The organism is Paraburkholderia sp. BR13444 (assembly GCF_040948755.1).
Taxonomy (GTDB): domain Bacteria; phylum Pseudomonadota; class Gammaproteobacteria; order Burkholderiales; family Burkholderiaceae; genus Paraburkholderia; species Paraburkholderia youngii.
Window position 1 is genome coordinate 169,092 of the sequence record NZ_JBFPKM010000003.1, and the last position, 56,289, is coordinate 225,380.

A 56,289-nucleotide genomic window follows, 5' to 3' on the forward strand; every position below is an offset into this window, starting at 1 on the left:
GCCGCCCGCGCTGACGCCACCGCCCGTGCCAGGCGACGCAGGCGCGTCCTGCACGACATGCTGGCCAACTTCCATATGGCCGACGACAGTGCCCGCGTCTGCATCATCGGCCTCGCCCTCGAACGCGACGAGCGGCGCGCCCAGATGCACGATATCGCCGGTCCGTCCGAACAGCTTCGTGATGCGGCCGGATTGCGGCGACGGAATCTCGACGATCGCCTTCGCCGTTTCGACCGACAGCAACGGTTGGTCCGCGCGCACTTCGTCGCCATCGTTCACATGCCATTCGACGATTTCCGCTTCCTGCAAGCCTTCGCCGAGGTCCGGCAGTTTGAAGATTTTCATGGCTTTATGACGCCTCCATAGCTTGCCGCACCGCGGCGACGATGCGCGAGGCACCAGGCATGTATTGATTCTCGAGCCGGTACAGCGGCACCACCACGTCGTAGCCGGTCACGCGCTGCACAGGCGCGAGCAGCGAATAAAGTCCGCGCTCGGCGATATTGGCGGCGATCTCCGCGCCGATGCCGCCCGTGCGCGAGCCCTCGTGCACGATCACGCAGCGCCCCGTCTTCGCGACCGAGGCCAGGATCGTGTTCATGTCGATCGGCTTGAGCGTCGCGACGTCGATCACTTCGGCCATCACGCCTTCCTGCGCGAGCAGATCGGCGGCGCCCTGTGCGTCCTGCACGGCACCGCCCCAGCACACCAGCGTCACATCCGAGCCGTCGCGCAGCGTAAAGCAGGTGTCGAGCGGCAGCCCTTCGCCGTTGTCTTCCACTGTCTGCCGGAACAGCCGATACAGGCGCGTCGGCTCGAAGAAGATCACCGGGTCGGGATCGCGAATCGCGGCCAGCAACAGCCCGTACGCGCGCGCCGGCGACGAAGGCGTGACAACGCGCAAGCCGGGAATGTGCGCGAACAGCGCTTCGGGGTTTTCGGAGTGATGTTCGGGCGCATGGATGCCTGCGCCGCACGGCGTGCGGATCACGAGCGGACAGGTGAGGCGTCCGCGGGTCCGATGCCGCAGACGGGACGCATGATTGAGCACGTGATCGATCGCCGGATACAGAAACCCGCTGAACTGGATCTCGGCAACGGGCTTCAGTCCCATCGCCGCCATGCCGATCGCGGTGCCCGCGATCGCTGCCTCGGCGAGCGGCGTGTCGAGCACGCGTTGCGTGCCGAAGCGTGCCTGCAGGCCGACCGTCGCGCGAAACACGCCACCGTTCACGCCGATGTCCTCGCCGAGCAGCACGACGGCGGGATCGTGCTCGAGTTCGTACGCGAGCGCCAGATTGAGCGCATCGATCATGTTCAGATCAGCCATGGCCGGTGCCTCCGTTCTGACCATGCCGACCATTGCCCGCGATCGGCGCGAATCGCTGCGCGCTTTCCAGTTGCTCACGCATGGCATGCGGCAGCGTCTCGTACAGGTGATCGAACATCGCGGAAGTATCGGGGGGCGGCACAGCCAGATACGCCTCGACGGCTGCCTCGACCTGCGCGTGACACGCCCGGCCGAGTTGCTCGTCCTGCGCTTTGTCCCAGAAGTTCATCCGCATCAGATACTTGCGCAAACGCAGCAGCGGCTCTTGTTCCCATTGCTTCTGAATCTCATCTGAGTCGCGATAGCGCGTTGCATCGTCGGCCGTCGTGTGATCGCCGAGTCGATAGCTGAGCGCTTCGATCAGCGTCGGGCCGTCGCCTCGGCGCGCTTTCGCGAGTGCCGCATGCATCACCTGATGCACGGCGATCACATCGTTGCCGTCGACCTGCAAGCCGTCGATGCCCGCCGCGATTGCCTTCTGCGCGAGCGTCTGCGCCGCGCTCTGCCTGCTGCGCGGCACCGAGATCGCCCACTGGTTGTTGTTGACGACGAGCACGAGCGGGGCCTGCCAGACGCCCGCCATGTTCATCGCTTCGTAGAAGTCGCCCTTAGATGTGCTGCCATCGCCGCAGATCGTCACGGCGACGCGCGGCTCGCCGCGCAGCTTGAACGCGTAGGCCGCGCCGGCGGCATGACACACCTGGGTGCCGATAGGAACGCAATTTGGAAAGTCGAGCCGCGGCACGCTGAAGTCGCTGCCGCGTTCGTCACCGCCCCAATACAGGAGGCTTTCCGTCATCGTGACGCCGCGCAGCAATTGCGCCGCATGATCGCGATATGAAGGGAACAGCACGTCATCGGCCTGCATCGCGCTCGCGACGCCCACCCCGATCGCCTCCTGCCCCACCGACGATGCAAAGGTGCCGAGCTTGCCGGTGCGCTGCAGCGCGACCGCTTTGGTATCGAATGCGCGGGTCAGCACCATCGCGCGATAGAGGGAAATCAGCGCCTCTGGTTCCCGCGCGAAGGCCGGCAATGGCTGCACGGGCTCGCTTTCGGGTCCGAGATATCGCGTATACCCGATGTGAAAACTGGCAGTCGTGGTCATGACCGCCCTCCCTATTCTTCCGATGTCGAATGCGTGCAGGAGATCACGTGCACAACCCGTGCCTGTAGGCGCGGAAGTGCCGGCGCCCTGAACGGCGGTTCGGGCGGCTTATCGTTTGACAGGGAAAGCGGGGATAAGGTGCGAAATTTTCTGCTGCGTAGTGCGCGTCAATGCAGGTGGAGAAGCATGCGCGCAGGGGTGTGCCCGCAAATTGTTCATCCCTTGCGGAGCGGCGGCCGACTCGGAAATCCCGCCATATTGCTCAGCTGAGCCAGTTCATTCGTTGCGTCGCGCAGTGCGAACGGATACTTGCTGGCGATCCGCGCGATCGACGATCTGTGGGGCAACCAGACCTGAGCCGCCTCTTTTGTGAGAGAAGCGCGCGGGCTCCGCGATGGAGCCCGCTTCGGCGGACAGCTTCGGCTTACTTTGCGACGCTATCCAGCGCGGTGGCGCGAATGAGCCGTGTCTCCTGCGCCGTGATCAGATGGCCCGATGCCTTCAGATAGGCGGGGAAGTCCGGGTGCGTATCGCGTGCCAGGCACCGTCGTTCGTAGTCGGCCAGATCGTCATACCCCCACAGGTGGGTGAACTGGTTCTGCGGCCCGACCATGCTCGTCCAAAAGCCGAGCGGATGTCCAAGCGTCTCGAGCAGGATTGGCATCGCGAGCCTGTCGAACACGTCGAGAAACTCGGGCATCTTGCGTAGCGCGATCGTGTAGATCCGGAAATCCAACAGGGGCTTTGCCAGATACATGGAGCGTGTATTCATGCGCACACCTCCTCTTTGGAAGTCATGGCTTTGGTGGCGATCGCGTTACCGGTGACGAAGCCGAACGTCATATTCGGCCCGTGCGTGATACCGGCGCCCGGATAGTTGCCGCCCATCACGCTGCGCCGGTCATTGCCGACCGCGTAAAGGCCCTCGATCTCGCTGCCGTCGGCCCGCAGCACTTCGCCAGTGACGCTCGTCTCGAGGCCGTCGAAGGTGCCCAGATCGCCCATCACCACCTTCACCGCATAGAAGGGGCCGGTCGCGATAGGCGCAACGCAAGGATTGGGCTTGTGGTCCGGATCGGCGAGATAACGGTTGAACGAGGTGCGACCGCGATGGAACGCCGGGTCTTCTCCGCGCTCGGCATCGCGATTGTAGGCATGGACCGTCATTTCGAGCGCATCGGGAGCGATGCCGCAATTGCGCGCCAGCTCGCCGATCGTGTCGCCCTTGATCAGGTAGCCTTTGCGCAGCAGCGGCCCCACCGGCATCGGTGCGGGCTTGGCATAGCCCAGTCCATACTTGCCCAGCGCCACCTTGTCACAGATCAGCCACATCGCCGTCTCCCGTTCACCCTCGCAGGCGCGCATCAAAGCGGCGCCAACGTCGTGGTAGGAGTTCGATTCATTGGTGAAGCGCTGACCGCTGCGCAGCACGCCGATCACGCCGGGCTTATAGCGGTCGAGCAGATGCGGAAACACGCCAGTGCGGCCCTTGCCGAAGGGCACCTTCGAGACAGGCATCCAGGCCGCCGCATCGGCGAAGCCGAGCTTCACGGCACCACCCACCTTCTCCGCCAGGGTCAGCCCGTCGCCGGAATTGCCGACGGGCGTGGGCGACAGATGCTCACCGCCACGCTTCACATGCGGATAGACCTGCGCGATGCGCTTCAGATCGTGCGGGAAGCCGCCACAAGCCAGCACGACGCCGTGCCGGGCGCTGATTCGAAGCTCACCGTCCGCGGCGCTCGCGCGCACACCGGTCACCTTGCCGCTCTTGCTCAGCAGTTCCTTCACGGGCGTCGAAGTGAGGATCGGAATGTCGATCGCCAGCGCCGACTTCGCGAGCCTCGCGGCGAGCGCGTTGCCGCTCGTGACGTTGATCCCGCGCCGGTAGAGCGCCAGTTCCTTGATGTGCGTAGCCAGACGGCGCGCCACATAGAGGAACGAAACGATCGACCTGGTCGCGCGGAAGAAGTGCTTGAGGTCCGCGTTCGAGGAATTGAACATCATCCCCATGAAAGTGATCGTCTCGAGCGGCTGCTTGAGGCGGCGCATGTCCTTGCCCAGCCCGCGAATGTCATAGGGCGCGGCGAGGATCGAGCGGCTGATGTCGACGCCGCCGGGCGCATCCGGGTGATAGTCCGGATAGAGCGTGGGCACGAACTTCATTTCGGTCTCGCGCTCGAAGAACTCGACCATTTTCGGCCCGTTCTCGACAAAGCACTCGACCGCGGCGGCATCGTAGTTATTGCCCGTCTCGCTCATCATGTATTCGCGCACGCGCTCGACGGTGTCGGCCGGGTTCTGCTGCCAGCCGTATTTGCTGAGCGGAATCCATAAGACCCCGCCCGACAGCGCGGTCGTACCACCGAACACGGGCTCCTTCTCGAGCACGATGACATCGAGGCCGCGCTTGCGTGCAGTGATCGCAGTGGCGAGGCCCGCGGCACCCGATCCGACCACGACCAGATCGCAGGTGATCTCCTTGGTCATATCCAATCTCCTTGTCGTTGTGGTGTGATGGCGCTCACGCGGCCGCGGTAGCGTTGAAGCCGGGGCGCGGAACCATGTCCATCAGCATGCAATCGAGCCCGCCGTCGACGAGCACCTCGGCGCCATTGACGTAGGCAGCCATATCGGAGGCGAGGAACAGCGCCGGGCCGGCCAGGTCCTCCGGCTCGCCGATGCGGCGGCTCGCGGTGGCGGCGGCGCGGCGAGCCTCGAAGCCGGGCTCCTCGTAGAACTTCGCGGACAGCGCGGTGCGGATCATGCCGGGCAGCACGCAGTTGCTGCGCACGCCGCGTGGGCCCCACTCCGCCGCCAACTGCCGCGACAGCAGCAGCACGCCAGCCTTGCTCGGGCTATAGGAACCGCTATTGGTCTGCGGATTGAGCGACGCAATCGACGCAACGTGGACGATACTGCCCTTGGCCGCCGCCAGCATGTCGCGCCCGAACGCCCGGGCACACAGCAGATAGCCGGTCAGGTTGACGGCGATGGCCTGGTTCCAGTCCTCGATCGAGACCGTCTCGAGCGCGCCGGCGCGCAGCAGCCCTGCATTGTTGACGAGCGCGCTGACCGGCCCGAGCTCCGCGCGAACCTTGTCGGCAGCCGCGGCGACCGAAGCTTCGTCCGACACGTCGCAGCCGATCGCCTGCGCCACCGCACCGGCCTTCCGAAGCTCGGCGGCGACAGCTTCAGCACCGGCAAGATTCCGATCCACGAGCGCCACGTGTGCGCCGACAGCGGCGAAGGCGCGCGCGATGCCGGCACCAATGCCACTGCCCGCACCCGTGACCACGCAGACCTTTCCGTGCAAGTTCAGCGCGTACGGGGTCGAGGCCGCTGCGCGATTTTCAAGTTCCTGTCTCATGTAATTTCCTTCCTGAAATATTTCTGCGATTACGCTTCCTGATATCCGTATCGCCATTGAACGCCTCGAGCGCCTGTGGAACAATGGACAGAGTCGACATAGAGCAGGACATAACGTGCATCATGGCCTCTGACCAGCAGCGCCGCCGGACCGTGCTGCATTTCGCGCTCTATGGCGCGGAAGCCGACCAGCCTTGGGTCGACATGGTCCATTACGAGCGCATTCCGCTGCGTGCGGGGCGTTTCGACTTCGACATCGAACCGCACGTCCACGACGCGCTGATCCAGGTGCTGTACATCACCGCCGGCGGCGGCGAGACTTTCATCGACGGCAAGACCTGGGCCGTCCAGGCGCCATGCCTCGTCGTCGTGCCGGCGCGCTCGGTCCACGGCTTTCACTTCCGCAGCGACATCGACGGCCACGTGATCACCGCCGCGCAGTCCGCGCTGGAATCGCTGGCGATGACGGCCGCGCCCGAGCTGCTGGAATTCATCCGCACGCCGACGGTGCTGTCGATCGATCCCGACGTGGAGCGGGGCACATCTCTGGACACGCTATTTCAGTCGATCGGGCACGAGGCGGAGAGCCACGAGCGCTGGCAGTTCACCGCGGGCGCCGCACTCACCATCACGCTGTTCGTCAAGATCGGGCGTCTCAGCGAGAGCGCCCGGCTCTCGGCCAGTTCCGAGCAGCGCACGATGGCTGCGCGAATCGAACGGTTCCGCGCCCTGCTCGACCGCCATTGCCGTGAGCGGCGCCCGGTCGCCAGCTATGCCGGCGAGATGGGCGTGACCACCGGCCAGCTCTCCCGCATCTGCCGCGCTACGTTCGGGGTCTCGGCCATCGAGGCGATCGATGCACGCTCGATCCATGAGGCCAAGCGGCTGCTCGGCTATTCGACGCTCAGCGTGAAGCAGATCGCCAGCGAACTGGGCTTTCAGGACGAGGCGTATTTCGGACGCTTCTTCCGCAAGCAGACGGGACTGCGGCCAACCGAATACCGCTCCGCGGCCCACGATCGTTCCCTGCCACCTGAAAAGGCGACAGCGAACTGACTCGCCAGTTGGGCTTAATGGCGCCAATTTAGAGCCTGAGCCGCGTTCCCCTCAATGGACAGAGACGACGTTTGCCCGGACAAAACATGCATCGTGATGGATGCCCGATGGCGGTAGTAACCCGCACCTCACTGGTTCGGAGCCGAACTCAATAAGGCTAAACGGCGCCTATCATCCAAGTACCGCCAGGCAGCGCATGCGCCACAGGACCGGCGGGGACTCACGCACTGAAAGTGTTCGGCAGTCGATCCCAGCTTGGGAGGTCTCATGTCATCGCTACGCGCCAACGATCTGCTCCGTTCGAAGGAAGGAATCCGTCTGCATGGCCCGGACCTGGACTGCTGGCGCCGCTGGGGGCCTTATCTGAGCGACCGGCAGTGGGGCACGGTTCGCGAGGACTACAGCGACTACGGCACCGCCTGGGAGTATTTCCCCCACGATCATGCGCGCAGCCGCATGTACCGCTGGGGCGAGGACGGCATTGCCGGATTCGGCAACGATCCACTCGACTGGTGCGTGTCGCTCGCGCTCTGGAACGGGCGCGACTCCATCCTGAAGGAGCGGCTGTTTGGCTTGACCAATGCGCAGGGCAATCACGGCGAAGACGTGAAGGAGCTTTACTTTTATGTCGATGGCACGCCGACGCACTCGTACATGAAGATGCTCTACAAGTACCCGCACGATGCGTATCCGTATCAGGACCTGATCGGCGAAAACGGCCGCCGCGGCGCCGATCAGCCCGAATACGAAATTCTCGATACCGGCGTGTTCGACGACGATCGCTATTTCGACGTCTGGGTCGAATACGCGAAGCACACACCCGACGACATCGTGATGCGCATCAGCGTCGAAAACCGCGCGGATCAGCACGCGCCACTCCATGTGCTGCCGCTGTTCTGGGCGCGCAACCGCTGGGCCTGGTCTGGCAAGCCCGGCAGGCCCTCGCTGACGCTCGAGACGGAATCCGCCGAAGGCGCGCGCGTGATCGCGCACAATCCCGCGCTGGGCACGATGATCGTCACGGCCTCGGCGCCGCAGCCGATCGAATGGCTGTTCTGCGAAAACGAAACCAATATGCGCCGCATCTTCGGCATCGCCGGTGCGGGCCCGTTCAAGGATGGCTTCAACGATTACCTCGTCGATGGCGACGAGCAGGCGATACGCCGCGACGCGGGCACCCGCGCCGCCGCGCATGTGGCGCTGTCGCTCGCGCCGCACGAGCGCGCGGTGCTGTATCTGCGCTGGCGTCCGGCGGCACTAGCGGGCATCGCGCGCGACGACGCGCCGCTCGACTTCGAAGCGCTGTTCGCGCGCCGCATCGCGGAGGCCGACGAGTTCTACGCGGCACTCCAGCACGACATCGCCGACGCCGATGCACGGCTCGTGCAACGCCAGGCGCTCGCCGGCATGCTATGGACGAAGCAGTACTACCAGTTCGACGTGACGCGCTGGCACGACGGCGACCCCGGTCAGCCGAAGCCGCCGAAAGGACGCCGGCACGGCCGCAATGCCGACTGGCGGCATATGTGCAACGGCGACGTCGTCTCGATGCCGGACAAGTGGGAGTACCCGTGGTATGCGTCGTGGGATCTCGCGTTTCATGCCGCAGCGTTCGCGATGATCGATCCCGACTTCGCGAAGAAACAGTTGCTGCTGCTCGTGAAAGAACGGTACATGCATCCGAACGGACAATTGCCCGCGTACGAGTGGGCGTTCGGCGACGCGAACCCGCCGGTTCATGCATGGGCGACTTGGCGCGTGTACGAACTCGACCGTGAAGTCACAGGCGTCGGCGACCAGCAGTTTCTCGAAGTGATGTTCCACAAGCTGCTGCTGAACTTTTCGTGGTGGGTCAACCGCAAGGATGCGGAGGATCGCAATATCTTCCAGGGTGGCTTTCTCGGGCTCGACAACGTCGGGATCTTCGATCGCTCTTCGCCGCTGCCGACCGGCGGCCGCATCGACCAGGCCGACGGCACCGCGTGGATGGCCTCGTATGCGCTCGACCTGATGCAGATCGGACTCGAGCTCGCGATGACGAACAATGCGTACGTCGAAATCGCGGTGAAGTTTTTCGAGCACTTCCTGTATATCGCGGAAGCCGTCGGTTGCAGCGAGGGTTGCCGAACAGGCCTATGGGACGGCCGCGACGAATTCTTCTATGACGTCCTGCATCTTCCGGACGGAACCCGTGTGCCGATGCGCGTTCGCTCGATCGTCGGTCTGATTCCGCTGTTCGCCGTGCATGTGCTCGAAGAACGGATATACGGCCATCTGCCCGGCTTGCGAGAACGGCTCGCGTGGTTTCTCGATCACCGGCCGAACCTGGCCAAGCTGGTGTCGCGCTGGACCGAACCCGGCAAGGGCAATACCACGCTGCTGTCGCTGCTGCGCGGATACCGGATGACGGCGCTGCTGCGGCGCGCGCTCGACGAAAACGAATTCCTGTCCGATCACGGCGTGCGTGCACTGTCACGCGTGCATCGCGATACACCGTACGAGTTCGATTATGGCGGCGCGCATGTCTGCATCGAGTATCAGCCGGCCGAATCGGATTCGCGCGTATTCGGCGGCAATTCGAACTGGCGCGGACCCGTGTGGATGCCCGTCAACTATCTGCTGATCGAATCGCTGTATGAATTCCATCGCTACTACGGCGACGAGTTCCGCATCGAGTATCCGACGGGGTCAGGCAAGCGGTGCTCGCTCAGCGAGATCGCCGACGGTCTCGCACGGCGTGTCACCACCCTCTTTCTGAAGGACGAGCACGGCATGCGACCGGTGATGGCGGCTTATCCGCAGTTGCAGGCCGACCCGCGTTCGTCTGATCTCGTGCTCTTCCACGAGTACTTTCACGGCGACAGCGGGCGTGGGGTCGGCGCTTCGCATCAGACGGGCTGGAGCGGTCTCGTCGCGCTGCTGCTGCAGCCGCGTCTGATGAAGCTGGCCCATGTGGCGTCCGATACCGCCGCCGCTGCCGAAGATGTGCGGGCGGGAGCGCCAGTCGCCGAAGACGCACTCCCCACGATGGCGCGTTAGACGACGCTCACCTGCGGCCATTCTTCATAACGATCTCTCGTCATCGTCGTCGCGCGGTTTCGCACGTCCTCAGGCGTCGAGCTGTCGGACCAAAGTCTCATTGACCGACCTGAAGGTCACGTGTCTGATTGGTTGGGGAGACTCCACGTGCCCGAGGAGTCTCCTTTTCATCGTCGTCCGAGGCGAATCGCGACGTAGGAAGCGCGCAATCATGGACTGGAACCGCTGGTACAGCTTAAAGAGTTACCTCAGGTCTTCCCTGTGGACGGTACCGCTCGTCGCAGTGGCGATCTACGCGGTGGTGAAGCCGCTCACTGAAATGCTGGGAAGGTGGCTGATCGGACACGACATCCTCGACCCGAAAACCGGCCTTTTCGGGCTGTCCATGACTGGAGCGCGGTCGCTTGTCGGCGACATCGTTTCCGCGGACCTCGCGTTTCTGGTATTTACCTTCGGTTCGCTGCTCGTCGCGATCCAGGTCGCTGGCGGTCAATACACGCCGCGGATCATCGCGACGACCTTGCTGCGCGATAACGTGATCCGCAACATCTCGGGATTGTTCGTTTTCACACTGTTATTCGCCAACAGGACCCTGGGCTGGATGGGTGAGAGTGAGGTGCACCAGCTTCAGGTATTCATTGCAGCGCTATTCGGATTCGCTTCCGTCGTCGCCTTCCTTTTCCTGATCGACTATGCGGCGAAATTTCTGCGTCCAGTCAGCCTCGTGGCGCGAGTCGGAGAGCACGGGATCGCGGTCATCGAAAGCGTTTATCCCGCGCCGGCGACGGGCCGGATCGCCCCGCCGTGCATTGACCGCAAGCGAGGCGCACCTGATCGCATCGTTCGCCACAGCGGTACATCCGGCATCGTTCTGGCCGTGAATCTCGAAAGGCTGGTTGCCAAGGCGAGACGCACGAACTCGGTTATCGAATTCGTGCCGCAAGTCGGCGATTTCGTCGCGGTGGACGAACCCTTGTTCTATCTGTACGGGGACGCGGGCGCAATCGATGAAAACCGGCTGCGTACACTGGTCGCCTTTGGGACCGAACGCACGATGGAACAGGATCCCATGTTCGCGTTCCGCATCCTTGTCGATATCGCGCTGAAAGCGTTGTCGGCCGCGATCAACGATCCCACAACGGCCGTGCTCGCCATCGATCAACTGCAGCGGTTGTTGCGCGTAGTCGGAAAGCGGTCTTTGTACACCGAAGAGATCAGGGATAAGTCTGGCCGCGTGTGCGTCATCTTTCGAACGCCGAACTGGGAAGATTTCGTGCATATCAGTTTTCGCGAGATACGTCAGTATGGCGCGGGCAGCATCCAGATCGCGCGGCGTCAGCGCGCGGCGATAGAGAATCTCCTCCAGTGCTTGCCGGAGCATCGTCACGACGCATTGCGGGTCGAGCTGACCCTGCTGGACCGTGAGATCGGTGCGCGGCATCCATTTCCGGAGGACCTGGCGTTGGCCCGTATCCCGGACTCGCAAGGGCTTGGAGGCTCGGACACCTCGGCAGCAAGGCAACCCGTCCTTTGAGAGGCGATCATGCGAAAACTCATCATGGGCATCGTCGAGTTCCGGGAGAAGATGCTGCCGCAATACGCGCAGCAGTTCAGCAAACTGGCGCTCGCTCAAACACCCGATGCGCTATTCATCACGTGCTCGGACAGTCGGGTTGTGCCGGATCTGCTTGCATCGACGCATCCCGGCGATCTCTTTACGATGCGCAACGTGGGCAATCTGATTCCACCGGCGACTTCGGAGGGCGTCTCTACCGGAGATCTTTCCGAGGCAAGCGCGATCGAATATGCGGTGCTGGTGCTGAAAGTCGCGAATATCGTCGTGTGCGGCCATTCGGAGTGCGGCGCGATGAAGTCCGTGTTCTCACGACACGCCAAGCTGAAATCGCCAAACCTGGATAAATGGCTATGCCACGCCAACAACGCGGCGTTTCGCCTCGAACAGGAAGGTCCGCTCGATGACAGCCTGAAAGCGCACGATCAATTGTCGCAACTCAATGTACTCGTCCAGCTCGAGCACCTGATGACCTACCCGATCGTCCGCCAGCAAGTCACCGCCGGGGCACTCGTATTGAGCGGCTGGTGGTTCGACATCGCGACTGGCGCCATGTATGCCTATGAGCGCACGAGCCGCTCATTCGAAGTGATCGATCGCGCAATGGCGGAGCGGATGATTGCGCGCCTTGCGGCGCGGGCGAGGTGATGGGTTTGCCAAGCTCGGCGACGGCACCGAATTGGCGCGCAGGAAATTAAACGACAGATATCAGAGTCAATCAGTCGGTCGGTGCCGCCGCTCGATAACAAAAGTTAGACGCTTCTCTCTAATCTGCCAATAACCCCGGTATTGCACCACGCGGGTAAGTCCGAATATTACACATACATTAACAATTCCATACTCCGTCACGACGGGCGCTCAGGCTCCCTGAGAACGTCCAGTCGGCGTGCATGGAAGCCGCTTCCAGGCTCTGTGCAAAAAAAGACATGCTACGGAGACAGTATGGGAATTCGCTTGAAGAGCGTTGTGAGCGCGCTCGCGTTGTGTGCCCTCATTGACGTCAGTTACGCCGCCGACCCGATCAAGATCGGTGTCGACGGACCTTTCACCGGCGGTTCGTCTTCGATGGGCGTGAGCATGCGCGACGGCGTGCGGCTCGCCACCGCGGAAATCAACAAGGCCGGTGGCGTGCTTGGCCGTCAGATCGTGCTGGTCGAGCGCGACGACGAAGCGAAAAATGAACGCGGCGTACAGATCGCGCAAGAGCTGATCAACAAGGAAAAAGTGGCTGCGGTGGTGGGCTACATCAATACCGGCGTGGCACTCGCGTCTCAACGCTTCTTCCAGGAAGCGAAGATCCCGGTGTTCAACAACGTCGCGACTGGCAGTGTCCTGACGAAGCAGTTCACCGATCAACCAGATAACTACGTCTTCCGCAACGCCGCTGCCGACCGCATTCAGGCGCCGATGATCGTTGAAGAAGCGATCACCAAACGCGGCTTCAAGAAGGTCGCGATTCTCGCGGACTCGACCAATTACGGTCAGCTCGGCCGCGAAGACCTCGAAAAGGCGCTGGCCACTAAAGGCGTGAAGCCGGTTGCCGTAGAAAAATTCAATATCAAGGACGTCGACATGACCGCGCAGTTGCTCAAGGCCAAGGAGGCCGGCGCTGAAGCGGTATTGACCTATGGCATTGGGCCGGAACTCGCGCAGATCGCCAACGGCATGGCCAAGCTCGGCTGGAAAGTACCGCTGATCGGCAGCTGGACCCTGTCGATGGCGAACTACATCGACAACGCGAGCACCAACGGCGAAGGCGCCCGTATGCCGCAGACCTTCATTCAGGAAGCGAACACGCCCAAGCGCAAGGCGTTCATCGACGCGTACCTCAAGGAGTTCAAGCCTAAGAACAACCGCATCGAATCGGCGGTGTCCGCCGCCCAAGGTTACGACTCGGTCTATTTGCTGGCCGCGGCGATGACCCAGGCAGGTTCGACCGATGGTTCGAAGGTGCGCGCCGCGCTCGAAAACCTCAACAGCAAGGTGGAAGGCGTCGTGATGGTGTACGACAAGCCGTTCACGCACGACGACCACGAGGCGATCAGCCCGAACGTGCCGGTGGTTGGCGAGGTCAAGGGCGGCCGCGTGATCTATGCGTATGACGCTGATCGCAAGGACGGCAGCCAGTTGCGCAGCAAGCAGGCGTCGACGAACTAAGCGCGGATACAAGCCCAAATCCAGCGCGGCAGCATGCTCCAAAGCCGCACCCGCCCGCCAGCGGGGGCGGCTTTGTTTTATAGATGGTGAACTCTAAGGCGCTCGACGATGACCATTCTTTTACAGCTCATCTATAGCGGGATCGCACTCGGCATGATCTACGCCGTGATCGCATTCGGCTACCAACTCACATTCGCGACCTCCGGCACGCTGAACTTCGGCCAGGGCGACGCGCTGATGCTCGGCGCGCTGGTCGGCCTCACGCTGGTTTCGCTCGGCGTCAACTATTGGCTGATGATCCCGCTCGTCTGCGCGTTCGGTCTGTTGCAAGGCGCGTTCGTCGAACGGATCGGGGTGCGGCCCGCGATCAGGATCAAATCCGAATTCGGCTGGATCATGTCGACGATTGCGCTGGGCATCATCTTCAAGAACGTCGCGGAAAACGTCTGGGGCCGCGACGATCTGCGCTTCCCGTCGCCGCTGCCGGAAGCGCCGCTCAAGGTGTTCGGCGCCAACGTTCTGCCGATGGAACTTCTGGTGGTCGGCGGCGCGCTCGCGATGATGCTGGCCGTCGAGTTCTTCAACCGCAAGACGATCTTCGGCAAGGCCGTCGTGGCCACCGCGAACGACCGCGACGCCGCCGCGCTGATGGGCATCAACACCGGCCTCGTGATCACGTTTTCGTATGCCCTCTCGTCGCTGACCGCCGCGTTCGCCGGCGTGCTGATCGCTCCGCTCACGCTGACCGGCGCGACGATGGGCGCAGTGCTCGGCCTCAAGGCGTTCGCAGTGGCGATCATCGGCGGTCTCACCAGCGGTTTGGGCATTCTTGTGGGCGGCGTGATTCTCGGCATCGCCGAGACCACTACCGGCTTCTATCTCTCCACCGGCTATAAGGATGTGCCGGGGCTGGTCCTGCTGCTCATCGTGCTCGCGATGAAACCCGCCGGGCTGTTCGGCAAGACTTCAATCAAGAAAGTGTGAGGGCCGCCGTGAATCTGAAGAAACTCGTTGCGACGGCACTTGTGCTGATCGCGCTTGCGGTGTTCCCGGTGCTGTCGGGCAATCCGTACTACATCCATCTGGTCGAGACCATCATGATCTACGCGATCCTGCTGTTCGGTCTCGACATCGTGGTCGGCTACACCGGCCAGGTTTCGCTCGGGCATGCGGGGCTGTTCGGGGTTGGCGCCTACACGGCGGGGGTGCTGTTCATGAAGCTCGGCTTGCCGATTTTCGTGACCGCGCCGCTCGCGATTCTCGTCACGGCCGGCTTCGGCGCGATCCTCGCGCTGCCCGCACTGCGCGTGTCCGGCCCCTACCTCGCGATGGTGACGCTCGCGTTCGGCACGATCCTTCAGATTCTCATCAACGAGATGGATTTCCTGACCAACGGGCCGATGGGCGTCAAGATTCCGAAGCCGTCGCTCGGTGCGCGGCCGATGAACGAAGTCGAGTACTACTGGCTCGTCGCGGCTCTGCTGGTGGCCTCGCTGATCGTCGTGCACCGGGTGCTCAAGTCGCATCTGGGCCGGGCCTTCGAAGCCCTGCGAGACAGTCCGATCGCGTCGGACTGTATGGGCGTATCGGTGTACCGCTACAAGGTCTACGCGTTCGTGATAAGCGCGGGCTTCGCCGGTCTGGCCGGCTGCCTCTACTCGTATTCGGAGCAGTACATCTCACCGAATACCTACAACTTCGAGCTGACCATCCTGTTCCTGCTCGCGATCATCATGGGCGGGCGCAAGACGCGCACCGGCGCGGTGCTCGGCTCGGCGATCATCGTGCTCCTACCCAAGCTACTCGATGACATCGATATGTTCCGCATCGTCGCATCGGTGCTGGCAGCCGCGGTAGTGATCGGCGCAGGCATAGCACTCGCGCGCAAGGTGTCGACGCCACGCAAGGTGGCGATTCCGGTATTCGGTACGGTGGGGCTCGCCGCGTTTTCGTACTGCATCGACACGCTCGCCGACTGGCGGCTGAGCATCTTTGGCCTGATGATCCTGCTCGTCGTGTACTACCTGCAGGACGGCGTGATCGGATTCGTGCGCAAGAGCATGATGGGCAGCGTGGTGCGCGCGAGCACCGTCGGCGCCCATCAACCCGCGACGATCGGCGCAGACGCGGTCGCCGCCGTGCACGCGGGCGACACGGAAGAAATCTTGCAACTACGCGGCATCCTGATGCAGTTCAGCGGGCTCAAGGCGCTCAACCAGGTCGACCTGAGCGTGCGGCGCGGCACGGTTCACGGGCTGATCGGCCCTAATGGCTCCGGCAAGAGCACGATGATGAACGTGTTGACCGGCATCTATGTGCCGACCGCGGGCTCGATCGAGTATCGCGGCATGTCGCTCGCGGGCAAGACTTCGTCGCAGATCGCGTTGGCGGGCATCGCACGCACCTTCCAGAACGTGCAGCTGTTCGGCGAGATGAGCGCGCTCGAAAACGTGCTGGTCGGCTTGCATCACACGTTTCGCGCACATATCGCGGACGTCGGACTGATGTCCCCGCGGTACCGGCGCGAGGAGCGCGCCGCCCGTGAGCGCGCGTTGGGCATGCTGCGCTTTGTCGGGCTTGAACATGCCGCCGGCGAAGAAGCGCGCAACCTGCCCTACGGCAAGCAACGGCTGCTGGAAATCGCGCGGGCCCTCGCGCTCGATCCGCAAGTGCTGCTGCTCGACGAACCGGCGGCCGGCCTGACCGCGCCCGACATCAAGGAGCTGGTCGCAATCATCCGCAAGGTGCGCGATCACGGCATCACCGTCGTGCTGATCGAACATCACATGGACGTCGTGATGAGCGTCTGCGATCGCGTGTCGGTGCTCGACTTCGGGCAGAAGATCGCGGAAGGCAAGCCGGCCGACATCCAGTCGAACGAAAAAGTCATCGAGGCTTATCTCGGCGGCGAGGCGGCGGGGCAAGCGGCCTGAGCCGGGCTCCCCTGCCTCGACCCACGAGATACACAGGAACACTCAGGAACACACATGCTATCGGTCAAGAATCTGCATGCAGGATACGGCAAGGTGAAAGTGCTGCACGGCATTTCGATCGACGTGCCCAAGGGCTCGGTCGTCACGCTGATCGGCTCGAACGGCGCGGGGAAAACCACCACGATGCGCGCGATCTCCGGCATGATCCGCGCGAGCGACGGCGAAATCACGATGGGCGTGGGCGCGAGCGCAAAGCGGATCGATGCGCTCGACTCGCATCGCATCGCGCGTCTCGGGCTCGCGCATTCGCCGGAAGGACGGCGCGTGTTCGCGACGATGAGCGTGCACGACAACCTGACCCTCGGCGCCTTTCCACGCCTCACGTGGGCGCGTCCGCGCGGCGACGTGAACGCCGATCTGGAACGCGCGATCGAACTCTTTCCGCGTCTGAAAGAGCGGCGCCATCAACTGGCCGGCACCCTCTCCGGGGGCGAGCAGCAGATGCTCGCGATGGCGCGCGCGATCATGCTGAACCCGGAACTCGTGCTGCTCGACGAACCTTCGATGGGGCTCGCACCGATACTCGTCGAAGAGGTCTTTCGCATCATCGAGAATCTGAAGGGCCAGGGCGTGACGATGCTGCTCGTCGAGCAGTTCGCCGCGGCGGCGCTCAACGTGGCGGATTACGGTTACGTATTGGAGAACGGCCGGATCGCCGCGCATGGGCCGGCGCTGCAATTGCGCAACGATCCGTCAGTGAAGGCCGCTTATCTGGGAACGAGTCATTGAAGTAGTGCAGGCATCCCAGGGTCTCTAACACCCTGGGTGGCTCCTTTTAGTCCACGCCCGCTCTCTTTCGAGAGCGGGTTTTTTTTGGTTCATCGATCTCAAACGCCACGTTTCTGCAGCGGATACATTCTTCGACCGCCATCGTAGGATCGCTGCAATCATCATGCCATGCCAGCAATGCCGGGGATGTCAGTAATGAAATGGCATACGCAAAGATTTATTCACACAAGTTCTGCCACGGCGACCTAGTGTGTTCCGGTAGATACATGCATTGCTGCATGTCTTCGGCGGACGGCGGCAAGCATCGTTCTGCGCTGGGAAAAGACGTTTTCATATGTATCGGAAGGTCGGAAGTGATGGCGCCGGCAATGGAAAGCCGGCAATTCACAGGCGTTTTCCCCTTTTTCGCGAGGCCCAGAATGAAAATGAATTTCAGTTGCCTATCCCGGTCTGTTTTGCAGGGCATTGCAGGTGCTGGCGTCGTCGCGCTCGCATGCTCGATCGCCACAGGCGCGCACGCGCAAACGCTGGGATCGCTCGTCCAGGTAGCCGCGGGCGACCCATTTAGCGGTTGCACTGCCGACAAGCTGCACGCGCAGGAGTCGGCATTCGGCAGCGTCCTGTTTCCCGCCACCTCGATCGAGCCCTGGGTTGCAGTGGACCCGACGGACTCGTCTCGCCTCCTCGCCGGCCACCAGCAGGATCGCTGGAGCGACGGCGGCTCGCGCGGGCTCGTCGGCGTCGTCTCCAACGATGCGGGCAGTACCTGGTCCAACTCGATTCCGTCCGGCGTGACTAACTGCACTGGCGGCAAATTCCGCCGTGCTTCCGATCCCTGGGTGGACTTTGCGCAAGACGGAACGGCCTTCTTCTTCTCTCTGGTGCTGGACCCCGCGCAACCGACCACGCCGTTTGGCGCGCGCAATAGCGGGATGCTGGTCAGCCGCTCGAGCGACCACGGTGCAACCTGGCAGACTCCCGTTACGCTGATCCGCAGCAACTCGCCTCACGTGCTCAATGACAAGAACTCGCTCACTGCGGACCCGACCGCGGCCAACTACGTCTATGCGGTTTGGGACCAGTTGAGCGTGTTCCCGCCAACGAAGGAAGGCGCCCAGTTGCTCGCGGAAAACGATGGCGTTCTGATCGCGCGGCAATTGCGCAACGGTGCAGCATCCGCGGCGGGCGGCGCCCCCGTATTCAAGTTCAATTTCACCGGCCCGAGCTTCTTCTCGCGATCCACTGACAAAGGCGTGACATGGAGCACCGCCGCCCCGATTTACCAGCCGGGGACGAACGCACAGACAATCGACAACATGGTGCGCGTGTTGCCTGATGGAACCCTGCTTGATTTCTTCACGGCGATCAATGCTACGCCGTCGGGCCTGAGCATCGGCTATATCAAGTCTGCGGATAAAGGCGGAAGCTGGTCGGCGCCGACATTCACCAACGACATTCAGGCGGTCGGAGTGGTCTCGCCTGACAGCGGCCAGTCGATACGCGATGCCTCCATTCTTTACAGTGTCGCCGTCAACCCGGTCTCGGGGGCGATCTATCTCACCTGGCAGGACGATCGCTTTTCGTCCGCGACGTGCACCACGCCCACTGGATCGATTCCGGTCGACGCGATCGCCTTCAGCGAATCGACAGATGGCGGTGCTACCTGGTCAACGCCAGTGATGATCAACCAGACGCCGACAAACGCAACCAACCCCTGCCGTCAGCAGGCTTTCATTCCGGCGGTCGTGCCGTCGGGCGACGGCAATACGATCGTGGTGACCTACTACGACTTTCGCAACGACACGAACACACCCGCCGGCTTCGAGGGAACCGACTATTTCGCAGTGTTCTGCTCGACTGCGACTGCGTGTACCGATCCCAAGAATTGGAGGAGTAGTGAACTCAAGCTGACCGACACCTCGTTCAACATCCTTAACGCTCCCGTGGCGGGCGGCCATTTCCTCGGCGACTACATGGGGCTGGCTGCTAGCGGTTCGAAAACTGTCTACCCGGTATTCGGCGTAGCCACGGGGCCCAACGTGACGGACGAATTCACCCGCAAGATCACCTTGCCGTGAGCGCAAATGGGCGGCGACGGAGAAGGTCGCTGCCCATTTGCGACGCTCCAACTCTGATAGGGCGGCGCTACGTCACCGATTCGCCGCCCTCCTTCACCTGGACCGCATCTCCGACACGTACGCCAAGCTGCGTCGCGGCGCTGCCGCGATTCACGGCGATCTCGACGAGCCCGATCGAGTTCTCGTACCAGAAAGCTCGACCGGCCGTTACATCGGAAAAGACCCGCGCATACTCGACATCGGCATCTGCGATGCTCAGCCGTGCAGACCTCGGCACGGTTCCAGCCCGCAGCCCCGTCAGCGCATTGCCGTAGTGATCGACGTAAATGACCTCGGCGAAATCGCCCGCATCCAGTTGCACGCTCAAGCCTGTCCTCTCAACGAGCTTGTCGGAAGGCAACTCGCCGCGGCTCACCCATGCCGCCATCGGGGCGAACAGATCGCGACCATGAAATGAGGCGGAAAGCGCAGCGGGACGCCATGTAATCCGCCAGGCCCGGGTATGTGCCGCGCGCGCCGCCACGACCGAGAGCAGCCCGTTGTCCGGCCCGACGAACCGCTGCCCGTCGGCTTGCAGCACGACGGCATCCCGCTCGCTACCCACCCCGGGATCGACCACGCCAAGGAACACACAATCCGGCGGATACCACCGTGCTAGCGCCGCGAGTAGATGCGCGCCTGCCCGCGGGTCGTAGTTCGGGGCAGTATGCAGCACATCGATAATGGGGGTGCCGGCTGCCGCGTGTCGCAGCAAAGCGGCCCTTACCTGCCCGACATAGATGTCGTCGGCGCCGAAATCGGTAAAGAGTGCGAGCATCGCATAGCCTCCTTGGGTCCTGTGCCGCCTCGCCGGTCAGCGTTCGTTAAATATTCGAAATCCCCGCTCCTCGCCTTCTCCGCCCATATCAGCGCGGGCGGGAACGCGAACGCCTCGATGGAGATCGGCTCCGCTTTGCTTGCTCCGCGGTCGCGGACTCATTTGGCGTGATCTGCGCATCAACGCAGAACGCGATGAACGCCTGCACCTTTGCGGCCAGGTGCCGCCGCGACGGATAGAGCGCATATAGAGGGAAACGTTCATCCGGCCAGTCCGGAAACAGATCGACAAGCTCGTGCTGTGCGATCAGTGTTTCCGTGCCGATCGACATGACCTGGGCGATTCCTGCGCCCGCTACGCAAGCGTTCAGCATCGTGCCGACATCGGAGACCAGCAGCCGCCCGGAGACCGGGATGCTGACGACTTCCTTGCCCCGCTGGAACTCCCATTCAAAGGGGCGTCCCGATAAGGAATTGTAGAAAAGTATGCGTTCGTGATCGACGACGTCATCAGGACAATTGGGGCGGCCGTTGCTTTCAAGGTAAGCCGCAGACGCAACCGTGATGATCCGCGCTTCCAGCAGCTTGCGAGCAACCAGAGTACCAACCGGTGGCGGCCCGAAGCGTATCGCAAGGTCGAAGCCATCCGCAACGAGATCGCCCACGTCATCGCGCATGATCAATTCCACCGAAAGCTCTGGAAACTGCCGCAGAAATCCGGGCAGCTTCGACGCGAGGACGGTCCGGGAAAAGAACGGGTCCACGTTGACGCGCAACTTGCCTTGGACCACGCCGGCAGAACCCGATGCTGTACTTGCCGCGCACTCGATGCCGACCAGATGTGGGCTGACAGTCTGGTAGAGACGCCTTCCTTCGTCGGTCAAGGTTTGCGATCGGGTCGTACGGTCGAGCAAGCGAACGCCGATCTGCTTTTCCAGCCGGCTTATCGCTCTGCTTACGCCCGACGGAGACACGCCGAGCGCCTCCGCGGCACGAACGAAACTTCCGCTTTCGGCGACAGCGGCAAGCACCGTTATCCCCGCGAACAATCGACCGTCGAAGGTCATGATGCGCCTCGAATACTGATGGATTCGTGATTTTAATCATTTCATATTTGATTGAGCCATACTTTATTCATCAATTGGCGCGTGAGACATTGGACGCCTCACCAACACAGGAGGAACAGCATGGAAACGATCAAACGCGGAGAACTCGCCATACCACGCCTGGGCTTCGGTACGTTCCGCATGCCCGGCAACGACTGTCAGCCGGTCGTAGAAAGCGCGCTGGAAGTCGGCTATCGGCATATCGATACCGCCGAGATGTACCAGAACGAAGAATCGGTGGGGGCCGCCATCGCCGGCTCGGGCATCGCGCGGGACGAGCTATTCGTGACGACCAAGGTATGGCACGAGAACCTCGAACCCAACGCCCTGCGCCGCGCATTTGCCAAGAGCCTCGAGAAGCTGCGACTTGATTTCGTCGACCTCTACATGATCCATTGGCCGTCCCGCGACATGAATCTTGCGGCTGCTTTGGAGACGCTCATGCAGCTCAAGGAGGCGGGGCTTACCCGCGGCATCGGCGTGTGCAATTTCAATATGCCGTTGATCGAAGCGGCCGTTGAGGACATAGGCGCGCCGATCGCCTGTCATCAACTTGAATATCACCCGTTCCTGGATCAGTCCGCGATGCTCGCCTATCTGCGCTCGAAAAACATTCCGTTGGTCGCGTATGCGCCGCTCGCACAGGGACGTGCGGCGAGCGATGCGACATTGGCGCGGATCGGCAGCAAGCACGGTGCGACTGCCGCACAGATTGCAATTGCCTGGCTGCTCGATCAGAACGGCGTTATTGCGATCCCCAAGGCGCAGCGGCGCGAAAGCCAGCAAGCAAATCTGAATGCACTGGCTGTTCGACTCGACGACGATGACCGCAAAGCAATCGCAGCGCTTCGCAAGGATCAGCGTTACGTCGTTCCCCCCTTCGCTCCCCAGTGGGACGCGTGATTCAGCAGGCTTACGTGCTCGGGCGACGGACACACTCATCCAGCGCAGAGTTCGGACGATGCGCGTACGTGCCCAGTCCGAACGCGACGACGCTGAGCAGCGCCAAAGCCCATACACAGATCACGGCGTACAGCATCACGAGACCAAAGCCGTGCACGAGCGCCGCATGAGCGATCACGCCATGCGGATCGGCGCTTGCGAGTTTCGTGCTGTCCTGCGTGAGATCCGCAAAATTGCCTGCGGCCACCTTTTGCGCGAGAAAACGCAGCGAAGATGCTTCGGAAAAGCCGGGAAGCGCGCGAGAAAGATTAGAAAGCACGCCTTCGAAGAGTATGTAACCCATCAGCGCGATATTGATGGCCAGACTGATCAGTCTCGCGCTCATATCGATACCCGAGGCCATGCCTGCGCGGTTCGGCGAGACCGAGCCGGTCGCAGTATTGGTGACCGGCGTGTTGGTCATCCCCAGCCCGGTTCCGCACAACAGGCATCCCGGCAGCATCGTGAGCCAACTCGCCTGCTCCACGCCAGCGCCGAACCTCATCACGATGAAGCCTAGACCGATGATGAACAGTCCGAGCGGAATGACCCTGCGTGCATCGAAGCGCAGCGCAAGCCGCTCAGCAAATGGCGGCACGATGAGCGTGGGTAGCGTATAGGCGAGCAGCGACAGTCCGGACTTCACGTTCGAGTAGCCGAGCGCGCCCTGAAAATAGATCGGCAAGTAGATCATGAACGGCCAGTAGCTGAAGTTCATGCCCATCGATCCGCATATCGCACCTGAAAACCGGCGGGTCCGGAACACGGAAAAGTCGAACATCGGCCGACGACTACGCTTCTCGACGAGGATGAACGCGATAAAACTCAACGCCGTCGCCGCGATGATGCCGAGCGCGGCGGGGCTGTCCAGGCCGAAATCCGGTCCTTGCGTAATGAAATACGCGAGCCCGAAACATGACGCGGAAAGCGTGAGGATGCCGGCAACGTCCAGGTGTTGCGCATGCGGGTCACGGGACTCCTGCACACCCGCGTAGACGAGACCTAGCGCCACGATCGAGATCAACGCGTGGACGAGGAACACCCACTGCCAGTTGGCGACTGCGACGATCATGCCGCCGATGATCGGACCAAACCCAAGGCCGATGCCAAAGATGATTCCCCAAGCGCCAAACGCTTTGCTGCGCTCGCGCCCCTCCTGGAACTGATGCGACAGCACCGCCACCTGGCAGATCAGCATCGCTCCGCCGCCGATCCCTTGAAAAAAACGACTGACGATCAGGACGGACGCACTCTGTGCGAGCCCGCAGATGAGCGAGGTGATCGCGAACATCACGATGCTGGCCACGTAGATGCGTTTGCGTCCGAAACGGTCTGCCAGCGCGCCGGTGCCCATCAGCACGGTGGTGCACGCGAGCGTGTAGGCGTTCATGATCCATTGAATCTCCTTGAAATCTGCGTGCAGCACGCCTTCAAGGGTGGAGAGCACCGTCGGCACACTGGAAATTTCGAGGCCAAACATCAGCGAGGTCAGGCATACCGCGGCGAGCGCCACGGCATTTTTCGGAGGGGTGGCGAGTGTCATGAGATATCGCAGGAAAAAGGTGCGTTTGTGCGTACAGGTCGGCGTACACAGAGGGAGCTAATCGATCAGCAGCATCACGTCCGATGTACTATAACGGGAACCATTGTCCCTATTGAGGCAGTTTTTTCCCACAACTTATTCCCACAAGGACCCAATTCGATGGATCAACTCGATGGCATAGCGGTCTTTGTCAAGGTGATCGAAGCAGGTAGCTTTACGGTTGCGGCCGAACGCATGCACCTCACGCGGTCGGCCATCGGCAAAGTAATTGCGAAGCTCGAGGCGCGCCTCGGCGTACGCCTGCTCCAGCGCACGACGCGTAGCCAGACACTGACGGAGGCGGGGCGCAGCTATTACGATCGATGCGTCCGCGCGCTTGCCGAGCTGGACGCCGCCGAAGCCGAACTGGAGACCGGATACAGCGAGCCACGCGGTCGCCTGCGGGTCAGCGCGCCGCTCGCATTCGGCCACCATTGCGTCGCTCCGGTGTTGTTCGGACTGGCACGCAAGCACCCCAAACTACAGATCGACATCTCGTTTACAGACCGGGCAGTCGATCTCGTCGAGGAAAACATCGATCTTGCGGTGCGCATCGGCGATTTGCGCGACAGCACGAGCCTCGCCGCACGGCATCTCGGCGTTCAGGAAACCAGCATCGGAGCGGCCCCGGCGTATCTTGCGCGGCATGGGACGCCCGTCGATATCGACGATTTCGCGAAGCATGCGGGCATCGCTTACTCGCGCGCCGGCGTGGTGTCGCCATGGCGCGTACTCGACACGGACGGGGTTGAACGGGAATTGCTGATCAAGCCGCAACTGAGCCTCGACGATATCCAGGCGATTGCCGGAGCCGGTGTCGCCGGTCTGGGGCTAGTGCAGTTGCCATGCTGGTTGCTGACACGATATGTGATGACGGGCGAACTCGTCGCGGTGAGGGAGCGTTGCGGCGTGCGACCACAGGACATCCACGCGGTGTGGCCGAACACGCGATATCTTCCATCGAAGACTCGTTGCGCGATCGATGCACTGGTCGCGGAGATCCCACCGATGATTCTTCGTTGAGGTGGGTGAAGCCGAGCCGTACGGACGATTGCCGAGACCGCACGTGCAAGGTTCGAGGGAATGCCCGGGCTACGTTCAAAGGCTTTCACGCTCAATTCCGCAAAGCGTGAAGCCACGAACTTCTCCGTTTGGGAATCGGAGGACGCTGCCAAAGCGTTCTTCACCGATGAGCTCCGCGAGCGGGTAACCGGTCTTTACGGTGTACGCCCCGACGTCGAGCTCGTGCAGATTGCCGCGCTAGTGGAAAACGCACGAACATGACGTCGTCCAGCGTCGTGGGTGGAGAAACACGAGCTTTTCTACACCATGATGAATCCGTGCCGCATGCCGAGCATCACCGCCTCGGTGCGGTTGGTCGCACCGAGTTTGCCGAAGATGGACGACAGGTGGAATTTCACCGTGTTGTCGGAGATGTCGAGTTGCCGCGCGATCTCCTTGTTGCCGAGTCCGTCGGCGAGCATCGCCAGCACTTCGATCTCTCGTAACGTCAACGCTTCGAACGTTTCGCCGGGTGCCTTCTGGCGCGACGGTCTCGTTTCCGCGAGCAGCCTTGCGAGGATGTCGGGCGTCAGCACGCAAAGGCCCGCGGCCACGGCTTCGATGGAGACGACGATTTCGGCTGGCATCGCGTTGCGCGGCAGGATGGCTACTGCGTCGGTGGGCAACGCATCGAGCATCCAGTCGCTGTCCGGGTCGTCGCTCAACAGCACGAGCGACGGCAACGCGTGCGAGAGTTCGAGTGGAATCTTGAACGCGTCGCTTGCCTCCGGCGCGGTGTCGGCGACGATCACTTCCGGCACCGATCCGGCGAGGCAATCGACGAGCTTTTCGGCATCGGCTGCGCTACCCAGGAATTCGAGTGCCGGGTTCGCCTCGACAAGCGCTTGCAGGCTCGCGCGCTCTTGCCACGATGCCGCAATCACTGCGACCCGCAAAGGCGCCGTCTGTCTCGTCCGTCCATCCGACATTTCGTCCCTTCCCGGACCTCATCTGCACGAATTCCGTTGGGGCCGTTCGCCCACTGTTACCGAACACGCGTGGCGTTCGCCGCCTCGGATCAAGGCGATCTGCAACTGCTGTCCAACGCTTGCGGAGCCCAGCGCGGCACTTACGTCGCCCATGTCGCGGCAAGGCTTGCCGTCCAGTTCGATCAGTACATCGCCTATCAGCACGCCCGCCTGCTCCGCAGGGCCGCCCGGCGCAAGCGAGTTGATCAACAAGCCACTGCCGAACGACAGGTTCATGTCCTTGACCCAGGCGTCCGGCAGGCCGACCCGCTGCGTGCCGACACCAAAGTAGCCCCGCGACACGCGCCCTTTCGCCAACAGTTCATCGGTGACGCGCTCCACGGTCGTCCCGGGAATCACGATGCCGGCGCCGCGCATCAGTGCCGACGTGCAGATGCCGACGACCTGCCCGCGCATATCCGCGAGGGCCGCCCCGGAAAAACCCGGGCGCAGGCCGCCGTCCAGTCGCACGAACGCATCGAGTTGTCCGCCTCGCCACGTGCGCCAGGCCCCCCCTACGCCGCCGATCACGCCAAAATCAGCGCTAACGCCGGAATCATCCGCACGGGCGACGGCGAGCGCAAGATGACCCGGCTTCAGTGAGTGGGCATCGCCAGAATCGATTGGATCGAGATCGACACCGTCCAGTTTCAGCACGCCGACGTCGGAGCCCGGGTCCAGACCCGCGAGGACCGCGGCGACCGTACGGCCGTCGGTCAATGTGACTTCGATCCCTTCCTCGCGCCTGAGCGTGTGTGCGGCGGTCACGACGACGCCACGGCGCCAGATTACGCCGCTCGACGGCATGCGATGCCGGCCGTGTACCGCCACGACACTCCGCCCCACTCGCGCGACGATGTCCGCCAGATCGTCCGAGAGATCCATCAAAGGATTGCTGCTCGAGGATGTGGTTTCCATTTCAAGCCCCCTGCCCATTGCGTTATGACGACGGATTCACAATGACAGAACCACAGGGGGCGCACACCACCCAAATGGGTAGCCGGGTAGATGCAGTGCAGGCCCTGTTCAACCTGCGGCTAACGCCGCCCGGTGCGGCCCCATACATAGCGCACCCATCGCTGCCAGCGGCTTTGCGGTGGAGCGGGCGCGTGGCGCGCAGTCTGCGCTTCGCGGTCGCGCTGGACGGACTTCTGCACCTGTTCGTGGATCTGCCTCAAGCTCATGCCGCCTGGGCCTTTGAGCTTGTCGGGATCGTCATCGGGATCGTCTGTCATCAGAGTCGCCTGTGTGTGAAGAGGCGACTTGATCTTGATACAGATGCCAGGCAGCAGCAAGTTGGACGCGGATCGCCGACCGGTGCGCGGTCCAACGGGCCTTGCCCGCATGCCGTTCGTGAAGTAGATTTTTCTAATGAGGTTCGAGCCGGGAGGGACGGCCATGGAACTGAGTGTGGAACGTGTCGAGGTTTGGGCAGCTACCATCGACGACAAACCGGGAGGTCTTGCAAAAGTCTTAAGCGTCTTGCGGGATGCTGGTGCCGACTTGCAGTTCATCGTGGCGCGTCGCACGCCAGAGGCATCGGGTAAAGGAGTCGTGTTCGTCGCTCCGCTACAGGGAGACAGTGCGACGCGCGCCGCCACCCAGGCGGGATTCAGCGTCACCCCGAGCCTTCACTCCATCCGTGTAATGGGTCTGGACCAGTTGGGCATCATCGCGCAATTGAGCCAGATGCTGGCGGATGGCGGGATCAATCTGCGCGGCGTCTCGGCCGCTGTGCTTGGCACGCAATTCATCGCTTATCTCGCGCTCGACTCGCTGGACGACGCCGAAAAGGCGATTGACCTTCTACAAAGGGCCTGAAGTACCCGTGCTGGACTGCGGACCGGCTTGGCTCTTGCTGGCAGCGAATCCCAATGCCGGTAGGGAGGTCGGCAGGGATGAAGACACCGACGACCACAAGGCGGGTGCTTTGGGCGCTCTCGCTTTGCATTATTGCGACTTGCATCGCCGTTGGCGGGGTATTGCTGTTCGAGCTGTTGGTGGTCGGCCGTGCGGTCAGCGATTTCCGCCGGGACACGGCTATAGCGCAGGTGGGCATCGGACGTGGCGAGCCGGCTACGGTCGAGGAACGCATGAACCCGCCCTATCTGAAGCGGTACGGCCTGGACCGCAACCTTTATAAGGACATTCACGGAAACTTTTCGCCAACCGGCGCCGACTGGCGGCAATGGGGGCTGCGAACCAAGGTCGCAGCCACGGTGATGTGGCTGGGTCACGATCCACCGGGAACCTGGTGGACCTACGTTCAGATCAGGTGTGTTGATCGGTTTCCTGAAGCTCACGCCGACAGCGAGCCGATCGTCGATGTTGCCGACGCTTGCCTCGGCGAACCGCATTGATCGACGCGCAGGCTTTCAACGACCCGTTCCTTGTCCCGCTGGTCATTTGTGATCATCGGAACGGCCAGCACCGAGTGCCTCGAGCAACGGCCGCAGCGCATTCAGTTCCGCACCGAAGCCGCTCCAGTCTTCCGCCTTCAGTCGCTCGATCGCGCGGTCATAGTGAGCAAGTGCCTCTCGCGCGCGAGCATCCACTGTGCCCCGGGATGGCGATGCCGCTCGCGCGGTCTCCTGGAAAAGCGCCGCCAGCGCTTGATCCAGCGTGTCCTCCATCACCACACGGTCGCCATAGGCGGCAATTACTCTCTTCATCTCCGGCAACTGACCGGAGGCCGCGCGCAAATAGAGCGGAGAAACGTAGAGGATCGAGTTCTCGATCGGCACGACTACAAGATGACCGCGAATGACGCGTGAGCCCATCTGGTTCCACAGCGAAATCTGCTGCGAGATCTCGGTATTCTGCTGAATGCGCGCTTCGATCTGAAACGGCCCGTAGACCAGCTTGTCCTTCGGAAAGGTATACACGATGAGCTTGCCGTACCCGGGCTGATCGCAGCGCGCCGCGAGCCAGGCAATCATGTTCTCCCGCTGGCTCGGCACCATCGGCAGCATCAGGATGAACTCGGCGCGCGGGTCGCCGGGGAGTCGCATGATCGTGTAATACGGCGGCATCGTGCTGGCGGAGCTCCCGCCATCCATGCCGACCAGCTCCTGAGGAAACTGCCACAGATCCTCGCGGTTGTAGAACACTTCCGGCGCATCCATGTGATACGCGCGATAGAGCTGCGCCTGGATCAGGAACAGGTCTTCGGGGTAGCGGATATGCTGCCGTTGCCCCGCTGGCATCGCGTCCAAAGGCTTGAACATAGCGGGGAAGATGCGCTCGTAGGTGCGCAGGAGCGGATCGGCGGGATCGCTGACGTAGAAATCGACCGTGCCGTTATACGCGTCGATCACGACCTTGACCGCGTTTCGAATGTAATTGGCGTTGTCGCCGAAACCGGGCCGGGAGTAAGGAAACCACTGGCTGACGGTGTAGGCGTCCTGTATCCAGAACAGGCGCCCATCGCTTGCGACGACATACGGGTCATGGTCGAGAGTCAGGAACGGCGCGATCGTACGCACGCGGTCCTGAATGTTGCGGTGAAGCAGTATCCGGCTCTGATCCGTGATATAGCCGCTCAGCAAAATGTTCGGATCGTCGAGCTGCCAGGCAAAGAGACTGCGGCGTCCCACACCGCCGAGCGCGACGCCGTCGCGCCCGCTATACCTCGTGTACGCATTGGTCGGCCTGCGGGGATAGTCGAACTCAGCTACATTGCCGTTCACGATCACATAGTCCTGCCGGCCTTCACTGAAATAGAGACGTGGTTCGCGAATCGCCGGCCCGCCGCTGGAGACGGGCGGAATATCGTGCAGATAGAAAGACGGTAAGCCTTCAGTGGATTTCTCGGTGACTGGCGACATCACGACGCCGATGCCGTGAGTAAAGATAAGGTGCAGGTTCACCCACGTTTGGGCGTTGGACGGCAGCATCGCCGGTTCCAGTTCTCGCGCCGACAGCACCACCTGCCTGTATCCGCTATCGAGCTGATAGCGGTCGATGTCCACCGAAAGAAATTTGTAGTAAGTCCTGATCTCCTGCAGCTGTGCGTAAGTGTCCATCAGCGGTGGCACATCCCAAAGCCGGATGTTGTCGATGGTCGCCCGATTGGCCTGCAGCGAGTCGAGCGTCAATCCCTGCTCGGCCTCGAACGGCTTGACCTCGATATTTGCAAGGCCGTACGCCTGGCGCGTTAGCGCGATCGTATGTTCGATATAGGGTGTTTCCAGTTTCAGCTCGCTCGGCTTGACATAGAAGCGCTGAAACAGCGAAGGATAGATCTCGGCGAACACAATCGAACTGCCGAATACGAGAAGTGCGAGAGCGACGGGCTGCAGATGGCTGCGCTGGCGCATGTTGATCCAAACAGCAACCGACGAGGCGGCTCCAAGGCCGACAAGCATCCACAGGACCGGCAACTCGACGTGGACATCGGTATAGCTCGCGCCGACCACGACGCCGTTGTCGCCATAGAGCAGCAGGAAGCGGTCGAGCCACCACGACCATGCCTTCACCGCAAAGAACAAACCGAGCAGTGCCGAGCCATGAGTGATGGCGGCGGCCGACAGCGTGCGTGGTGGCCGCTCCAGCGCAATGTCGCCGCGCAACGCGTACACAGCACCTGCCACGACCGCGCTCCAGAACACTAGCTGCAGCAGCCAGTTCTTCAGAGCGACATACGCGGGGAGCGAGAAAAGATAAAAGCCGATATCCCTGTCGAAAATCGGATCGCGCTCGCCAAAAGGCACCTGATAAATGAAGCGAAGCGCGATGTCCCAGCTCGAAACTTCGCTAGCGGCGATAACCAGCCCCAGGACGACCGCGGCGCAGGCAATACTGGCGCGCCAGGGAACGTGCGGCGCGATCAGTTCGGACAGTTCGACGGCAACCTCGCTCGCATGCGACGGATCGCCCGCTTGCGCTCGCAAGACATCGACACGCCTCGCGTAACGATGCGCCAACATCCCCGACACCCAGATCGCGCACGCCGAGATTGCGAACACCGTCGCAAAGAGCAGCACCCGCGCGGAAAGGATGGTCCAGAAAACGCCACCATAGCCGACCGAAGAGAACCACAGCCAGTCGACGAGGACGCCGGTGATGCGTCCGACGACGATCAGGGCAACGACGACGGCCGCCACCGTGATTGCATAACGTCTCAGACGCACGCCGGACTTCACTTCCGACCGCATAGTCCCTCCTGTGCTGAGCGTCGCCGATGCACTGCTGCGGTTGTGATGCTGGTTTGGATGGGCGGGTCAGACAGCTTGAATTATTGTAGGAGCCACAGTCAGAATACTAGTGACCCCACTTTCTACTTGCTATCGAGTCTGCGGGACCGTGGCTATGACGGCGGCATACCCTTTGCTGCAATGAAACGGTTCAGTTCATTTCACGAAAAGGGGACCCCTACCATGAAGCTCTACTATTCGCCAGGTGCCTGCAGCCTCGCCGACCATATCGCAATGCATGAGGCCGGCCTCACTTTCGACAGGGTTCGCGTCGATTTGAAGTCGAAGGAGACGGAAACGGGGGAGCAGTTCAACCAGATCAATCCAAAGAGCTACGTCCCAACCCTCGAGATGGATGACGGTCAGCGGCTTACCGAGAATATCGCGATTCTTTCGTGGGTCGCACAGCGCAAGCCTGCCCTTGCGCCCAATAGCGAACCCGGCAACCTGCGCCTGCTCGAGATGCTCGCGTTCATTTCGACAGAAATCCACAAGCAGTTCGGCCGTGTTTTCAAGCCCACTTCGGATGCTGAAGCAACGGCAGCGCGTGAGAAGCTCGGTCAACGCTTTCAGTTGATCGCCACCATGTTCAAGGGCGATTACCTGTTCGGCAGCGAAGCGAGTGTGGCGGACGCCTATTTGTTCACCATGCTGCTCTGGGCTCAAAAGGTGGGTATCGAAGTGCCTGAGAAATTGCGAACCTTTGCCGAACGGATGCGCGCGCGTCCGGCCGTCCAGCTTGCGATGAAGCACGAGGGACTGGAATGATGAAGCACCGATCGTCGCCGCGCCCGCCAGGCAAACGCGGCGCGACGAAAACCATCCGGTCCTCGCCGCGCGCGTCACGTCTTGCCATTCACTCGACGACGAGCGTCGCTTTCAACGCAACCGCTCATGCACGCGTTCAACGCAGTTCGCGATGAAATAGCGCGAGTCCGCTGTCGCCTGAATGCGCAAAATGCCGTAGAACGCAGTCAGCAGTTCGATGAACTCATTGACCGCGTTATCGCGCGCCGCGTCAGCTCGGATAGCTGATCGTCAGGATGAAGCGGCGCCGCAATTCAGCGGTGACATAAAAAACGCTGGCTGCGAGCGGCAAATCAACGAAAAGAGGCCAGAAAAATGGCCTTTTCGCGATGCAAATGCGCGCAGATGATCGATAGAATTTTCTATAGCGCGTTACGCACCATGACGCGTGCGATATCTGTGGGATCGCGTTCCCACAGCGGATTTTCAGTTGATTCAGCATGACACGGCTCGCACGGCACTACGTCCCCGAACAACCGCAACACGTAATCTTGCAGGGAATCGTGGGCCCTGCATTTCTGGACGAAGGAGACTACCTGTACTTCCTCGCCTGTCTGGCAGACGCCGCGCGGGTCGCCGATCTGGCAGTCCACGCGTGGGTGCTCATGCCTGACGCGGTCCAGTTGCTCGTCACGCCTTCATACGAATCGAGCGTGGCCATGGCGATGCAGGCAGTGTGCCGTCGCTATGTCGAGACCTTCAACCGCCGCCATGGACGCCGCGGTGCGGTGTGGCGTGGCGGGTACCGGGCGACGGTGATCGAGCCCGAACGGTATTTCCTGCTCACGAGCCAGGTCATCGATCAGGCGCCGGTGCGCAACCGCCTTGTTGCCGACCCGGCAAACTACCAGTGGTCGAGCTGCGCGCATCACATCGGGCAGCGTGTGGATAGCTTCATCAAGGATCACGCGCTATACCGGGCGCTCGGCAATACGCCGTTGGAGCGCCAACAGGCTTACCGCGATCTGGGCGCACGGCCGCTTGACGAATGCGAGGTCGAGAACCTGATGCAGTCGACGCTCAACGGCTGGGTGCTCGGCAGCGCCGCGTATTGCGAGTGGGCGGCGCGGACAGCCAATCGGCGTTTGATGCCACTACTGCTGCGCGACCGCCCGTCCACGGTTCGCACGACACGCGCGCTCGCACACGCGGGCTAAGCAAAGGAGAAACGAAACGGAATTCAGTCTTTCTGCCGTCCGGCCATTTCCGTGGGCTTTCTGCACTCGTCGACAATGAGCCCGCCTTTGCCGATTCGCAAATTGCGCGTATCGACGCATGTCAGCGCAATACCCGTGCTGCCCCTTACATACAATTGGGAGGTCATCTTCTACGATCAGGTGGTGACTGAATGCACGGCTTATTTTTTCAACGCAACAGGCAGTCGGTCCCGCAGCAGTCAACGCAATTGGCAAGTGTCGGTGGAATATATTCCTTCAACCATTGCAGCATCACGGTTTAAACCGTGAACCACGATGGAGGCAGCCATGCGCAGAAGAAGCTTCTTACAAACAGGTGCCGCGGTTCTGGCAGTCGCGGGTGTGGCGCTGAGCGGCTCCGCGGTCACGATGAGTGACGCCGTTGCCGCCGAATCCAACGCGTCGAAGCGGCAGGTCATCGATGCCAAGGTCAACGAGACCCTGTCGCGGCTGTTCGAGACGGTCAAAGGTTCAAGAGAACTCGTCGACAAGGCGAACGGCGTACTCGTGTTCCCGTCCGTGCTCAAGGTCGGCTTCATCGCGGGTGGCCAATACGGTGAAGGCGCTTTGCGGGTGCACGGGAAATCGGTCGGCTACTTCAAGACGATATCCGGGTCGTTCGGCTTGCAGGCGGGCGCGCAGTCGAAGGCCATGATCTTTCTGTTCATGACGCAAGAGGCGCTCGACAGCTTTCGCAAATCCAACGGATGGTCGGTCGGTGGCGAAGGTTCGGTCGCGCTCGTGAAGATCGGAGCGAACGGCACGATCGATACGACAACGGCCACCGAACCCGTCCAGGCGATCGTGCTGACGAATTCAGGTCTGATGGCTGACGTGTCGCTGGCCGGCACCAAGGTTTCTCGACTGAAAATCTGACGACATTGCTTGCAGCGTTTGTCTGACAGGGCCTTGCGCTCGTCGCGCAAGGCCCCGCATTTCACGCGCAACACATCGCGGCGCGCATCTGTGCGAACCCCTCCCGATAGCGAGCGGCGAGGTATGCGGCCGTCCGCCCCAGCAACACCCGGTCGATCGTCAGAGCATCGAGCATTGCTTCCGAAAGCGCCTCGATCCCGACGCTGCCCGGCACGGCCGCTGGCTCCCACGTCGCGGCAAACGCGGACTGTTTCGTCGTGTCATGCGCGCGCGCCGGATGAACGAAATTCACCCGCGGCACACCGAACGCCATCGCGACGATTCGTCCATGCAGGCTGCTTCCCGCATAGGCCGTGGCATCCGCGATCAGTGCGCAGATGTCCCATATCTCCAGCGATCGGAAGAGTTGCGTACGTGAGACCTTCATCCGCGCCGCAATCCGTTCGTAGCACGCCATATCGTCATGCCAAGGCGCGGCACCCGCTCGAAAAAACACAATACCAAGCCCGCTCTCGTTCGACACGCGATCGAGCTCGCGCGCTAGCACACCGAGCGTTGTATCGTCGCCGAAGTCCGCACTGAACTGCACGGCGATATATCCATCGGGAAACGTCCGCTGCAAGTTCGCCACGCCGCTCGGCTCCTTGTGCGCGAGAATGGTCGCGCCGAACAGCTCGGCCACCATCACCGCCGGGTCCGGCACGAGCCGCGCGAGAATGCCAGCCGCGGCGAGCCCGTTCTGCGTGTTGACGTCGCGCACGCTGACGTCGTCGGCTTGCGTGAGCTTCGACAGGACTTCTGCTCGCATGCAGGGGTCCAGCCGCTCGACATCGACGCCGCCAACCGCTTGATAAATGACGCTCGACGCCAAGGGAAACATCTCACGAGACGCCATGTAGGGGGCAAGCGCATCGAGGCCCGTCAGCGCACGTGCCCACGAGCGTCGCTCATCGTGAGGTGCATCCAGTCGCGCGATGATCTTTTGTGCCTCGTCCCGCGGCAGCAGCATCACCGCCGCCTCCCAGTCGCCGCAAGTCAGGATCTCGCCGCCTGCGTGCACGATATGCACGCGATCCTTGCCGCGTTCGGCAGCCAATTGCGCGAGCGCCTGTACAGCGTGGCCACCGTAGACGCGCAGGTCGCGCTGCGCGAGCCCGGCGAAGATCACGCGCTCGCACGCAAGCAGTTTTGCCACGACATGAGGGAACAGCAGGTCACCCAGGTTGTGGCGATCGAAGGCGCCGAACAGCACTACCGCATCATGCTTTCCAGTGTCTCGCATCATGATTTGCGACCGACCCTCTGCGAAGGGCGGCTACGGTGCTCACCGGCTTCCGCTGCGGCGCCACCTGGCGTCGCATTGGCCGGAGCCCGCCGCTTGTCGCGCCATTCTTCCACTTGCCAGGCAATCAGCCCAGGCAGAAAGACGATGATGTCACGAAAACGGCGCGCACCCGCGAGCGCGAGGCAAAGCTGCGGAGGAAAACCAAGCACCGTACCGATCAGCAGAAATCCACCTTCCTGAACGCCGAGCGCGCCAGGCACAAAGAACGCGACGCTGCTGAGCGCCTGGATCAGCGACTGCAGCACGAGTGCCTGAAGGAAACTTGCTTTGGCCGACAGAAAATAGAACGCGAGCCACAGCTCGAGCGCGGTCGCGATGCATTGGAGTGATTGCCAGACGAGCAGGTAACGGATGATCACACCGGGCTGATGCCAGAGGTCGCTAATCGACTGATCGATGCGCACCGACTCGCCGACGAGCGAGCGGAATTTGCCGCTGGTGATGCGATTGAACAGCTTCGTCAGACGGGCGAACGGACTCGCTCGCTGCACGAACGAAAACGCCAGAAGCAGAACCGCCAGAATGGCGATGCCGCCTCCGAGCCTGGCTGCGAGGTGCAACGCCGTGGCGCCGGCATGGGCGATCAGATAGCCGATGGCCGCAATGGCGAACAGCATTTCGCTGATCAGCGTCAGTTGGAGATCGACGACGAGGCTCGCCATGGCGGGGGCCGGCTCCATGCCCCATTTGCGCATCATGCGAAAGGTCACGACTTCGCCGCCCACTCGTGCGACCGGCAACATGCCGTTCACGGACTCCCGAATCCAGACGAGGCGCAGTACGGCGAACAGATTCGGGCGGAGCGGGCCGCGCATCAGCATCTGCCAATTCCTCGCGTTGGCGAGCATCGGCAGAACATGGACCATCCCTGCAAGCGCGAGCCCGGCGCCGGCTGCGCGCATCAAACCGAGCACCTTTTGCGCGTCGACGTGCCAGACGAGCCAGACCGCGATCGCCAGGCCGGCAAGTGCGGCAACCCGGGCGAGATATTTCATAAACTGGTGGCAGCGTCCTGTCGGATGTTTTCAGGTATCGAACCGCGAGCCTCGGTTCGAGCTGCCGCATAATTCGTTCCCCGCGCCGGGAGAATGCTGTGTTATTTGCTGTCTGGCACCAGTCAACGGACCCTTGCGAACGCACGCAGCACAGCGTCGCCACGCGGCGTCACGTGAGGAAGCCGGAAGCCCGAGCCAGCTGGCTCATTCGTGATCAACTGCAGTTCGCGCAGCGCGCCAAGCTCTGCCCGATCCAGATCGATTCGTTCAGGCGCATTCTTCAACAGCAGCAGCGTGGCCACTTCGTGCGGGCTCAACATATCGCTTACCTCGCGGCGGGAAGGAACGACGGGTGACCAGATCCGGCCACGGCTGCATCCGCAGCACGCGAGAACCGGACCCGGCAGGATGTGTGGAAGCTTGTCGTCTATCGGGTCGACGAGCGGCGTGCGCGAGGCGGACTTCGGCGTTCCGGCGTGTCAGGGGTCGCCTTTGCAACGCGTTCGAGAATGGCGCGGACCATTTCCCCTACGTCTGCTTCGGCGACGGACTCGCCGTCCCGCTGCTCCTGCGGCGACACGATGTCCTCGCTCAGCGTCGGGTCGACGCCCGTTGCGCAGGCCGGCTGCTCAGCGGAGATTGGGCCCTCGTGGGACTCATGCGCGTCGTCGTGATTGCTAACGGCGCGGCACGGCGTGATGGTTTCCGACGCGATATCCATCCAGCCGCGCGTGTAATCGGCGAACTGCAGGACGAGCCAAGGCATCACATCGGCCTGGCGTCTGATCAACTGTTCAGGTGTCTGGGCGCGCCATACGCTTTCCCAGTGCAGCGCGGCACCTGTGACCGCGGACCTGCACGTGTCGACGTTCAATCTCATCAGCGCGCAAAAGCCGGCGACGAACTGGTTCGGCAGTTGCGACACGTCGGTCGGAACGGATAGGGCAAATGGCATCTGTTTTGGGCTGCTCACGGGATATCTCTCAAGTTCTCGCGGACACGGTGATCGCTGCCACTGCGATTCGTGAATGTCGTTCCCACGCCGGGCCGTCGGTCGGGCAGACGGTCTGAAGCCGTCTTAGAGCAGTCATTCTAACTTTGTTAAGTCGGATTCCAATTTTCGAGAGCCAGGGAGTTTCCCCAATATGTGGGAAATGCGCGCCTATGATGAGCGGGCGAGACGCGAGGGAGTCAACCGGAATTGCGAGCGACGGGCGACGAGGCGAGTGCCAGATACTTGCGCCTGGCATCGAGGTTCGAGAGGGAATTTGCGGTCGATGAACCGCAAGGAGCGGCGCGGCTTAATGCACGGTTCCGAAGAACAGTTGCGCACCCTCCTCCGGGGTCAACCCCGCGGCGAAATAGGCCTCGAGGCGCATGGCCTTTGCATCGTCGAGCAGAAAAGGCGGCCGTACGAGGCCCGCTGCGACGGCATGGTCATACCATCGGCTTATCCACGCCCGCAATTCGATTTCACTCGCCGATAGCACTTCCATGCGATGTTCTCCCACACCAGGTGTACCCGCGCGACGGGTTCGTTCGAAAGCATTGGTCCAGCTTCATCGACTACTCGCGGATCAAGCCGTGCCTGATCGCATAACGGATCACCTCCGCGTTATTCGAAAGACCCAGCTTTTGCATTAGCCGCATCTTGTGGGTGCTGATCGTCTTGGCGCTGAGCGAGCACGCTTCCGCGATGTCATTGATGCTCCGGCCGCTCGCGATCAGCTGTAGCACCTGAAACTCCCGATCCGTCAGGACTTCGTGCGGCGGCACGTCTCCCGCATGCTTTTCAAAGACCATCGCGTCGACCAGTTTCGGGTCGATGAAGCGTCCGCCGTCGGCGAGCTTACGGATTGCCGCCAGCAATACGTCCGGATCGCTGTCCTTGGTCACGTAACCGGTCGCGCCTGCCCTCAGCGCGCGCGACGCCACCTGCGCCTCGTTGTGAATGCTGAGCACGAGCAGCGGCAACCCTGGTCGGTCCGAGCGCACGCGTCGGATCAGATCGACGCCGCTGATGCCGGGCATCGTCATGTCGAGCAACAGCAGATCGATGTCACAGCTGCGAAGTTTGTCGATCACCTCGGAGCCGTGGCCAGCCTCCTCCACCACGATCATGTCCGCGGTAGTTGCGATGATCTGCTTGAGGCCGCCGCGCACGATCGCGTGATCGTCGGCGATGAGGATCTTGATCATGTCCCGAATCCGAACTCGTGCGTGAGGCGCCCGATTGGTGAAGCCTTGGTCCGATCATCTCGCATTCGCAGGATTCGCGGCCGGCAAGTTGCGCCCGGCTAGGTGACCAGCGAAAACGTCACCGGGGTTTCTGCCCGATCGACCAGTTCGTCGAGCCGGTCGACGAGTTGATCGAGCGCCACGAACGTGCCGGCATCGAAACCTTCCGCATGATCGCGGCGCAATTCCTTCAACGTCTGCTGCAAACGTCGTATCGCGACAGGACGGGTATCGCGCAACGGCCAGCAAAACAGCAGGTATGTCAGCGGTGTCAGGCTGCGCGCCTCGCACCACGTTTCGAACAGGCGCTGGCAAATTCTGTCGATCTCTTGCAAGCGCCTGCGTCGGTCCAGAAAGTCCGCAATCATTTTGCACATCGCCTTTCGATCTTCGCAAGCCTCACCGATGATGGATGAACGGGCGCTAGCGCACAGTCGTCGGCGGCTGCAAATGACTACGGCAAAGCCTGATCCGGGCGTCAGGAAATCCTGAATCACCCGACACGCGCGGAAGTAAGCGGCCGCTGAAATGTCGCCAGCGCTGCCCATTACAATGGTTGCTATCCAAGAGACGAATGCGACCGCCATGCACCTTTCTTCGAGCCGCCGAGCGCAAAAACGAACCGCACAGCCAGCCTGGATCGCCGCATGTGTCGCGCTCCTGTTGTTGCCGCTCCCCCTTCTTGCCCAGGACGAAAATCCCGGTATCGCCTTTTCCACGAGCGAGCCCGGCGCATCGCTGCCCGCTGGCTGGAAGAACCTGCCGGTGGTGCGCGGCAAGCCCATCACGCAATACACGCTGGTTCACGACGACCACACCACGGTGCTGCAGGCGGACGCGAACCGCTCCGCTTCTGCGTTGATGCACGAAGGGAATATCGACCTCGCGCGCACCCCCGTCGTGGCATGGCGTTGGAAAGCGGATGGGCCGATCGCGGGCGCCGATAACCGCGTCGCGTCGAAGGAAGACGCGCCAGCGCGGCTGATGTTCATGTTCGACGGCGACAAGAGCAAGCTGTCGATGTTCGACCGGGCGAAGATGGGGCTGGCCAAACAACTGAGCGGCGAAGACCTGCCCTATGCGACGTTGATGTACGTCTGGTCGACCAACGCGGCGCCGGGCACCGTCATTGCCAACCCCCGCACGAACCGCGTGCAGATGATCGTGGTCTCCGGTCAGCCCGGCGATGCGGGTCGGTGGCAAAGTCTGCGCCGCAATATCGTGCAAGACTACGAGCGGGTCTTTCACGAACCGCCAGGACGAATCACGGGCTATGGGCTGCTCACCGATACCGACAATACCGCTACCACGACACGCGCCTGGTACGGGGATGTCCAGTTCCTTCCCGGGCCTTGATAACCCGGTGCCGTCGAACTGATCGAGCCGGTCGGCGTGACGCGGCTGGCTCGGGTCCCGAACCGATTCCCCGACCCTGTCCGGGTGTGGCATAACACGTGCTGCCAGATCATATTCTTCAGGATCGAATCGCATGAATCATTCGAAACCCGACGACTACCGAGCCCCAGACGACGCGCAAGCCGGTCCATCCATGCCTGACGACTGGGCCCAGCGATGGATCGACTCCGTCATCGACTATGCGGTCATCGGACTTTCGCCGGAAGGCATCATCCGTACCTGGAACGTCGGCGGCGAGAAAATTCATGGCTTTCTGGCTGACGAAGTCATCGGGCAGCGCTTCGACATTTTCCACACGCAGGACGACCGCGACAAAGGCAGCGCCGCTGCGTTGCTCGATATCGCCCGCAGCACCGGCCGCTCCGAGTCCGAAGGCTGGCGCATCCGCAAGGACGGATCACGGTTCTGGGCCAATGTCGTGATCACCGCTCTGACCGACGACACAGGGCGTGTGCTCGGCTTCGGCAAGATCGTGCGCGACATGACGGACAAGAAGACCGCGCACGATGCCGTCGTCGAGAGCGAACGGCGCTTTCGCATGCTCGTGAACGGAGTGACGGACTACGCGATTTTCATGCTTTCTCCCGCCGGGATCGTCACGAACTGGAACGCCGGCGCTCGCCGGATCAACGGGTATAGCGCCGAGGAAATCATCGGCTCGCACATGTCGCGCTTCTACACACCCGAGGATGCCGCGGCCGACCTGCCGCAACGGGGACTGTCGATCGCAGCCAGCGAGGGACGGTTCGAAGCCGAAGGGTGGCGGGTGCGCAAGGACGGCCGGCGCTTCTGGGCGCACGTGGTGATCGATGCAATCCGTGACGAAGATGGGGCGCTGGTCGGCTTTGCGAAAATCACGCGCGACATCACCGAGCGTATGGAAGCCAGCCGGATGCTGGAGGACACGCGCAAGGCGCTGTTCCAGTCGCAAAAGATGGAGGCAGTCGGCAAACTGACGGGCGGCGTTGCTCACGATTTCAACAATGTGCTGCAAATCCTGCGCGGCAATCTGGAATTGCTCGACAGCCGGCATTCCCGCGACGAATGGACTCGCGAGCGCGTGGCAAAAGCGATAACAGCGGTCGAGCGCGGCTCGAAACTCGCGTCGCAACTGCTCGCGTTCGGACGGCGGCAACCGCTACGGCCGGTCGTCATCAACCTGGCCTCCGCGCTTCGCGGCATGGACGATCTGCTGCGCCGGGCTCTCGACGAGACGATCGACGTGGAAACGGTCGTCGCCGGCGGCTTGTGGAACACCCTCGTCGATATCCATCAGCTGGAAAACGTGATCCTCAATCTGGCGATCAACGCACGGGACGCGATGTCCGAGGGCGGCAAGCTGACGATGGAGCTCTCCAATGCGATGCTGGACGACGAGTACGTCGCCTCGGTGCCGGACATCCAGGCTGGCCAGTACGTGCTGCTGGCCGTCACCGACACCGGCACAGGCATGCCGCCGGACGTGGTGGATCGCGCGTTCGATCCTTTCTTTACGACGAAACCGGAGGGACGAGGGACGGGTCTCGGGCTCAGCATGGCATACGGCTTCGTCAAGCAGAGCGGCGGCCATATCAAGATTTACAGCGAGGTCGGGCACGGCACGACGGTCAAACTGTATCTGCCCCGCTCGGACCGGCCGGCAGTCGAACTGCCGCCACGCGTCACACCGGCCCCCAAGGGAGGATCGGAAACGATCCTCGTCGTGGAAGACGACAGGAACGTGCAATCGACCGCCCTCGACACGCTCTCGGACCTCGGCTACCGGGTCCTGAAAGCCGACGCCGCGGAGGAAGCGCTCGCCGTATTGCGCAGCGGCGTCCATATCGATCTGGTTTTTTCCGATGTCGTGATGCCGGGTCCGCTCCGCAGCACGGACATGGTCGCTCAGGGTCTGCGGCTGCTGCCGCATCTGAAGGTCCTTTTCACGTCGGGCTATACGCAGAACGCGATCGTCCATGGCGGCAGGCTCGACCCGGGCGTCGACCTGCTCAGCAAGCCGTACAGCCGCGAGCAGCTTGCGCGTAAGATCCGTCAGGTGCTCGATGTCGGCGACCCCGTGCGTAGCAACACTTCGCGCGATGCGGCGCCCGGCGCCCCGGTCGCCCCTTTGCGTATCCTGCTGGTCGACGACGACGTGAACCTGGCTCAAGCGACCAACGAACTGATCGGCTTGCTTGGGCATTCGGGAAAATTCACGACGTCGCCGCGTGAGGCGCTCGAGTGGCTGGCAAATGAACCCTTCGACGTGCTGATCACGGACCTGCGGATGCCGGATATCGACGGTATCGAACTGGCGAAGCAGGCGACCGCGCGAGCGCCTTCACTCCATGTCGTGTTTGCGTCGGGATACGCAAACCCGCAATTGCCATCGATGCCATTTCGCTGGACCGCATTGAGCAAACCGTTCACCATCGACGAACTCGCAAGCGTGCTGGCCGGCGTTCGTCAGCGGAAATGACTGCATTTCCGCTCACCGGCGCGTCGTCGGGAGCCTCTCGCTATCTGACCTGGTCGCCCCGCCGGTCGACAGCGTAGCGCCGGCAGTGCTCCAGATATTCCGCTTCGTTTGCGACGGTCAATTCGACCATGCTGCGCCACAGCCACGATGGCGCCTTGATCGATTTGGGCCAACTTGCCTGCAGATCGCCCAGCCAGGCTTTACGAGTCGAGGCATCCATCTGCTGCGCATGGGCCTGCCCGATCACGAGCGCAAGGAAATGGGCTGCCTTAACGGCATCAGCTTCGGTGAGCCGGTCCGCGTCGAACTTGAGATCCTGCGGCATCAGTTGGCGGATCACGACCGCCGCTCCGTTCAGACGCGCAGCGCGCATGCGGTCGCCGAGCCGGGGAGTCACATGCCGGGCACCTTCGGCTACGCGCTTTGCGTTGTCGCGGGGCATCGGGGCCCCAACGTGTGCCGGCGCGGCAGCGGTGGCGGCTTCCTTGATGTCGACAAGACAGGGGGGCCCGCCAGCAGAACATTCTCCATCGATGTCCAGCAACACCGCGTAGCGGCGGCGCCCCAAAGAACTGCACCCCTTGACCCAGAACGCCGCGTCCAGCACCTCGATTTTCGCGTCGCCTGTTGTCGCCGGGCCCAGCACCTCTGCCATCGCCAGGTCCGACTGCGGCGCGAAGAGGGATCGAACCGCCTGCGCTTCTTCTTCCGACAGCGGCCAGAAACGCTTGCCCAGAGGAATGTACGGCGCCGCGCCGTCGATCGTTTGCCGGCCCAGCTTGCGCCACGACTGGTGCAGTGCCCTTTTCATCGCGACCTGCACGACTGCCGGCCGTTGCGCCCGCTTCGTCTCGTTGCTGCGGGTGTCGTCGAAGGCCTGTTGGTAGCCGTCGATGAGCGCTTCCGCCATGCAGCTGGTGATTACGCCCGGCAAGTCCGCGCTGCGCGCGGCGGTGGCCAGCGACAGTCCCAGCCGAAGCAGGTCGTGCACAGGATTGCCGATCACGCATTGATCCAGATCCCTGATCTGGACTGCCACGTGACCCGCTGCATCCGCGACCGGGCCGAGATTCCCGAGATGACAGTCGCCACAAATCCACACCGGCGGACCATCGGGCAACGCGCCGGGAGGCTGGCTGTCGAGCCACGCATAAAAGCGCCTGGCGCCTCCGCGTACGTAGTCGTATGCCGTGCGAGCCATTTTGTGCCGGCGAAGCTCTGCCAGTAAAGGCGCCCGATGGTCAGGAGCCGGAAAATTTTTTGAGAACGCCTTTTTCACGACAGTGCTCCTCGCTACAACGGCCATCTGCCACAACCGCGTAGCTAAAACCGTGCCGCACCTGTCTTCAGCGGGCCGCGCGCCCATAGCCGCGATCGTCAAGCCGAACGAACAGGCCGACAATCTCCCGGGTGGGTATGCTGGCTGACAAAGTCTCGATCTTGATCGGAGTAAACCATCGGCATTGGGCGATTTCATTGCCGGGCTCAGGTGATATGTCGCGCGCGAACTCGGCCAGGAAAACATGATGCCGCTTGTTGAGCCCGCCAAACTGGAACAGATACGTCAGGTGGACCTCGACCACGTTCGTTTCTTCCTCCAGTTCGCGCCGAGCAGCGTCCAGCGGGGTTTCGAGCCGCTTTATCGTGCCACCGGGCAGCGACCAGCGCGAGCGCGAGCGAGCGACCAGGAGCAGCTTGCTGTCGCGCACGCATAGGATTGTGGATCGATCTTTCATTTTTGAGTTGCGGGCATTCAGTCGTGGGAGCCGATCGCAGCACGACGAGCAAGCAGCGTGCGCGCTGACTCGGTAAGTCACTGGCAGGCCACGAGGTTGTTCGACCCAGAGAAAGCTAAATACAATGCGATGCATGGCCCGAAGCACCGTCAAAATCAAGCCGGCTCGTGTCTTCGACTCCTTTGCGGATGGCCCGCGGGGACGAAGTGCGAGCTGCGCCAATCTGAGCGAGCACGCATGCGGAACCCCCACGAGCCGATAGCTGCCTGGCTCCGAGGCGCACTTCGGACGCCGACGCTCAGCGGCTCGTTGCTCGCGCTCGTGTTCTGGTGGCAGTCACTGACGCCAACGCTGATTCCGCGGTCGTGGGTAACGCAAACCGTCGTCGGTGCGTTTTGTCTGGCCATCGGCTACGGGGTAGGCACATTGGCTGGCTGCGGGGTGCATCGGCTGCTGCAGCGATGGGGGCGCGTGCCCGGCAGCGAGAGCCGCCGGCGCATAGCAATCGTTCTGGCGGCGGCGTGGCTCATTGCACTGTTCGCTGGCGCGAAGCTATGGCTCGGCTGGCAGAACGAGCAACGTAGTTTCATGGGGATGACAACCATCGGCTGGTTGGATGGCGTGCTGATGAGCGCGGTGTCGCCGTTGGCGGCGGTGCTGCTGGTGGTCATCGGGCGAGTCGCGGCCCGTGGTGTCGCCGCAGTCAACCGGGTGATCCTGCGCCACGTCCCGTCGATCGTGTCGGTGCCAGCAACAGCGCTCTTCATCATCGTGATTGGCATCGCGCTCGGTCGCGGAGTGTTTTTTCCCGCCCTCGCCACGGGCTCCGATCTCGTCCACGAGCCGAGGAACGAGAACACGACCGAAGGAACCCTGTCCCCCACGTCGCCCACGGTGTCCGGCAGCAGCATGTCGTTGGTCGCATGGGACAGCTTGGGACGCATGGGGCGCGACTTCGTGGCAACGGCGACAAACAGGCAAGAACTTGCGAAGTTCCACGGATCAGATGCGAGGCTGGTCGATCCGGTGAGAGTCTACGTGGGGGTGCGTTCTGCGGACTCCCTCGAACAGCGCGCGCGGATTGCGGTCCGCGAGCTCGAGCGAGCGGGCGGATTCGACCGCAAAGTGCTGGTCGTGTGGATACCCACCGGCACGGGCTGGATCGTGCCCCAAGCCGCCGCCTCGCTCGAGGAACTGCACGGTGGCGACACGGCGATCGTGGCGATTCAATACTCTTTCCTGCCTAGCCGCTACGCCATCTTCGTGGACGCTGGGCTCGCGGACGAAGCTGGTATCACGCTCTTCAACGCCGTTCGCGCCCGCTGGTCGACGCTCCCACCGCAAAAGCGGCCGAAGCTCGTTCTGTTCGGCAAGAGCCTCGGCGCCGCGGGAGTGGAAGCGCCTTTCGTGGGAGCGGACGCATCCGCATCGGTGGCCAATATGGTGGCCGCGACCGATGGCGTGCTGATCGCCGGCGCCAAACAAAGCAACCTCATCCATGCGCAGCTCACTCGCGAGCGCGATCGCGGGTCGCCCTTCTGGCAGCCGATCTTCGATGGGGGGCGTGTCGTACGGTTCCTGAATCGCGATCCGCACCAGGTGGCACTGAATGCGGACTGGCCGGCCCCGCGAATCGTGTACCTTCAGCATCCGGCCGATCCGGCTGTCTTCTGGAGCGTCAGAGCATTCTGGTGGCCGCCAGAATGGATGGCTCCGCCTCGCGGCTTCGACATGCCTCGCGCGATGCATTGGTTTCCGATCGTCTCGGGCGTGCAGGCGGTGGGCGATCAGATTCATCAGCTCGCCGTGCCGCCGGGTTTTGGTCACAACTACTCTTCGGAGGATTACGTCAGCGGCTGGGCCAGCGTGGTGCCGCCCGACGGCTGGACGAAGGCCGACACCGAACGACTCGCCCGTTTCCTCGACAACGTTGCTGGCGACGAAACAGAGCCGTGACCGGGCAGAAGGCGAACAGCCTGGAGCGGCGCTAACGCCACGCCTGGGTGAACTCGCCGATGACCCGCGTCAGATGCGCCTGCATCGCCGTGCGCGCAGCGGCCGCGTCTCGCGCCATGATCGCCGAGAAGATGCGCTGATGCTCATCCTGTGAAGCCGCCCGCAATGCGGGAGTGTGGAAGTGCTCCTCGATCTTTTTCCACAGCGGGTCGGCGCGGGAGTTGTCCCACATCGCGGTCACCACGAGCCGGAGCATTTCGTTTCCCGTCGCCCGCGCAATTGCCAAATGGAAATCACGGTCAGCGGCCTCGTTCGCCGCTTTGTCATGCATGTTTTCGCGCATCGCGCGTAACGCGGCGAACAGCCGGTCCAGGTCTGAATCTTTGCGTTCGGTAGCGGCTAACGCGGCGATCCCGCTTTCGATCACCACCCGCGCGCGCAGCGTCTCGATCGGGCCTAGCCCGCGCGGCAGTTTGAACATGGCGGAGCGCGGGTCCGGCGCGTCTGCCACATAGATGCCCGAGCCGACACGAACCTCGACCACGCCCTGCACTTCCAGCGCGATGATCGCCTCCCTCACCTGTGTGCGGCTCACGCCAAAGCGTTCGGCCAGCGTGCGCTCGGAAGGCAGGCGCGCACGCGGCCCGACGTCGCCGGCGGCGATCAGATCGTAGATCTGCTTCGCGAGTCCGACATAGGAACGGTCGGTCGCGTCCTCATCGGCACCGCGGCCGTTCGGCATGTGTGAAAGCTCGTCCATTCAGGATTCCCGAAAGCTTCGAAGCGGCCAAAGGATCGGTTCGAGTTCGACAAAATGGTACACCAATTGACGGATCAGGCCGCCACGGGCCCGGCGCCACTTTTGTTGGCCTCGAGCCGATTCAGCAGGGGTTTCAGACTGTTCGAGTCCGCCCGCGACGCCGTGGTAAACCACTATCGCGCGGGGATTGGTATGCCAGTACTGTCAGACGTGACTGAGTTCGCGCCGGCCCTTCGTTTTGCTTCGGAGGCGACGCCTTTGAAGAAGTCATTCCGCTGCTTCGGCGAGTCCGATTCAGCCCCGCTGCAGCACAATTCCGCAAGATTCCCTGCTTCACGCACAGAATTCGGCGGCGATTCATGACCGCCATGTTCGCCGGCAATCGGCAAGTTCAATCCAACAAAAAGGAGACGACATGCTTTCAGGAATCCAGGTGCTTCGAGCGGCGGCGACCGCGGCATTCACGCTATGCGCAAGCGCGGCTTTCGCGCAGGCAACGATCGTTTCCGGGCCGTCCAGCGATCCCACATGCATGGTCCCCTGGAAGAGCGACACGAAGTACATCAAGTATCCGAAGAAGAACGGGCCCTACCGGATCGCACTCGTGAACGGCTATATCGCGAACACCTGGCGCATCCAGATGATCAAGACGGCCAAAGCCTATGCGGCACAGCCGGCCGTCGCCGCGAAGCTCAAGGAGTTCAAGGTCGTCTCGACCGGCGAGGACGTGCCGGCGCAGATTTCGGCCGTCAACAACTTCATCGATGCCGGCTATGACGCGATCATCGTGGACGCGCAGAACCCCACCTCGTTCGGCCCCGCGATCCGCCGCGCGAAGAACGCCGGCGTCGTGCTGATCGCGTTCGACAACATCCTCGACAGCGAAGACGCGATCAACGTCAACGTCGACCAGTACGGGCTCGGCGTGCTGTGGGCCAAGTGGCTCGCGAACCACCTGTCGAACGGCGGCAAGGTGCTCGAGGTTCGCGGAGTGGCGGGCACGTCGGTCGACACGGACCGGCACAATGGTTTCATGAAAACGTTGGACGACACCGGCAAGAAGTGGAACGTCGTGCAGGTCTACGGCAAGTGGGACGACGGGGTCGCGCAAAAGGCCGCCGCCGACGCGATCGCCGTGCAGGGTCATTTCGATGGAATCTCGGCGCAAGGCGGCGACACGGGCGTCGTGCGCGCGATGATCGATGCGAAGCATCCGTTCGTGCCCTTCGGCGGCGAGACGGAGAACGGCTTTCGCAAGTTCTGCGCGCAGTATGGCGGCCAGGGCCTGAAGTGCACGTCGGCCGGCACCGGTCCCGCGCAGGTGGCGGTAGCGATCAAGACGGCGCTCGCCGCGCTGGACGGCCAGACGGTCCCGGTCTCGATCAAGCTGCCGCTAGACGTCACCGACGATTCGAAGCTGAAGTCGGGCGTCAACTATTTCCCGAACGACTCCGACAACTTTTTCGTCGGCAACTCGTTTCCGACTTGCGGCATCAATTTCTCCGCGCAGGAGATCATGAAGCAGACCCAGGGCAACCAGTGATCGGATGATGGCCGGAATGTGACGGGAGACGAAGCATGCCGCAGGATGCAGCGCAGCCGGTCTTTCAGATGTCTGGCGTGTCGAAAAGCTACGGCGGCGCGGTCGCGCTGGATCACGCCGAGCTCACGGTGAAGAGGGGCCGCATTCACGCGATCCTCGGCGAGAACGGCGCGGGCAAGTCCACGTTGCTGAAGGTGATGTCCGGCGTCGTGCAGCCCGACGAGGGCACGATGCACTACGATGGCAGGCAGGTCGCGTTCGCATCGCCGGCCGAGGCGAACGCAGCCGGCATCGTCTGCGTGTATCAGGAGCTGTCGCTCATTCCCGACTTGAGCGTAGCCGACAACATCTTCGCTTCGAACCCGCCGCGACGTTTCGGCATGATCGACCGCCGGGCCCAGCGGCGCCAGGCCGAGGAGGCGCTCACCCGAGCGGGCGCCGCCGACATCAATCCGCTTGCAAAGGTCCGGGACCTGCCGCTGTCGCGCCAGCAGATGGTCGAGCTTGCCAAGGGGCTGGCGCACGAGCCTCGCATCCTGATCCTCGACGAAGCCACGTCGGCGCTGACCGCGGCCGACGTGGCGCGCGTGATCGAGGTGCTCAAGCGCCTGCGCGACGAGGGGCTCGCGCTGCTGTTCATCTCGCACCGGATGCACGAGGTGAAGGCGCTCGCTGACGAATGCACGGTCTACCGGAACGGCCGTCATGTAATGAGTTTCGAGGCCGGCACGCGCACCGACAACGAAGTCGTCGAGATGATGATCGGCCGCAAGTACCAGCACGTGTTCCCGGCCAAACCCGCCAACGGACGCAGCGCCGCTCCGGTTCTCGCGTGTCGCGATCTCGCGTGGAGCGACACGCTGCAAGGCATCAGCTTTTCGTTGAAGCCCGGTGAAATACTCGGCCTCGGCGGCCTCGACGGACAAGGCCAGCGCGAACTGCTGCTCGCGCTGTTCGGCGTGTTGCGCGGGTGCGCGGGCACGATCGAGGTCGATGGCAAAGCGGTGTCGATCGGCAGCCCGAGGGCCGCGCGCGCCAACGGAATCGGCATGGCGCTGATCCCGGAGGACCGCAAGACCGAAGGCCTGATGCTGCCGATGTCGGTGCGCGAGAACCTGTCGTTTGCCGCGCTCGATCGCATGTCCAGCGCCGGCGTAATCGATCGCGACCGCCAGCAGTCGCTGGTCGACCGGATGATGGAGTTGCTCGCGATCAAGTCGTTCAGCATCGATGCGCCCGTGGGCTCGCTGTCGGGCGGCAACCAGCAGAAGGTGGTGATCGCGAAGTGGCTGGTCCGGCAGCCGCGGATTCTACTGCTCAGCGACCCGACGCGCGGCATCGACGTCGGCACCAAGCAGGAGCTCTATCAGCTGCTCAGACGCCTCGCCGACGAAGGCGCGGCGATCGTGTTCTATTCGACCGACTACGACGAGCTGATCGGCTGCTGCGACCGCGTGCTGGTGCTGTACGAAGGCAGGATCAAGAAGGAACTCGTCGGCTCGGCGATCACCGAGCAGAACCTGATTGCGAGCGCACTGGACCTGCCCGTCGGACAGGTTTCGCCTTCCACGGGAGTCGCGCTATGAGCGGGCTGCGTTACTGGTATGCGGAGAATCGCGGGGCGGTGTTCGCGTTCGGCCTGTTCGTGCTGATGTTCGCGATCTACCTGCTCAACTATCCGTCCGCGTTGTCGGCCAACGTGTTTCAGACCGCAGCGAACAAGGCGGTGCTGCTCGCGCTCGTCTCGATGGGACAAGCGCTCGTCGTGCTGACGGCCGGCATCGACCTGTCGATCGGCATGACGCTGGTGCTGACGAATTGCATCGGCTCGTGGATCGTCACCGGCGACGCGCTGCACAGCGCGCTCGGCATCGCAGGCGTGCTCGCGGCCGGCGCGCTGTGCGGCGCGCTGAACGGCGTGATCATCATTTTCGGCCGGCTGCAGCCGATCGTGACGACGATCGCGACGAGCGCGGTCTTCTACGGACTGGCGCTGCTGCTGCGCCCCGTGCCCGGCGGCTCGATCAACGAGAACCTCGCCGACGCACTGACCGGCAAGGTCGCCGGCGTGCTGCCGGCGAGCCTGCTGATTCTGCTCGCCGCCACACTGCTCGTCTGGGTACCTTTCAAACGCTCGGCAATCGGGCGCGCGGCGTACGCGACCGGCTCGTCCGAACCGGCGGCGTTTCTGTCCGCCATGCCGATCCGCCGCGCAAAGTTCGCGAGCTATACGCTGGCCGGCCTGCTCGCCGCGATCGGCGGCCTGTTTCTGACCTTCTTCACCGACACCGGCGAAGCGAGCCTCGGCAGCGCCAACTCGTACACGCTGTTTTCGATCGCCGCGGTGGTGATAGGCGGCGTGTCGCTGCTCGGCGGCAAGGGCAGCGCGATCGGCGCGATCTTCGGCGCATTCGCGTTTCGCTCGATCGGTGACCTGCTGTTCGTATTCAACGTCGATGCGCTGTGGCAGCCGCTATTTCAGGGTGTGATTCTTCTGCTCGCCGTCGCGATCGGCGCATGCGGGCTGTTCAGGGTACGCAATCGTCTGGAGTGGTTTCAATGAGCCACGTCTCGGCAAACGGCCGCAGCACGTTCGTGTCGAAGCTCACGCGCAGAGTCGACAAACCGATCGTGATCGCGTTCGCGTGCATCGTCGCGCTGCTGCTCGTCGGCGGAATGTTTTCGCGCAGCTTCACGTCGCCGGAGTACATCCTGCTGCAACTGAAGGTCGGCGCTTTCCTCGGCATCATCGCGACCGGCCTGATGATGGTGATCCTGCTCGGCCACATCGACTTGTCGCTGCCGTGGACGATCACGGTCGGCGCAATGATGGCGTGCGCGGTAGCGGGACACGGCGAACTCGGACAGATTCTCGCGATTCCGGTCGGGATCGGTTGCGGCGTGCTGATCGGCGTCGTCAACGGCATCCTCGTCGCGCTGCTGCGCATTCCGTCGATGATCGCCACGCTCGCGACCAATGCGGTCGCGCAGGGCATCATGATCGTCTATACCGGCGGATCGTCGCCGCAGGATTCCGCGCCACAGGTGATGCGATGGCTCGCCGCGGGCTGGCTCGTACCGGGCGTGCCGAATGCCGTTGCGCTGTGGGTGGTGATCGGCGGCGCCACGGTGTTCCTGCTGTCGCGGACGATCTTCGGGCGCACGCTGTACGCGATCGGCAATACGGAGCGCGCCGCGTATCTGTCCGGCATCAATACGCGGCTCGTGACCGTGGCCGCATTTGCGGTGTGCAGCGGGTTCGCGGCGTTCGGTGGCGTATTGCTGGCCGGCTATGCATCGAAGGCAGCTCAGTCGATGGGCGATGCCTACCTGCTGCCGGCGATCGCGGCAGTCGTGCTCGGCGGCACGTCGATTCTGGGGGGCCGAGGCTCATACCTGGGCACCGTGGCGGGCGCGATTCTGATCACGCTATTGCAGTCGATCCTTTCAGTCGCGCAGATGCCGGAAGCGGGACGTCAGATCATCTACGGCGTGGTGATAGCGGCGATGCTGCTGCTTTATGGACGCAGCAAGCGGGAAACCTAGGCCACGGCCACGCTCATCCATGCGCATCCACCCACGCGCGCGCCCAATCGAGGCCTGCATGGTGGGCTTCTTCCTCGCTATCGAATAGTCCGAGAATGCCCGATGCTTCGACCAGCTTTCCGCCCCGGGTGATGGTTCCGCTCGCCGCATAGCGCTCCGGTTGCAGGATGCCCTCGCCTTCCTGCTGAAGGATGGCATGCCCCCACAACGTGTACCCGTCGTAGTCGCTCGTTTCCATTAGCCCCCGACCCCTGCGGTTGCGGCGCGAGTGGGCATGCGATGCGCATTCTCTTCGAGTGTCATTAACGGCGGAATCTCCGACATGTCCGGTTTTACCGTCGGCGTGGTCTGCTGCATGTGGCGCGCGGTAGCAATAGTCATAGAAATGACGACGCAAAAAATATAGCACCGGATAGCGCTTCAGTGGTGGCGACCATCGGGGCGTCGCGCATGTAGTCGGCGTGGCCAATGGTTCGATTCGACGAAGGAACGTTTCGTGCGAGCGCTACAGCATCCCCGGTTTCCCGACGATCAACCGCATGCAATCTCCCCCCGACAGACGCAGTTCGTCCCGCGCCGCACAAGGCAGTACGCCCGCTTCATCGTCGCAGCCTGCGCGCTCATGGGCCGCCGATCTCGGACCGGGGCTGGCAAGTCTCGGTTGCGATAACGACCCCAGCGGCATCGCCACCTATTCACTCGCGGGCGCGTGGTACGGCTACGACATGCTGTGGACCTGCGTACTGTCGTATCCGTCGATGGTTGCGCTGCAACTGGTCTCGGCGCGTGTCGCGGCCGTCACGGGACACGGCCTGACGGCGAACATGCGCGCGCACTATTCGCCGGTGTTCTTCTATTTCGCCGTGGCGCGCTTCGTGATTGCGAACACGCTGAACATCGCGGTCAATGTGATGGCGATGGCCGTAGTCATCCAACGCTTCACGCATGGGCCGCTTTGGCTGCCGACACTTGCATGCGGTTGCACGTCGATCGCGCTGCAATGGTTCATTCCGTATGCGCGCTATGCGCAGGTGCTCAAATGGTTGATGCTGCCGATGTTCGCGTATGTCGGCGTGCTGCTGATCGTCGATGTGCCGTGGCACACGGTCGTGCTGCGCTCTCTGGTGCCACACGTCGAGTGGAAAGAAGATTTCGTGACCATGCTGATGGCCGTGCTCGGTACGACGATGAGTCCGTATCTGCTTTTTTCGCAGGCCGAGCAGGAAGCTCAAGAAGAACATCGGCAGCACGAACAGCACGCCGCGCGCGGCGACCGTCGTTCGTCAGAGCAGCTTCGCCGATTGCGCAATCAGACCTTGATACGCACCGCGCTATCGAGCGTGGCGGCTTCGTGCATGATGATTGCGGCTGCGGCGACGCTGCATGGCGCACAGACGCAGCCCGGCGAGCCCACGGAGCTTTCGCGAGCGCTCGAACCGCTCCTGAAGGGCTATGCCGGCCCCCTGCTCGGGCTTGCGCTGGTCGGCTCGGCGCTGCTCGCACTACCTCCGCTTGCCGGTTCCGCTGCGCAAGCGGTCGCGAGTTCGTTCGACTGGCCCCGCGGCAAACAACGTGATCGGCGCATTGCCGTTTTGCTCGTTGCGCTCGCGGGACTGGGGACGCTGCTTGGTCTCGCGCTCGGCCTATGGCGCGTCGATCCTGTCAAGGCGCTGTACTGGAGCGCCATCGTCAACGGTATGACGATTACGCCCGTGCTGGTGCTTCTCGTGCTGCTGAGTGCGAAACGCGAAGCGGTCGGCGAAATCGTCGCGCATTGGTCTTTACGCGCGCTCTGCTGGCTCGCGACCCTGACCACCGGCGTGGTCGTGGTCGCGCACTTCGTGCTCGACGCAGTAGAGCGTATGTCGCGATGAGACCGGGCTACTTCAGGCTTCGTAGATGTTCAGCGAGGCGCGCGAACATCGCGTCGCATCGGTTCAGTTGTTCGACCGTGATGAACTCATCAGGCTTGTGGCCCTGATCCATGCTGCCGGGTCCACAGACCACGGTTGGAATGCCCGCCTGCGTGAACAGTCCGCCTTCCGTGCCAAAGGCGACCGTTTCGTATTCTTCCGATCCGCTCAACATCGCGAGCAGGCGTGCCGCGTCGCTATCGGGCGAAGTCGCGAGTCCAGGATACGCATTCAGCATCTGCACACGGACATCGGTATCGGGCTGCACCGCGCGCATCTTCGGCAGCAGTTCGGTTGCCGCGTAGCTTTGCAGTTTGTCCACCACCCTGTTGGGATCGAAGCCCGGCACGCCGCGCACTTCAAAATCGAACTCGCATTCGGCGGGCACGATATTCAGCGCGCGTCCGCCCTTGATGACACCGGTCTGCACCGTCGAGAACGGCGGATCGAAACGCGCGTCATGGTGTTCCGGCTGCGCGAGTTCGTCGCCGATCTGCTCCAGCCGGTGGATCAGCCGCGCCGCGTACTGGATCGCGTTGACGCCCTGCGGCGCGTACGCGGAATGACATGCCGCGCCCTTCACGTGGCAGCGCATCGCGAGCTTGCTCTTGTGGCCGAGCACAGGTTTCAATTCGGTCGGCTCGCCAATTAGACACATGCGCGGCTTATGCGCGCGCTTTTCGAGTTCGGCCAGCATCGGCCGCACGCCGAGACAGCCCACTTCCTCGTCGTACGAAAACGCGAGATGCACCGGCACGTCGAGCTTCAGCCTCAGGAATGCGGGCACTGCCGCCAGCACGGACGCGATGTAGCCTTTCATGTCGGCCGTGCCGCGTCCGTAGAGGCGCCCGTCTTTCTCGGTGAGCCGAAACGGCTCCACGGTCCATGCCTGCCCCTCGACGGGCACCACATCGGTATGCCCGGACAGCACGATGCCACCACGGTCTCGCGGCCCGATGGTCGCGAACAGATTCGCCTTGGTGCGATCGTCGTTATGGAATAGCTCGCTTTCCACACCTAGATCCGCGAGGTATTGCTGCACGAAGCCGATCAGTTCCAGATTGGAGTCGCGGCTGACAGTCGCAAAACCAATCAGCCGTTCGAGCAGCGCACGGCTCGACAACTCACTCATCGCCGGGCACTCCGTAGCTCGGCGCCGCGGTCGGATTCAACGCGCGCGCGATGTAGTCCCGCATCTGCGGCCGATACGCTTGCCATAGCGCGTCGAGTTTGCCGATCGGATCGTCATCCGCCCAATCGACACGCAGATCGACGACCGGCCAGACGTGTGTATCGACGATCTTCAAAGCCGCCGAATGCACGGGCCCGGCTTCTCCGCCGGCTTCGACGGCAGCATGCATCGCGTGCAGCAGACGATCGGCAAGCGCGCCTTGCGCGCTCTCGAACGCTTTCACCATCGCGTCGATCACCGGTTTGCCGGCGAGCAGATTACCCGCTGCCACACACTGATTTCCCGCGACGGCGTGATGCACGCCGAGTGCTTCCTTGCCGGTGAACAGCGCGGTTCGACCTTCACTGTCGACCACCGTCACCTGCCGGTACTCGCTCCATTCGCTCGCGCCTAGCGCCCGTTCGAGCGCAGCGTCCGGCGCGATACGCTCGCTTTCGAGCAGATCGAGAATCTGCGGGCCCAGCGCGGGCAGCGTCACGTTCTGCGTCGCCACCGCACCGACGCCCGCGCGCACCCACGGACACCTCGCACCTACGGCAATGCTCGACGAACTGATCGCGATACCGAGCTGACCGGTGTTCCCACAGCGTCCGACGATCGAGAATGTCATGGGTGGCTCCTTACCCCTGCACGGGCGTCCAGTTGTCCGGAATCACGGCGATCACGTCGATTTCCATCAGCCATTGCGGCTGGCCGAGCGCGCTGACGCAAAGCCCCGTCGAAATCGGATACACACCCTTCAGCCACTTGCCGACTTCCTGATACACCGGCTCGCGATAACGAGGATCGGTAATGTAAGTCGTCGTCTTGACGATATGCGACAGGTCGCTGCCGGCTTCCTCCAGAAGCTGCCTGACGTTCTTCATCGCCTGCTCGGCCTGCGCGCGCGGATCGCCGAGACCGATCAGGTTGCCGTCGAAATCTGTACCGACCTGGCCGCGCACATAGACCGTATTGCCCGCGCGAACCGCCTGGCAAAGATCGTTATCGAGCGACTGGTTCGGGTACGTGTCCTTCGTATTGAACATGCGGATGCGGGTATGCGTAGGCATCAGTTCACTCCCACTTCTTTGGTCTTCGGCGCGTGCGATGCGTCGCACGCGGTATCGGGTGCATTCGCGCCATGCACGCCGCGCGCGTCCTGCTCACGCTGCGACGCGTCGCGATAGGCGAGGTATTTGCGCTGCGTGACGATGTGATCGGCGATGT

Annotated in this window: 53 protein-coding genes (2 of these 53 running past the window's edge); 24 read left to right on the top strand and 29 right to left on the bottom strand. The window is 62.6% G+C overall.

Annotated elements, in window-relative coordinates; translation table 11 throughout:
- The 6 genes from AB3X95_RS09740 to AB3X95_RS09765 form a co-directional block, all read right to left on the bottom strand.
- Positions 1-345 carry the 5' portion of a dihydrolipoamide acetyltransferase family protein gene (locus AB3X95_RS09740; protein ID WP_368621191.1) on the bottom strand. Its footprint begins 777 nt before the window's first position, so the window shows 345 of its 1,122 coding nt (coding positions 1-345); its start codon is at positions 343-345; its stop codon lies beyond the left edge, outside the window.
- A gap of 4 nt (positions 346-349) precedes the next feature.
- Positions 350-1,330, bottom strand: a complete 981-nt coding sequence (locus tag AB3X95_RS09745; RefSeq protein ID WP_368591981.1) for an alpha-ketoacid dehydrogenase subunit beta — start codon at positions 1,328-1,330, stop codon at positions 350-352.
- Entirely contained in the window at positions 1,323-2,438 is a 1,116-nt protein-coding gene (gene pdhA, locus AB3X95_RS09750) for a pyruvate dehydrogenase (acetyl-transferring) E1 component subunit alpha (RefSeq protein ID WP_368621192.1), read from the bottom strand. Before pdhA ends, AB3X95_RS09745 begins: the two co-directional genes overlap by 8 nt.
- A 424-nt stretch (positions 2,439-2,862) precedes the next feature.
- Positions 2,863-3,210 carry an NIPSNAP family protein gene (locus tag AB3X95_RS09755; RefSeq protein WP_368621193.1) on the bottom strand — a complete coding sequence of 116 codons (348 nt, stop codon included), beginning with the start codon at positions 3,208-3,210 and terminating at the stop codon, positions 2,863-2,865.
- On the bottom strand, positions 3,207-4,928 hold the full coding sequence (locus tag AB3X95_RS09760; RefSeq protein WP_368621194.1) for an FAD-dependent oxidoreductase: 1,722 nt from the start codon (positions 4,926-4,928) through the stop codon (positions 3,207-3,209). The genes AB3X95_RS09755 and AB3X95_RS09760 overlap by 4 nt, the downstream gene beginning before the upstream one ends.
- A 34-nt stretch (positions 4,929-4,962) precedes the next feature.
- The gene (locus tag AB3X95_RS09765) at positions 4,963-5,808 is read right to left on the bottom strand and encodes an SDR family NAD(P)-dependent oxidoreductase (protein WP_368621195.1); all 846 of its coding nucleotides are present in this window, start codon (positions 5,806-5,808) and stop codon (positions 4,963-4,965) included.
- Between the two features lie 122 nt (positions 5,809-5,930).
- Here AB3X95_RS09765 and AB3X95_RS09770 point away from each other — a divergent pair, with 122 nt between their 5' ends.
- The 9 genes from AB3X95_RS09770 (at position 5,931) to AB3X95_RS09810 (ending at position 19,432) form a co-directional block, all read left to right on the top strand.
- On the top strand, positions 5,931-6,863 hold the full coding sequence (locus AB3X95_RS09770; RefSeq protein ID WP_368621196.1) for a helix-turn-helix domain-containing protein: 933 nt from the start codon (positions 5,931-5,933) through the stop codon (positions 6,861-6,863).
- 267 nt (positions 6,864-7,130) lie between these two features.
- Positions 7,131-9,902: a glucosidase gene (locus AB3X95_RS09775; RefSeq protein ID WP_368621197.1), complete on the top strand. Its 2,772-nt coding sequence runs from the start codon at positions 7,131-7,133 to the stop codon at positions 9,900-9,902.
- A gap of 211 nt (positions 9,903-10,113) precedes the next feature.
- A complete protein-coding gene (locus AB3X95_RS09780; protein ID WP_368621198.1) occupies positions 10,114-11,436 on the top strand; it encodes a DUF2254 domain-containing protein in 1,323 nt (440 codons plus the stop codon).
- 9 nt (positions 11,437-11,445) lie between these two features.
- On the top strand, positions 11,446-12,123 hold the full coding sequence (locus AB3X95_RS09785) for a carbonic anhydrase (protein WP_176122037.1): 678 nt from the start codon (positions 11,446-11,448) through the stop codon (positions 12,121-12,123).
- 294 nt (positions 12,124-12,417) lie between these two features.
- A complete protein-coding gene (locus AB3X95_RS09790; RefSeq protein ID WP_176366540.1) occupies positions 12,418-13,632 on the top strand; it encodes an ABC transporter substrate-binding protein in 1,215 nt (404 codons plus the stop codon).
- 108 nt (positions 13,633-13,740) lie between these two features.
- Entirely contained in the window at positions 13,741-14,616 is an 876-nt protein-coding gene (locus AB3X95_RS09795; RefSeq protein ID WP_176122035.1) for a branched-chain amino acid ABC transporter permease, read from the top strand.
- Positions 14,617-14,624: 8 nt separating this feature from the next.
- On the top strand, positions 14,625-16,565 hold the full coding sequence (locus AB3X95_RS09800; protein WP_368621199.1) for an ATP-binding cassette domain-containing protein: 1,941 nt from the start codon (positions 14,625-14,627) through the stop codon (positions 16,563-16,565).
- 54 nt (positions 16,566-16,619) lie between these two features.
- Positions 16,620-17,354 carry an ABC transporter ATP-binding protein gene (locus AB3X95_RS09805; RefSeq protein WP_368621200.1) on the top strand — a complete coding sequence of 245 codons (735 nt, stop codon included), beginning with the start codon at positions 16,620-16,622 and terminating at the stop codon, positions 17,352-17,354.
- Positions 17,355-17,773: 419 nt separating this feature from the next.
- The gene (locus AB3X95_RS09810) at positions 17,774-19,432 is read left to right on the top strand and encodes a sialidase family protein (protein WP_368621201.1); all 1,659 of its coding nucleotides are present in this window, start codon (positions 17,774-17,776) and stop codon (positions 19,430-19,432) included.
- Positions 19,433-19,499: 67 nt separating this feature from the next.
- Here AB3X95_RS09810 and AB3X95_RS09815 read toward each other — a convergent pair whose 3' ends face one another.
- Positions 19,500-20,249: an S-adenosyl-l-methionine hydroxide adenosyltransferase family protein gene (locus tag AB3X95_RS09815; protein WP_368621202.1), complete on the bottom strand. Its 750-nt coding sequence runs from the start codon at positions 20,247-20,249 to the stop codon at positions 19,500-19,502.
- Between the two features lie 88 nt (positions 20,250-20,337).
- On the bottom strand, positions 20,338-21,315 hold the full coding sequence (locus tag AB3X95_RS09820; RefSeq protein WP_184227538.1) for a LysR family transcriptional regulator: 978 nt from the start codon (positions 21,313-21,315) through the stop codon (positions 20,338-20,340).
- Positions 21,316-21,435: 120 nt separating this feature from the next.
- Between AB3X95_RS09820 and AB3X95_RS09825 the strand changes: the two genes are divergently transcribed.
- Complete coding sequence (locus tag AB3X95_RS09825) at positions 21,436-22,257, top strand: aldo/keto reductase (protein ID WP_368621203.1); 822 nt, start codon at positions 21,436-21,438, stop codon at positions 22,255-22,257.
- 10 nt (positions 22,258-22,267) lie between these two features.
- On the opposite strand, the gene AB3X95_RS09830 is transcribed toward AB3X95_RS09825, so the two are convergent.
- A complete protein-coding gene (locus AB3X95_RS09830; protein ID WP_368621204.1) occupies positions 22,268-23,839 on the bottom strand; it encodes an MFS transporter in 1,572 nt (523 codons plus the stop codon).
- Positions 23,840-23,998: 159 nt separating this feature from the next.
- Here AB3X95_RS09830 and AB3X95_RS09835 point away from each other — a divergent pair, with 159 nt between their 5' ends.
- Complete coding sequence (locus AB3X95_RS09835) at positions 23,999-24,901, top strand: LysR family transcriptional regulator (RefSeq protein WP_176366548.1); 903 nt, start codon at positions 23,999-24,001, stop codon at positions 24,899-24,901.
- A gap of 299 nt (positions 24,902-25,200) precedes the next feature.
- Here the strand turns inward: AB3X95_RS09835 and AB3X95_RS09840 are convergent, their stop codons facing one another.
- The 3 genes from AB3X95_RS09840 to AB3X95_RS09850 form a co-directional block, all read right to left on the bottom strand.
- The gene (locus AB3X95_RS09840; protein ID WP_368621205.1) at positions 25,201-25,869 is read right to left on the bottom strand and encodes a response regulator transcription factor; all 669 of its coding nucleotides are present in this window, start codon (positions 25,867-25,869) and stop codon (positions 25,201-25,203) included.
- Positions 25,870-25,887: 18 nt separating this feature from the next.
- Positions 25,888-26,793, bottom strand: coding sequence for a S1C family serine protease (locus tag AB3X95_RS09845; RefSeq protein WP_368621479.1), 906 nt, complete (start codon positions 26,791-26,793; stop codon positions 25,888-25,890).
- Positions 26,794-26,945: 152 nt separating this feature from the next.
- Complete coding sequence (locus AB3X95_RS09850; protein WP_368621206.1) at positions 26,946-27,143, bottom strand: hypothetical protein; 198 nt, start codon at positions 27,141-27,143, stop codon at positions 26,946-26,948.
- Positions 27,144-27,306: 163 nt separating this feature from the next.
- Between AB3X95_RS09850 and AB3X95_RS09855 the strand changes: the two genes are divergently transcribed.
- Together AB3X95_RS09855 and AB3X95_RS09860 are read left to right on the top strand one after the other, a co-directional pair.
- Positions 27,307-27,729, top strand: coding sequence for an ACT domain-containing protein (locus AB3X95_RS09855; RefSeq protein ID WP_176111182.1), 423 nt, complete (start codon positions 27,307-27,309; stop codon positions 27,727-27,729).
- 77 nt (positions 27,730-27,806) lie between these two features.
- Entirely contained in the window at positions 27,807-28,268 is a 462-nt protein-coding gene (locus AB3X95_RS09860; protein WP_176366549.1) for a hypothetical protein, read from the top strand.
- Between the two features lie 42 nt (positions 28,269-28,310).
- On the opposite strand, the gene AB3X95_RS09865 is transcribed toward AB3X95_RS09860, so the two are convergent.
- Positions 28,311-31,064: a UPF0182 family protein gene (locus AB3X95_RS09865; RefSeq protein ID WP_368621207.1), complete on the bottom strand. Its 2,754-nt coding sequence runs from the start codon at positions 31,062-31,064 to the stop codon at positions 28,311-28,313.
- Between the two features lie 222 nt (positions 31,065-31,286).
- Between AB3X95_RS09865 and AB3X95_RS09870 the strand changes: the two genes are divergently transcribed.
- Complete coding sequence (locus tag AB3X95_RS09870; protein WP_368621208.1) at positions 31,287-31,871, top strand: glutathione binding-like protein; 585 nt, start codon at positions 31,287-31,289, stop codon at positions 31,869-31,871.
- 250 nt (positions 31,872-32,121) lie between these two features.
- Here AB3X95_RS09870 and AB3X95_RS09875 read toward each other — a convergent pair whose 3' ends face one another.
- Entirely contained in the window at positions 32,122-32,352 is a 231-nt protein-coding gene (locus AB3X95_RS09875) for a hypothetical protein (protein ID WP_368621209.1), read from the bottom strand.
- On the opposite strand from AB3X95_RS09875, the gene AB3X95_RS09880 reads away from it, so the two are divergent.
- Positions 32,351-33,067 (top strand): transposase, encoded by a 717-nt coding sequence (locus tag AB3X95_RS09880; RefSeq protein WP_368621210.1) that lies wholly within the window; start codon positions 32,351-32,353, stop codon positions 33,065-33,067. The two genes, AB3X95_RS09875 and AB3X95_RS09880, sit on opposite strands and share 2 nt — an antisense overlap.
- Before the next feature lie 327 nt (positions 33,068-33,394).
- A complete protein-coding gene (locus AB3X95_RS09885; RefSeq protein ID WP_368621211.1) occupies positions 33,395-33,982 on the top strand; it encodes a YSC84-related protein in 588 nt (195 codons plus the stop codon).
- Positions 33,983-34,043: 61 nt separating this feature from the next.
- On the opposite strand, the gene AB3X95_RS09890 is transcribed toward AB3X95_RS09885, so the two are convergent.
- The 7 genes from AB3X95_RS09890 to AB3X95_RS09920 all read right to left on the bottom strand — a co-directional run bounded on the left by AB3X95_RS09890 (position 34,044) and on the right by AB3X95_RS09920 (position 39,108).
- On the bottom strand, positions 34,044-35,267 hold the full coding sequence (locus tag AB3X95_RS09890; protein ID WP_368621212.1) for a polysaccharide pyruvyl transferase family protein: 1,224 nt from the start codon (positions 35,265-35,267) through the stop codon (positions 34,044-34,046).
- Positions 35,264-36,322 carry a lysylphosphatidylglycerol synthase domain-containing protein gene (locus AB3X95_RS09895; RefSeq protein WP_368621213.1) on the bottom strand — a complete coding sequence of 353 codons (1,059 nt, stop codon included), beginning with the start codon at positions 36,320-36,322 and terminating at the stop codon, positions 35,264-35,266. The genes AB3X95_RS09890 and AB3X95_RS09895 overlap by 4 nt, the downstream gene beginning before the upstream one ends.
- A 122-nt stretch (positions 36,323-36,444) precedes the next feature.
- Positions 36,445-36,642 carry a hypothetical protein gene (locus tag AB3X95_RS09900; protein ID WP_368621214.1) on the bottom strand — a complete coding sequence of 66 codons (198 nt, stop codon included), beginning with the start codon at positions 36,640-36,642 and terminating at the stop codon, positions 36,445-36,447.
- Between the two features lie 107 nt (positions 36,643-36,749).
- Positions 36,750-37,295, bottom strand: coding sequence for a phasin family protein (locus AB3X95_RS09905; protein WP_368621215.1), 546 nt, complete (start codon positions 37,293-37,295; stop codon positions 36,750-36,752).
- A 328-nt stretch (positions 37,296-37,623) separates the two neighbouring features.
- Positions 37,624-37,818: a hypothetical protein gene (locus AB3X95_RS09910; protein ID WP_176122018.1), complete on the bottom strand. Its 195-nt coding sequence runs from the start codon at positions 37,816-37,818 to the stop codon at positions 37,624-37,626.
- A 70-nt stretch (positions 37,819-37,888) separates the two neighbouring features.
- Entirely contained in the window at positions 37,889-38,521 is a 633-nt protein-coding gene (locus tag AB3X95_RS09915; protein ID WP_176366556.1) for a response regulator transcription factor, read from the bottom strand.
- 98 nt (positions 38,522-38,619) lie between these two features.
- Positions 38,620-39,108, bottom strand: a complete 489-nt coding sequence (locus tag AB3X95_RS09920; RefSeq protein WP_260332329.1) for a hypothetical protein — start codon at positions 39,106-39,108, stop codon at positions 38,620-38,622.
- A gap of 37 nt (positions 39,109-39,145) precedes the next feature.
- On the opposite strand from AB3X95_RS09920, the gene AB3X95_RS09925 reads away from it, so the two are divergent.
- Both AB3X95_RS09925 and AB3X95_RS09930 read left to right on the top strand, forming a co-directional pair.
- Positions 39,146-39,916, top strand: a complete 771-nt coding sequence (locus tag AB3X95_RS09925; RefSeq protein ID WP_184227547.1) for a DUF3047 domain-containing protein — start codon at positions 39,146-39,148, stop codon at positions 39,914-39,916.
- Positions 39,917-40,109: 193 nt separating this feature from the next.
- Positions 40,110-42,434, top strand: a complete 2,325-nt coding sequence (locus AB3X95_RS09930; RefSeq protein WP_368621480.1) for a PAS domain S-box protein — start codon at positions 40,110-40,112, stop codon at positions 42,432-42,434.
- A 40-nt stretch (positions 42,435-42,474) separates the two neighbouring features.
- On the opposite strand, the gene AB3X95_RS09935 is transcribed toward AB3X95_RS09930, so the two are convergent.
- Positions 42,475-43,740, bottom strand: a complete 1,266-nt coding sequence (locus AB3X95_RS09935; protein WP_368621216.1) for a DUF2252 family protein — start codon at positions 43,738-43,740, stop codon at positions 42,475-42,477.
- A 40-nt stretch (positions 43,741-43,780) separates the two neighbouring features.
- Positions 43,781-44,170, bottom strand: a complete 390-nt coding sequence (locus AB3X95_RS09940; RefSeq protein ID WP_184227549.1) for an NUDIX hydrolase — start codon at positions 44,168-44,170, stop codon at positions 43,781-43,783.
- A 309-nt stretch (positions 44,171-44,479) separates the two neighbouring features.
- On the opposite strand from AB3X95_RS09940, the gene AB3X95_RS09945 reads away from it, so the two are divergent.
- On the top strand, positions 44,480-46,126 hold the full coding sequence (locus AB3X95_RS09945) for an alpha/beta-hydrolase family protein (protein ID WP_368621217.1): 1,647 nt from the start codon (positions 44,480-44,482) through the stop codon (positions 46,124-46,126).
- A 31-nt stretch (positions 46,127-46,157) separates the two neighbouring features.
- Here AB3X95_RS09945 and AB3X95_RS09950 read toward each other — a convergent pair whose 3' ends face one another.
- Positions 46,158-46,886 (bottom strand): FadR/GntR family transcriptional regulator, encoded by a 729-nt coding sequence (locus tag AB3X95_RS09950; protein WP_368621218.1) that lies wholly within the window; start codon positions 46,884-46,886, stop codon positions 46,158-46,160.
- Positions 46,887-47,301: 415 nt separating this feature from the next.
- On the opposite strand from AB3X95_RS09950, the gene AB3X95_RS09955 reads away from it, so the two are divergent.
- Genes AB3X95_RS09955 through AB3X95_RS09970 form a run of 4 tightly spaced genes read left to right on the top strand, consistent with a single transcriptional unit; the run spans position 47,302 to position 51,975 of the window.
- Positions 47,302-48,429, top strand: a complete 1,128-nt coding sequence (locus tag AB3X95_RS09955) for a sugar ABC transporter substrate-binding protein (RefSeq protein WP_013093653.1) — start codon at positions 47,302-47,304, stop codon at positions 48,427-48,429.
- A 35-nt stretch (positions 48,430-48,464) separates the two neighbouring features.
- The gene (locus AB3X95_RS09960; protein WP_368621219.1) at positions 48,465-50,015 is read left to right on the top strand and encodes a sugar ABC transporter ATP-binding protein; all 1,551 of its coding nucleotides are present in this window, start codon (positions 48,465-48,467) and stop codon (positions 50,013-50,015) included.
- On the top strand, positions 50,012-50,992 hold the full coding sequence (locus tag AB3X95_RS09965) for an ABC transporter permease (protein WP_368621220.1): 981 nt from the start codon (positions 50,012-50,014) through the stop codon (positions 50,990-50,992). The genes AB3X95_RS09960 and AB3X95_RS09965 overlap by 4 nt, the downstream gene beginning before the upstream one ends.
- The gene (locus AB3X95_RS09970) at positions 50,989-51,975 is read left to right on the top strand and encodes an ABC transporter permease (protein ID WP_176122009.1); all 987 of its coding nucleotides are present in this window, start codon (positions 50,989-50,991) and stop codon (positions 51,973-51,975) included. The genes AB3X95_RS09965 and AB3X95_RS09970 overlap by 4 nt, the downstream gene beginning before the upstream one ends.
- Before the next feature lie 13 nt (positions 51,976-51,988).
- On the opposite strand, the gene AB3X95_RS09975 is transcribed toward AB3X95_RS09970, so the two are convergent.
- Positions 51,989-52,213 carry a hypothetical protein gene (locus tag AB3X95_RS09975; protein WP_176111200.1) on the bottom strand — a complete coding sequence of 75 codons (225 nt, stop codon included), beginning with the start codon at positions 52,211-52,213 and terminating at the stop codon, positions 51,989-51,991.
- Positions 52,214-52,514: 301 nt separating this feature from the next.
- Here AB3X95_RS09975 and AB3X95_RS09980 point away from each other — a divergent pair, with 301 nt between their 5' ends.
- On the top strand, positions 52,515-53,849 hold the full coding sequence (locus tag AB3X95_RS09980) for an NRAMP family divalent metal transporter (RefSeq protein ID WP_368621221.1): 1,335 nt from the start codon (positions 52,515-52,517) through the stop codon (positions 53,847-53,849).
- A 7-nt stretch (positions 53,850-53,856) separates the two neighbouring features.
- Here AB3X95_RS09980 and argE read toward each other — a convergent pair whose 3' ends face one another.
- The 4 genes in view from argE to AB3X95_RS10000 are tightly spaced (at most 10 nt apart) and all read right to left on the bottom strand, a layout consistent with a single transcriptional unit that may run on beyond the window.
- The gene (gene argE, locus AB3X95_RS09985) at positions 53,857-55,020 is read right to left on the bottom strand and encodes an acetylornithine deacetylase (protein ID WP_368621222.1); all 1,164 of its coding nucleotides are present in this window, start codon (positions 55,018-55,020) and stop codon (positions 53,857-53,859) included.
- Positions 55,013-55,690 (bottom strand): DUF1028 domain-containing protein, encoded by a 678-nt coding sequence (locus AB3X95_RS09990; protein WP_368621223.1) that lies wholly within the window; start codon positions 55,688-55,690, stop codon positions 55,013-55,015. The genes argE and AB3X95_RS09990 overlap by 8 nt, the downstream gene beginning before the upstream one ends.
- Before the next feature lie 10 nt (positions 55,691-55,700).
- A complete protein-coding gene (locus tag AB3X95_RS09995) occupies positions 55,701-56,132 on the bottom strand; it encodes a RidA family protein (RefSeq protein WP_176378218.1) in 432 nt (143 codons plus the stop codon).
- Positions 56,132-56,289, bottom strand: partial view of a flavin-containing monooxygenase gene (locus tag AB3X95_RS10000; RefSeq protein WP_368621224.1) — the end only. 1,201 nt of this gene lie beyond the right edge of the window; 158 of the gene's 1,359 nt are visible here — the last part of the coding sequence; its start codon lies beyond the right edge, outside the window — the gene reads right to left on this strand; its stop codon occupies positions 56,132-56,134. The genes AB3X95_RS09995 and AB3X95_RS10000 overlap by 1 nt, the downstream gene beginning before the upstream one ends.

What these genes read in the sequence shown, in the direction of transcription:
- AB3X95_RS09965 (WP_368621220.1), top strand. Translation starts at nt 50,012, where the DNA reads ATGAGCGGGCTGCGTTACTGGTATGCGGAGAATCGCGGGGCGGTGTTC.
- AB3X95_RS09970 (WP_176122009.1), top strand. Translation starts at nt 50,989, where the DNA reads ATGAGCCACGTCTCGGCAAACGGCCGCAGCACGTTCGTGTCGAAGCTC.
- AB3X95_RS09755 (WP_368621193.1), bottom strand. Translation starts at nt 3,210, where the DNA reads ATGAATACACGCTCCATGTATCTGGCAAAGCCCCTGTTGGATTTCCGG.
- AB3X95_RS09835 (WP_176366548.1), top strand. Translation starts at nt 23,999, where the DNA reads ATGGATCAACTCGATGGCATAGCGGTCTTTGTCAAGGTGATCGAAGCA.
- AB3X95_RS09925 (WP_184227547.1), top strand. Translation starts at nt 39,146, where the DNA reads ATGCACCTTTCTTCGAGCCGCCGAGCGCAAAAACGAACCGCACAGCCA.
- AB3X95_RS09840 (WP_368621205.1), bottom strand. Translation starts at nt 25,869, where the DNA reads ATGTCGGATGGACGGACGAGACAGACGGCGCCTTTGCGGGTCGCAGTG.
- AB3X95_RS09825 (WP_368621203.1), top strand. Translation starts at nt 21,436, where the DNA reads ATGGAAACGATCAAACGCGGAGAACTCGCCATACCACGCCTGGGCTTC.
- AB3X95_RS09745 (WP_368591981.1), bottom strand. Translation starts at nt 1,330, where the DNA reads ATGGCTGATCTGAACATGATCGATGCGCTCAATCTGGCGCTCGCGTAC.
- AB3X95_RS09960 (WP_368621219.1), top strand. Translation starts at nt 48,465, where the DNA reads ATGCCGCAGGATGCAGCGCAGCCGGTCTTTCAGATGTCTGGCGTGTCG.
- AB3X95_RS09920 (WP_260332329.1), bottom strand. Translation starts at nt 39,108, where the DNA reads ATGGGCAGCGCTGGCGACATTTCAGCGGCCGCTTACTTCCGCGCGTGT.
- AB3X95_RS09790 (WP_176366540.1), top strand. Translation starts at nt 12,418, where the DNA reads ATGGGAATTCGCTTGAAGAGCGTTGTGAGCGCGCTCGCGTTGTGTGCC.
- AB3X95_RS09795 (WP_176122035.1), top strand. Translation starts at nt 13,741, where the DNA reads ATGACCATTCTTTTACAGCTCATCTATAGCGGGATCGCACTCGGCATG.
- AB3X95_RS09915 (WP_176366556.1), bottom strand. Translation starts at nt 38,521, where the DNA reads ATGATCAAGATCCTCATCGCCGACGATCACGCGATCGTGCGCGGCGGC.
- AB3X95_RS09815 (WP_368621202.1), bottom strand. Translation starts at nt 20,249, where the DNA reads ATGCTCGCACTCTTTACCGATTTCGGCGCCGACGACATCTATGTCGGG.
- AB3X95_RS09990 (WP_368621223.1), bottom strand. Translation starts at nt 55,690, where the DNA reads ATGACATTCTCGATCGTCGGACGCTGTGGGAACACCGGTCAGCTCGGT.
- AB3X95_RS09955 (WP_013093653.1), top strand. Translation starts at nt 47,302, where the DNA reads ATGCTTTCAGGAATCCAGGTGCTTCGAGCGGCGGCGACCGCGGCATTC.
- AB3X95_RS09765 (WP_368621195.1), bottom strand. Translation starts at nt 5,808, where the DNA reads ATGAGACAGGAACTTGAAAATCGCGCAGCGGCCTCGACCCCGTACGCG.
- AB3X95_RS09845 (WP_368621479.1), bottom strand. Translation starts at nt 26,793, where the DNA reads ATGGATCTCTCGGACGATCTGGCGGACATCGTCGCGCGAGTGGGGCGG.
- AB3X95_RS09910 (WP_176122018.1), bottom strand. Translation starts at nt 37,818, where the DNA reads ATGGAAGTGCTATCGGCGAGTGAAATCGAATTGCGGGCGTGGATAAGC.
- AB3X95_RS09885 (WP_368621211.1), top strand. Translation starts at nt 33,395, where the DNA reads ATGCGCAGAAGAAGCTTCTTACAAACAGGTGCCGCGGTTCTGGCAGTC.
- AB3X95_RS09900 (WP_368621214.1), bottom strand. Translation starts at nt 36,642, where the DNA reads ATGTTGAGCCCGCACGAAGTGGCCACGCTGCTGCTGTTGAAGAATGCG.
- AB3X95_RS09855 (WP_176111182.1), top strand. Translation starts at nt 27,307, where the DNA reads ATGGAACTGAGTGTGGAACGTGTCGAGGTTTGGGCAGCTACCATCGAC.
- AB3X95_RS09805 (WP_368621200.1), top strand. Translation starts at nt 16,620, where the DNA reads ATGCTATCGGTCAAGAATCTGCATGCAGGATACGGCAAGGTGAAAGTG.
- AB3X95_RS09770 (WP_368621196.1), top strand. Translation starts at nt 5,931, where the DNA reads ATGGCCTCTGACCAGCAGCGCCGCCGGACCGTGCTGCATTTCGCGCTC.
- AB3X95_RS09935 (WP_368621216.1), bottom strand. Translation starts at nt 43,740, where the DNA reads ATGGCCGTTGTAGCGAGGAGCACTGTCGTGAAAAAGGCGTTCTCAAAA.
- AB3X95_RS09810 (WP_368621201.1), top strand. Translation starts at nt 17,774, where the DNA reads ATGAAAATGAATTTCAGTTGCCTATCCCGGTCTGTTTTGCAGGGCATT.
- AB3X95_RS09980 (WP_368621221.1), top strand. Translation starts at nt 52,515, where the DNA reads ATGCAATCTCCCCCCGACAGACGCAGTTCGTCCCGCGCCGCACAAGGC.
- AB3X95_RS09780 (WP_368621198.1), top strand. Translation starts at nt 10,114, where the DNA reads ATGGACTGGAACCGCTGGTACAGCTTAAAGAGTTACCTCAGGTCTTCC.
- AB3X95_RS09880 (WP_368621210.1), top strand. Translation starts at nt 32,351, where the DNA reads ATGACACGGCTCGCACGGCACTACGTCCCCGAACAACCGCAACACGTA.
- AB3X95_RS09930 (WP_368621480.1), top strand. Translation starts at nt 40,110, where the DNA reads ATGCCTGACGACTGGGCCCAGCGATGGATCGACTCCGTCATCGACTAT.
- AB3X95_RS09995 (WP_176378218.1), bottom strand. Translation starts at nt 56,132, where the DNA reads ATGCCTACGCATACCCGCATCCGCATGTTCAATACGAAGGACACGTAC.
- AB3X95_RS09760 (WP_368621194.1), bottom strand. Translation starts at nt 4,928, where the DNA reads ATGACCAAGGAGATCACCTGCGATCTGGTCGTGGTCGGATCGGGTGCC.
- argE (WP_368621222.1), bottom strand. Translation starts at nt 55,020, where the DNA reads ATGAGTGAGTTGTCGAGCCGTGCGCTGCTCGAACGGCTGATTGGTTTT.
- AB3X95_RS09820 (WP_184227538.1), bottom strand. Translation starts at nt 21,315, where the DNA reads ATGACCTTCGACGGTCGATTGTTCGCGGGGATAACGGTGCTTGCCGCT.
- AB3X95_RS09870 (WP_368621208.1), top strand. Translation starts at nt 31,287, where the DNA reads ATGAAGCTCTACTATTCGCCAGGTGCCTGCAGCCTCGCCGACCATATC.
- AB3X95_RS09785 (WP_176122037.1), top strand. Translation starts at nt 11,446, where the DNA reads ATGCGAAAACTCATCATGGGCATCGTCGAGTTCCGGGAGAAGATGCTG.
- AB3X95_RS09860 (WP_176366549.1), top strand. Translation starts at nt 27,807, where the DNA reads ATGAAGACACCGACGACCACAAGGCGGGTGCTTTGGGCGCTCTCGCTT.
- AB3X95_RS09830 (WP_368621204.1), bottom strand. Translation starts at nt 23,839, where the DNA reads ATGACACTCGCCACCCCTCCGAAAAATGCCGTGGCGCTCGCCGCGGTA.
- AB3X95_RS09775 (WP_368621197.1), top strand. Translation starts at nt 7,131, where the DNA reads ATGTCATCGCTACGCGCCAACGATCTGCTCCGTTCGAAGGAAGGAATC.
- AB3X95_RS09875 (WP_368621209.1), bottom strand. Translation starts at nt 32,352, where the DNA reads ATGCTGAATCAACTGAAAATCCGCTGTGGGAACGCGATCCCACAGATA.
- AB3X95_RS09850 (WP_368621206.1), bottom strand. Translation starts at nt 27,143, where the DNA reads ATGACAGACGATCCCGATGACGATCCCGACAAGCTCAAAGGCCCAGGC.
- AB3X95_RS09895 (WP_368621213.1), bottom strand. Translation starts at nt 36,322, where the DNA reads ATGAAATATCTCGCCCGGGTTGCCGCACTTGCCGGCCTGGCGATCGCG.
- AB3X95_RS09975 (WP_176111200.1), bottom strand. Translation starts at nt 52,213, where the DNA reads ATGGAAACGAGCGACTACGACGGGTACACGTTGTGGGGGCATGCCATC.
- AB3X95_RS09865 (WP_368621207.1), bottom strand. Translation starts at nt 31,064, where the DNA reads ATGCGGTCGGAAGTGAAGTCCGGCGTGCGTCTGAGACGTTATGCAATC.
- AB3X95_RS09890 (WP_368621212.1), bottom strand. Translation starts at nt 35,267, where the DNA reads ATGATGCGAGACACTGGAAAGCATGATGCGGTAGTGCTGTTCGGCGCC.
- AB3X95_RS09950 (WP_368621218.1), bottom strand. Translation starts at nt 46,886, where the DNA reads ATGGACGAGCTTTCACACATGCCGAACGGCCGCGGTGCCGATGAGGAC.
- pdhA (WP_368621192.1), bottom strand. Translation starts at nt 2,438, where the DNA reads ATGACCACGACTGCCAGTTTTCACATCGGGTATACGCGATATCTCGGA.
- AB3X95_RS09940 (WP_184227549.1), bottom strand. Translation starts at nt 44,170, where the DNA reads ATGAAAGATCGATCCACAATCCTATGCGTGCGCGACAGCAAGCTGCTC.